Raw genomic sequence first — 43027 nt, 5'->3', positions numbered from 1 at the left:
CACGGTGGGCACATGGATGCCGTCACGGTCCCACTTCACGATCTGGCGGCACGCCTCGAGCAGCGACCAGCGGCCAATGGCCTCGATCTGGCCGGTCTCTTCCGCCACGGCGATGAAGCGCGAGGGGAAGATGTTGCCAAGATGCGGATGGTGCCAGCGTGACAGCGCCTCGACGCCGCTGAGTTCGAGCGTATGGGTGCGCACCTGCGGCTGGTAGTGCAGTTGCAGCATGCCCTGCGCCAGCGAATCACGCAGCGCCGATCCGAGCACCAGCCGGTCCTGCGCCACCTGATTTTTCTCGAGATTGGCGAAGCGGAAGATGCCGCGCCCGTCTTCCTTGGCCTGCCGCATGGCGGTATCGGCATGGCTGAGCAGGGATTCGCTGTCCGGCCCGTTGGCGGGGAAAGTGCTGATACCGATGGAGCACGAGATCGACAGCGTGTTCTGCCCGATCTGGAGCGGGCGACCGATGGTTTCGAGCAGCTTATGGGCAATTTCCTCGATCTGCCTGCCTTCGCAATCGGGCACCACCACCACGAACTCGTCGCCGCCCGAGCGGCTGAGCACGTAATCCTCCTTGGCGATGGAACGGATGCGCCCTGCGATCTCGACAAGGAACTGGTCGGCATAGACATGGCCAAGCGCATCGTTGATATCGCGGAAACGGTCGATATCGAGCATGAAGATGGCCAGCGTGCGGTTGCCGGGCTGGGCGATGATGTCTTCCATCACGCGATGCAGCGCACCACGGTTGAGCAGGCCGGTCAGGCTGTCATAGCGGGCAAGCTGGGTCAGGTGGGTCTTGGTGGCGTGCTGCTCCAGCGCCAGCGCGCAGAAGGGCAGGCACGCCCCCACAAGGCGCTGCGGCCATGCGCCAAGCTGGTTGGGCTCGCGCAGGTACAGCGCGAAGATGCCCGTCACCCGTCCGTCACCGGCCATGACCGGCGCCGCATAGCATGACTGCAGCCCCAGCGAGCGGCACATGGACTGATAATTATCCCACACCAGCCGACCGGTATAGGAGGCATTGGCCTTGAGCTTTTCCACATCTGAGGGTGACGGCACGGTGGTTTCAAGCGCGTTGCGGATGCGCGGCGGCAGGGCGGAGGTGCAGATCACCCGCCAGGGCTGCGCATCATCGAGCACCAGCAGGGCCGCGACCGAATTGGGCACGAAGGCTTCAACCTTGCGGCAGATCAGCTCGCCAATATCCTGGATCAGCATGTCGCTGGCCAGCGCCTGCAGCACGTCGTTCTGCAGGATCAGGATCTTGCGGCGCTGGCTCTCCTCCGTGACGTTCTTCATCACGCCCATGTAGTAGGTAAGCCGCTTGTCGCCCTGGCCGATCTGCACCTTGGAGAGTGAAAGCTCGCCACAGATGTATTCCCCATCGGCGCGGGTGAACTCCACCTCGCGCGATGTGCCGACAATGCGATTATGCCCGGTCTCGCGGTTGCGGTCGATGTAGCGGTCGTGCTCATGGCGCAGGCGGGTGGGCACCAGGCAGTCGACATTGCGGCCGATCACGCTGGCACGGGGAATGCCCCACAGGGCTTCCGCCGCCTGGTTATAGAAGATGATCTCGTTTTCCTGCCCGATGATGACGGTTGCATCAATGGCCTGCTCAAGGGCGGGAAGAAGGATTTCTGTGGTGAGGGCTGTGATATCGGGCATCGTCGTGCGGTCTTTCTTCGCTGTCATTCTGGGTGGGCCACGATCGCCCGCAAGCGGTCAGGATCGAGAATATGGATGGCGCGCCGTTCCCGGCAGATAAGCTGCTCGCGATGGAAGGCACTGAGGAGGCGGCTGACAGTCTCGGTGGTCAGGCCAAGGAAATCGGCCATGTCCGCACGTGAAATGGCCGGATCAACGGGCCAGAGTTCACCCGGCCCCATGCGCGTGCCCTGCCCGAGCAGGAAGGTTGCCAGGCGCTCGCGCGCGGTCTGGCGGCCAAGCATGAGCAGCCGGGCATGCAGGCTGACCAGCAGTTGCCGGGCGGAACTGAGCGAGGCCGCGCACGCACCGGGCGATGTTTCATGCAGATGGCTCATATAGGGCGCGGGCACGCACACCACCTGCAGGGTGCGCATGGCTTCTGCGCTGTAATGATAGCGGACGCAGGGATAGGCGGGGAGCACATCGCCTTTATGGGCAAAACCGATAATCTGCCGCCGCCCGTCAGGCAGGGATTTGAAAAGGCGCGCACCTCCGGCCACCACATGGAAATGCATGCTGGCGGGCATATCTTCCGTCATGAATTCCTGACGTTCGGAAAATGTCCGTTTCGTTCCATCAGAAGACAGAGAGGGCTGCACAAGAGACATGTTAATTTTTTTCTGTTCTCAACACGATTACGAATGATCTCATTAATGACATATTTTCGCCACAAGTTAATTTGTAAAATAGATGCAGAATATCCGGCTTGGATTTTCGCCCGTTCCTGACAGTTTATACTTTCAGTTAATGGTTAACGGGATATCAGGCCATATGATGTAAGTGTCCGTCATGGGTCGGGACTTCGCTGGCCCCATCGTGATACCCCTTGGGGGCATGACACGGGGCCACCTGTCCAGATCGTGAACAGATACGTCTTTTCCATGCCAGCCGCACCCGATCCGTATCGCGCACGACATGCCATAAGCATGGGTGTGTTATCATTGATTCCGATCATTGCGGCCGGCTTGCGGCCATCTGTCAGGTGGATGAGGCCCATATCATCCTGAAGGAACCGAGGTTGCCTTTGCCTTCTCCTGTCAGGGCCGGGCGGGACATAGCCCGCTATCCGGCACCTGATGCGTTGCCTCGCCTGTATGCCGCGGGGCGTGTAGGCCCCGTGGCGTTCTGCCGCCCCCCTGCGTGGCCTGTCGGGCCGGGAGCGTGGCCGCGCACACCCGCGTGGTCAGTGTGCAGCGGACCGGATACGCCAGTCAGCGCGCCGTCATGCCTTGCGCGCGGGAAGGAAGCGATCCTGCCATGATGCCGGGCCACGCGGCCCATGGCGTGGCAGTCAGGCAGTTCATTTCCCTCCTCCATGGCGCAACCATGAGCCTTCAGTCTCATGGTGATGATTTAAGATTTTATGAAAGTTTTCAGAAATTTCCAGAATATAAAATATACAGCATATAATATGCATCTTATTGAAAAGACCGGTTATTTTTGTAAAAATCGCAAAAAACCGCCATAATTTTTAAATCGTATCGCAACGGTCTTTTTTTTGAACAACAGGACGTGAACAGTCCTCTATCCACCCTGCCGCTCACTTCCGGCCTGTTGCCCCTGTGGGCAGGCCCGTGAGAATCATGGCCGTGGTGGGGCGGGTGGCCGCGACATAAAGCAGTTGTTGCGCTTCAAGCACATTGGTGGCGGCACGGCGGCTGATATCACCCACATCCACGAACACGCGGCCAAACGTACTGCCCTGCGCGGTATGCACGGTCATGGCGTAAACCGCCTGGAGCCGCCCGATGTTGCGGCGGAACACGAAGCGGTGCTGCCAGCGCGCGCGCTCAAGGGCAGCCTCGCGCTTCAGGCGCTGCTCGATCGCCCCCATATTCGCGCCGGGGCGCAGGATGGCCACCGGCGTTTCATCGCCCGCCAGGGTGCGCAACACCACATCATACACCGGCAGGTCCGTGGTCCATCCGGGCACCTTTGATGTGGCGGGAAAGGCATGGCGCAGCACGCCAGGCCGGATATCGGCAATTTCCGCCTCCTCGTTGGTGGCCACCATCACGCGCCGGCCTTCCACATCCATGACGGGAACACGGGCAATCACGCGCTCGCCCACCACAAAGGGCATGGGCGTCTCGCCCCCGTGCACCCACCGGCGCACGGCGCGGTTGACGGCATCGACCCGCGCATTGGTCCAGCACAGGTAGCGGAACGCATCGCTATCAGCGCGAAAGGCATCGGAGGTGAAAGCACGCTGCATCCAGGCATCAGGCGTGCGTGGCATGAACAGGCCCGCGCCTTCGTGGTGGCTGGCGCGGCACCATGACCAGTCCAGCGGGCCGCCCTGGCTTTCGCGGATGGCGGTGGCGGCGGCCACGAGCGGGTTGTCTGCCGCCTGCCGCACCACGGTTTCGAGATGCGAGGCCGAGCGGATGGCGAAGGACGGGCTGATCGCCTCGCCCACCGGTGGCAACTGCGCCGGGTCGCCCACAAACAGCACGAAGCGGTCAGGCACGAGGTCGCGCACCCAGCGCATGAGTTCGGAACCGACCATGGAACATTCATCAATGATGATGACATCCGCCGTGATCGGCTCGGGCCGATCGGCGCGCTGCAACACTTCGCGGCCATCCTGCGCGCCGGGCTGGAGCGAGAGCACATTATGAATGGTGCGGCATGGCGCAAGCTTGCCCACCCGCGCCTTGAGCACGGCGGTGGCCTTGTGGGTGGCGGCGGTAAACACCACATCCGCCCCCTGCTTGTGCAGCGCGCGGGCCACCTGCTGCATGAGCGTGGTCTTTCCCGTGCCCGCGTAGCCGGTCAGAAGATGCGTGGCCGAGACCCCGCGCGCGGCCAGGATTTCAGCCAGCGCACGCTCCTGGCACGCGGTCAGGACCGTGCGGGACATGGCACGCGGGAGCCTTTGGGGGAGCGGGACGGGCGCATCGAGGGGGGAAGCGTTCCTTCTGGGCAGGGCATTAAGTGAGGCAGTATTAAGCCGCCCCTTGCAAACGGGCCAGCACAAATGCATGGCTGACGGATGAACGGCCCCTGCACCCCCACGAAGAATGGGGCAAGGCTTGACGCGTCACGATGCCCCTCGTTACGCTGAACCACGCCTGACAAAAGGCGTTACAGGCCACATGATGCTCCATACGCCCTGCCCCGGCCTAAACCGACGCGGCCATGTGCCGCGCAGGCCACGCGCTCGGCACCTTCATGCCCCCCAGCCCGTGTGCCACGATCAGCCCCTTGGCGCAGGGTCCAGGAAACAGGACAGGCCGCAGCCCCTCTGTCACACTGACGGCCCCTTCCCGCTCATTTTTCATGAAGGCGTCTTATGCCCCTCACCCCGCCCGCTCCCCGCAGCACCCTTGACGCCATGACTGGCCGCGATGCCCGCGTCCATGCCAATGGCACGCGCCGCCGCTTTGCCCAAAACGGAAAAACCGGCGTGACGAGCGTGTAAGCTGCCGTGCCGCTTTCCTTCGCTTTTGGCACCCGCGCCCTGCGCTCGCTGCGCCATCGCCATTACGCCATCTGGGCTAGCGGGGCCGTCGTGTCGAACATTGGCACCTGGATGCAGCGCACGGCGCAGGACTGGTTTGTGCTGACCCAACTGACCGCGCATGACGCGACGGCGGTGGGCATGACCATGGCTTTCCAGATGGCGCCGCAACTGCTGTTCCTGCCCTGGACGGGCTATGCCGCCGACCGTTTCGACCGCCGCGCCCTGCTTATGCTCACACAGGGGTTGATGGGCGCCCTGTCGCTGGGGCTGGGCATCCTGACGGTCAGCGGCACGGCGCGGCTGTGGGAGATGTATGTCTTCGCCTTCCTGTTTGGCAGCGTAGCCGCCTTTGATGGCCCGGCACGCCAGACCTTCGTATCGGAACTCGTGGGGCGCGATGACCTGCCTAATGCGGTGGCGCTCAATTCGGTTTCCTTCAATGCCGGGCGCATGCTCGGGCCGGTCGCGGCGGGGGCATGCATTGCCGCCGTGGGCACGGGTTGGGCGTTCGTGCTCAACGGCTTTTCGTTCATTGCCGTGCTCATGTCCTTGCTGGCACTGAATGGCAGGGCCGTGACACCCCCTGCCAGGCGGGGGGCGCGGGGCCTGCTGGAAGGGTTCCGCTATGTGTGGCGGCAACCCGACCTGCGCACCATCGTACTGATGCTTCTGCTCATTGGCATGTTTGGCCTGAACTTTCCGCTGTTCATTTCCACCATGGCGGTCAGCGTGTTTCATGTCGGCGCGGGGCAGTATGGGCTGCTCAGTGCGTGCATGGCGGTGGGCACCATGATGGGCGCCGTGCTGGCGGCGGGTCGTGAAAAGGTCTCGATGGCAACCCTGCGCACGGGCGCGTTGCTGTTTGGCGTGGGGTGCCTGCTGGCCGCCATCGCCCCCGGCTACGGACTGTTTGCCGCGGCCCTCGGGCTGGTGGGGCTGGCGACCCTGACCTTTACCACCACGACCAACAGCCTGATGCAGCTTTCAGCCGCACCCGAGATGCGGGGCCGCGTCATGGCCATCCGCCTGGCGGTGGCCCTTGGCGGCACGCCGGTTGGCGCGCCGGTCGTGGGGTGGGTGGCCAATCATTTTGGCCCGCGCTGGGGGCTGGGCCTTGCAGCGGCCTCCGGCTTTGCGGCGGCGCTGGTGAGCCTGCGGGCACGCGGCCTGAAGCGGATTGAAAAAACGGCTTCATGATGACACGGATGCCGCCGGGTGATCCATAAACACTGCCCGGTTGCAATATGTCGTGTAGGACGCCCTCTGGCCATCATGGTTTTTTCAGGGTTTTATGGCTGTCATGCCGGAATTTTTACATGCCATCTCCTGACCCCGTCCCGCCCACCCGGCGCGCCACATCCATTGCTGGCAACCCGATGGTGCTGGCGCTGGCCTGCATCGTGGCCTGGAGCCTGATTGCGCCAGTATCCAAGCTGGTACTGGCATCGGTCAGTTTCTATAACATGCTGTTCATTTCCAACCTGTTTTCCTGCCTTGCCGTGGGGGCGGCGTTTGTCGTGCTGTGCGGCGGTAATTTCAGGCGGCTTTCCGTCCGTCTGCGCTCCAACCGGGTTGCCATGCTGTGTGGCGTGCTTGATGGGCTGTTCTATCTATGCCTGTACCACGGCTACCATATCAGCAACGGCGTGGCGGTGCTGATCGCGCAATATAGCTGGCCGGTGATGATCGTGGCCATTTCGGCCCTATTCTTTGGTGTGCGGCCCAGCCTGTGGCAGGCCCTGGGGCTGGCCTGTGGCGTTGCGGCCATGACGGTGACACTCAGCCGGGGCGATATCGGCCATATCGGTCTGGGCCACCCGACAGCACTCGGTCTGGTGCTGCTGGGCGCGTTGTGCTTTGCCGTGCTGTCCGTGCTCTCGCGGCATTATGTCAAGGATGCTTTGGCAGGCACGGTCTGGCTGTTCGTGGCTTCGACCGGAATATCGGCACTGGCGGGCTGGCAGGCAGGCGGGCTGGGCATGCCGCCGCGCGCCGCACTCCCCGGGCTGGTGCTGAACGGGGTGGCGATCAACGGCCTGTCTTATGTGTTGTGGATCATAGCCCTGGCGCGGGGCAATGCGGTGCGCATCTCGGCGCTGGTGTTCCTGACCCCCGTGCTGTCAACACTCTGGCTGGCGCTGTTTTTTCACGAACCCTTTCTGCCCGCTTATGCGCTTGGGCTGGCGCTGGCGCTGCTGGCGGGGCTTTTATGCCTGCGCGGCAGGCGCGAGGCACCATAAGCCCTCAGGCACAACGGCGGCCATTCACCCACACTTCCTGCACGCTCAGGTCAGCCCCCATCACCACAATATCGGCCCGGCGGCCGGTCATGAGCACGCCACGGTCATGCAGGCCAAGCCAGTTGGCGGCATGCGTGCTGACCAGCGCCGCCGCCTGCGGCAGCGAGGCCCCGGCCTGCATGGCGTTACGCAGCGCCTGGTCCAGCGTCAGCACGCTGCCCGCAAGCGTGCCATCGGGCAGTCGCGCCACGCCATCGGCCACCATCACGTTCTGGCCCCCCAGTTCGCTCGGACCATCGCCCGCGCCGGTGGCGCGCATGGCATCGGTTACGAACACCAGCCGGTTCCCCATGACCCGATGCGCCAGCCGGAACAGCGCGGGATGGACATGGTGGGTGTCAAACACCATCTCGGCATAGGCCATGTCACTGCACAGCAGGGCCGCCGCCGCCCCCGGCGCGCGCGCCATGACCGGCGGCATGGCGTTGAACAGATGCGTGCCCCCTGCCGTGCCGCCCATGCCGCATATGCGGCATATGGCCCGCTCCGCCTGCTCGTAACCGGCCAGCGTATGGCCGATATTGACCCTTATGCCCGCATTGACGAATTTCTGGATGGCGGCATCGACCTGCTCGAGTTCCGGGGCCAGCGTCACGACCTTGATGGCGCCGGTCTCGATTACGGCACTTACCCGCGCGGGCGTGGGCAATACGGTAAAAGGCGGCTGCGCGCCGCGCTTGTGCGGGCTGATGAACGGCCCTTCCAGATGCGCGCCGGGAATGCTGGGGCCGCCGTAAATGCCAAGATGCACGACATCGGCCACCGCATGCAGCGCCGCCATCACGTCAATCCACGGGGCGGTGATGGTGGTGGGCAGCAGGGTGGTCACGCCATGCGACAGATGGAACATGGCCAGATGGCGGATGGCATCCACCCCATCCATCATGTCAGCCCCGCCGCCGCCATGCACGTGGCCGTCGATGAAGCCGGGCAGAATGTAGCGATCGGGCACAAGCGAGAGCGGGCGCACATCGGTAATGGCCGTATCGAACACGACACGCCCCGGCATGACCCGGTCTGGCAGTACGATGTGGCCATCAATATTCACGGTGTGGCGTTCCCTATCCGGCAAGGGGTGAAGACATTATGGCCCTGTTAACCCACTACACCCTGAAATGCCATATGTTGCGTGACATGACCGCAATTAAGATCAGAATAAGATATGTATCAGATACAATAAATATCCTGCGTATAAAGAATATGGCCATTACATGATGGATTCATATTTCCCGCGCCGTGAGATGCTGCCCCCATATGCGCACTGCACGGACAAAAGCGCGTGTCATGCACCCCGGGCAGCCGGGCCGGTTTCATATCCACCTGAAAGCAGAACATCCCCGATGGCGCAGTCCTGATAGATCCACCGGTTCCAGTTCCGTATGATCCAGCCGGTGCCCACACCCCCGCCAGCGCCCTGACTTTGAGGTGGCAGGAAACAGCACACGAGACCTGCCTTGTAGCCCGTCGTCACCATCAGGCCGAAGGGCCTTTCACGATCCGGCATGTCAAACAGCATGAAATCGACCAGATCTTCATAAGGGTATTGTGCCGGAAACCTGAAAATGGCCCCGCGCCTGATGTTTTCTGCCCTGTAATGCAACAGTTTTACAAATTTCGTCATTATTGAAGCAGGGTAAGGCCGCGATACGCCACAATCAACAGCGCAATGCATGAAACCATGCCTGGGCAACCGGAGCGGAACGCATCATGACAATTGCGCTTTCAAGCCCGATAAGCCTTTCTGCCACGCGCAGGTGATGACCCGGCCCCGTCCTACGCGGGCAGGAACCGCATGCCAGCAACGCTCCGGTTATTCTTGACGGATCACGGCCGGGCCAGCGCGGCCCGCCCGTGCGCCCCTCAGTTGGTCACGCCGCCTGGCTGATAGGCGGAGAACCAGGCCGCCAGTTCCTCCGCCGGCAGCGGCTTGGAGAACATGTAGCCCTGCAGCACATCACAATCCATGTCGGCCAGCAGGCGGCGCTGTTCTTCATGTTCCACGCCTTCGGCCACCACGGTCATGCCCAGGCTCTGGCCAATGCGCACCACGGCCATCACCACTGCGCGCACCTTCTCTATGCTTTCCAGCCCGGTCATGAAACTGCGGTCGATTTTCACCTCGTTGACCGGCAGGCCCGCAAGGTTGGACAGGCTGGAGAAACCGGTGCCAAAATCATCCATCGACATGCCAACCCCCATTTCACGCAGCTTCTGGGCCACGCGGATGGTGCGTTCGTAATTGTCGATCATGGTGCTTTCGGTAATTTCTATGGTCAGGCTCTTGGGCGGGATGGCTGTCTCGGCCAGCAGTTCGGTCACGAACTGCGGCAGTGTTTCATCACGGAAATGCAGCGGCGAAAGGTTGACCGAAACCACCGGCACCTCCACGCCATCGCGAATCCACTGTGCCATCTGGCGGCATGCCGCGCGCAGCGACCATTTGCCAATGGCCTCGATCTGCCCGGTTTCCTCGGCCACGGTAATGAAGCGCGCGGGTGAGACAAAGCCCAGCGTGGGGTCGATCCACCGCGAGAGCGCCTCCACGCCATAAAGCCTGCCGCTGCTGGCATGCACCTGCGGCTGGTAGAACAGGCGCAGCCGGTCATGAGCAATGGCATCGCGCAGGGCGGCGGCCAGAATGAGGCGGTCGCTGGCCTGCTGGTTCATGCGCGGGCTGAAGAAGCAGCAATGCCCACCGCCATTCGCCTTGGCCTGGAACATGGCGGTCTCGGCATTCTTGAGCAGGGTATCGCCGTCCTCGCCATTTTCAGGGTGCACCGCCACGCCAAGGCTGGCCGAGAGGCTGACCGGCACATCGCCAATATGCGATGGTACGGCCAGCACGCGCAGGATGTGGGCGCTGAGCGTGGAGGCATGCTGCTGCTCGCCATTGGTCACGATGGTGAACTGGTCGCCGCCGCTGCGCACCAGCGTGTCGTCTATGCTCAGCACCTCACGCAGCAGGCCGGCAATGCGGGCAATCAGGTCATCACCCGCCGTATGGCCAAACACATCATTGATATGCTTGAAGTTGTCTATGCCCACGGTCACGAGCATGAGGTTGCCCCGCACGGCGCGGCGCAGCATGCGCGGCATGTTCTGGCGCAGCCAGCGGCGGTTGGGCAGGCTGGTCAGCAGGTCAAAGTCGGACAGGCGGTTGATGTGTTCCTTCGCCTCGTGCCGCTCTATGGCCAGCGTGCACAGGTGCAGGCTGGTGGCCACGGCCTTCTGGCAGGCGGCATCGGGCAGCGAACTGGTGCGCGAGTAGCAGGTGAACACGCCCGCCACCCGGTTGTTGCGCAGGATGATGGGCGTGGCGCGCGCGGCCTTGATGCCGTTATGCAGGGTCTGCTCGCGCATGTGCTGCCAGCGCGGGTCGTGGGCAATGTCCGGGCTTTCGGCCACACTGCCCGTGCTGGCGGCAACGCCCGAGCAGGCAGCGTCCGGGCCGATGGGCAGCGTGTCATACAGCTTGACCAGCGAGAGCGGCAGGCTGGCGCGGCCCTTGCATTTCAGCCGGTCGTCCTTTTCCACCAGGTAGATGGCGGGCATGACATCGGGAATGTAATGCTCGATGCGGCGGCAGATGAAGTCCATGACCTCATGCAGGCCCAGATCGCTTGAAATCGCCTCGAGCGTGTCACGCTGCAGGCTGTCAAGGAAGTGCTGCTCGGTAATATCGGTCAGCACCACCACGATGTTCTCGATCTCGCCGCTGTCATTGAACACGGGGTTCATGGCCGCCGAGACCCAGATATCGCGCCCGCTGGCGTGGCGGGCACGGATATCGAGCGTGAAGCCCTTGGCGTTGCGCGCGCCCTCATGCAACTGGTTGAGGATGCCGATATCGGTCGTATCGCCCGCAAGGATGACAGACAGGCCATGCCCCGTTACCCGCTCGGCCCCAAAGCCGAACATATCGCTGAAGGCGCGGTTGACATAGATGATGCGGAATTCGGGGTCGAGAATGGCCACGCCGCGATCCGTCTCGCGCACCACGAGCGAGAGCAGGCGGATCTTTTCGCGGTCATCAACTTCCTGCGAAATATCGCGGATCAGCGCCATGTAGCCGATCTTGCCATCCACCGCGATGCGCGAAAGCGAGAGGTTGGCCCAGAAGGTCGTGCCATCAAAGCGCTCGACACACACCTCGCGGCTGGTGCCGACGATCTTGTTGATCCCGGTCTCGCGGTTGTGGCGGATCAGGTCATCATGGGTGGAGCGGATGTTGCGCGGCACCAGCACGTTGACGTTGCGCCCGATCACATCCTGCCGCGAACAGTGCCACAGGCCTTCCGCCGCCTTGTTGAAAAAGGTGACGGTGTTATGCTCATCAATCAGGACAACGCCAAGAATGGTCTGTTCCAGCGCGGGCAGGACGGTTACCTGCATGTCATCTATCATGTCGCGGGGCATCTGGCTGTAGGTCTCCGGCTGGCTGAAAGCGAACGGGGGTGAGGCTGAAATCGTGACACCTGATTTTATGTTCCGGGCCACTGTAATAAGTGACAGCCAGCATGATGTTTCATACCCATGACTGTATTAATAAAGAGTATATGCCACACCGTATAAAATATTGTACTAATGATGCAGTAATAAACAGGCCCCATGCAGGCAGGAAGGGCGGCACACAAGGGCGTGAATATCCGGCCAGGCCCCACCGCGGCGGATGACAGGCCCGACGCAGCCGCAGGCAGCAGCGCCTCACTTAATGGTGGGGTCGCGTGCATTGCTGGAAAAACCGGTACTGCAGGTATATCATAATGCTCCCCCCACATGCAGGAGCCTGTATGGCACAATCAAGGTCCCGTTACCCCACCGGGCAGGCCACCCTGCCCGGTCCCGCCCCCCACCGAATGACCCGCCGGGGCAAAAGGGAAATGACGCAGCATGACTGAACAGGCATCCCACCAGGCAGGTGACGAAGGCATCCAGCCCCATGGCTGGCTGCTGGCATGCGATGCGCGGCTGGGGCATATCGTGCGCTGGTCGGCCAACGCCCCGGCGCATCTGGGGCGCGAGGGGCTGGAGGTTGGCCTGCCGCTGCGCGACGTGATCGGCCGCGACGCCACGCACAACATCCGCAACGCGCTGGCCATGCATGGCGAGGCCCATCGCAGGCCAGCCCTGGTGTTTGGGCAGGCCCTGCCCGGTGGCGGGCGGTATGACGTGGCCATCCACACCGCAGGCCCCGACATCATGCTGGAATGGGAGCCAGCCCTGAGCGAACGCGACGGGGCGCACCTGTCGCTGCTGCGCACCATGATCGACCGCATACGCGAGATCAGCGATTTCGACCGGCTGTTCCGCACCGTCGTGCGCCTGCTCTCGGGCGTGCTGCGCTATGACCGCGTCATGCTCTACCGCTTTGCCGAGGACGGGTCAGGCAAGGTCGAGGCCGAGCATCACGGCCCCAACCTTGAAAGCTTTCTGGGGCAGCATTTTCCCGCCTCCGACATGCCCGCCCCCTCGCGCAGGCTGTACAGCACCAACCTCATCCGCGTGATCGGCGACGTGGCGGCCGTGCCCGTGCCCGTGGTCTCGCCGGGCAATCCCCTGCCGCCCGACCTGTCGCACACCCATCTGCGCGCGGGCACGCCAAGCCATTACAGCTACATGCGCGGCATGGGCGTTGCCGCCTGCGCATCGGTCTCGCTGATGGTGGATGGCCGCCTGTGGGGCATGATCATGTGCCATCACTACAGCGCCCATGTGCTCAACATGAGCGAGCGCATCGTGGCGCGCATGTTTGGCGAGTTCGTCTCGCTCCAGATCACTAACCTGCTGCGCACCAAGCGGCTGGACATGACGCGCCAGACCCACGGGCTGATCGAGACCTTTCTCAAGGGCGCCGCCCCCGTGGCGGACATGCCCGCCTACCTCATGGCGCACCTGACCGACATGCTCACCTTCGTGCAGTGCGATGGCGCGGCGTTGTGGGTTGGCGGCCAGTGGACCTATACCGGCCAGCACCCGCCGCCTGCCGCCATGGCGGCCGTGCTGGAACTCGCCCGCACCCGCGCAGGCACCCAGATCTGGCATACAAGCTGCCTGGCCGCCTACATCCCCGACGCCGGAGACTACATGCGCGAGGCGGCGGGGGTGATGATCGTGCCGATCTCGTCGCAGCCGGGCGATTACCTGCTTGTGTTCCGTGGCGAGGAAATACGCAGCATGAAATGGGCCGCCGACCCCGCCGCCCCGCCCCGGAGCGAGGAGGAAGACGGCTATTTCGGCCCGCGCAGCAGTTTTGCGGTCTGGACCCAGCAGGTCACCGGCACCTGCCTGCCGTGGTCAGGCGATGACATGGAGGCGGCAACGCTGGTCCGGTCAGCACTGATCGAGGTCATGGGGGCCTACCACCAGTTGCAGTTGCGTGAACGCGCGAATGCCGACCTGCGCCAGCGCATGCTCAACGAGGAACTGAACCACCGGGTCAAGAACATTCTGGCCGTGGTGCAGTCGCTGGTCAGCCAGCCGGTGGAACCCGACATGACCCCCGCCCAGCATGTAGAGCGCCTGCGCGGGCGCATCCGCGCGCTGGGGCTGGCGCATGACCAGGCCGTGCGCAGCGATGGCGGCGGCCTGCTGCGCGCCCTGCTCGATGCGGAACTCGCACCCTACCGCGAGCGTTGTTTCATTACCTGCACCGGCCCGCGCATCTGGCTTACCGGCCAGGCGCTGTCGGTGCTGGCGCTGGTGGTACATGAACTGGCCACCAACGCCGTCAAATACGGGGCGCTGGGCCAGGCGCGCGGGCGGCTCGATGTGGCATGGTCGCATGATGCGGCACGCGATGAGTGGCGCATCACATGGCGCGAAAGCGGCGGCCCGGCCATTACCCCGCCCCAGCGCCGGGGGTTTGGCTCGGTGTTGATGGAGCGTGGCTTTCCGCATGAGCTTGGCGGGGCCACGCATACGCATTTTCACCCCGGTGGGCTGGAGGTGATCATGCACCTGCCCTGCCGCCATGTCAGGCCCGCCCCGGAGATGGACACCCCGGACGCGCCCCCTGCTTCGTTCCACGCCGCGCCCCCAAAGGAGAACCCCGTGCTCGATGCTGACATCCTTCTGGTGGAAGACCAGTTCCTCATTGCCATGGAAGCCGAAAGCGCGATCGAGGAAATCAACATCGGGCAGGTCCGCACCGTTGCCTCCGTCTATGAGGCGCTGAGCGCCATCAGCGCGCGCGTGCCGGATGTGGCGATACTCGACGTGAACCTCGGCGGTGAAAATTCGCTGGAGGTCGCGCGCATCCTGCGTGCGCGGGGCGTGCCGTTCATCTTCGCCACAGGCTATGCCGACCGCACCATGATCCCGCCCGAACTGCGCGACGTGCCGGTCGAGCGCAAGCCCTATTCAGCGCGTGCGCTGGCGGAAAAAATACGCCAGATCGTATCCTGACCCGACCCTGGCCGCCCCTCGCCGTGCCCCCTTCGCCGCAAGGAGATTTTCCATTCATGAAACGCCTTTCCGGTCCCTTTCGTGCTTCTTTCTCCGGTATGGCCTGCATGATGGCCCTCGGCATATCCATTCCCGCCCGGGCGGCCCCCCGGCCCGATGCGCTACAGGTGCCTCCGGGGTTTCATGTCAGCGTGATTTCGGATCACGTGCCGGGCGCGCGCGAACTCGCCCGCGGCGCACGGGGCACCATCTTCGCGGGCAGCATGGGGCCGGGCCGGGTCTATGCCATTACGGGCGTGGACGGCGGTGGCCCTGTGGTGGTGCGCACCATCGCCCATGGCCTGACCCTGCCGGTGGGCGTGGCCTATCATGATGGCGACCTGTATGTGTCCGACACGCAGCGCATTGTCGTGCTGCGCGATATCGAAAACCATCTCGACACGCCACCCCGGCCCGAAACCGTGGCCGACAACCTGCCCTACCGCATGGGCGACCATTCATGGAAATTCATTGCCTTCGGGCCGGATAACCGGCTGTACGTGCCCATCGGCGCACCGTGCAACATCTGCGATGTAAAGCATGATTTCGGCCGGATCATCAGCATGGCCCCCGATGGCACCGACCGGCGCGACGTGGCGTTTGGCATTCGCAACACGGTCGGTTTCACATGGCAGCCCGGCAGCGGCGCCATGTGGTTTACCGATAATGGGCGCGACAATATGGGCGACGACATGCCATCGGATGAACTCAACCGGCTCGATACGCCCGGCCAGTCCTTTGGCTACCCCTACTGCCATCAGGGCAACGTGCCGGACCCGGAATTTGGCACGCAGCATGCCTGCTCGGAATTCACGCCGCCTGCCCTGCTGCTTGGCGCGCATGTGGCAGCGCTCGGCCTGCGATTTTATGAAGGCAGCCAGTTTCCCGCCGCCTATCACGGCAACCTGCTCATTGCCGAGCATGGATCATGGAACCGCAGCCAGCTTGCGGGGTATCAGGTCGTGAACGTGGCGTTTGACGTGGATGGCAGGCCCATGCCGCCGCAGGTGCTTGTGGGCGGCTTCCGGCAGGGGCAGCATGCGTGGGGGCGGCCCGCCGATGTGCTGCCGCTGCCCGATGGCAGCGTGCTGATCAGCGATGACCTGTCCGGCGCACTCTATCGCCTGAGCTATGGCGGGGCTGCCTCCACGCCGTAAGCCATGCAACCGGCCTGCCCCTCTTCCATCGACACAGCCCCGCCCCCGTGCGTTGCGCAACGGTGCGCCCCAACCGGACGGAGGGACATTGCAGGCCCGCCCATTCCAGCCAAGGAGGCATGTCATGTCCATTCGCAAAACGCTCATGCTCGCCGCCCTGTGCGCCCTGCCCGGCATGACCGCGCGCGCTGCACGCCCACCCTCAACGCCAGCCCCCGCCATTGTGCCCGATACCACCCGGCCTGCCCCGCCACAGCGGCTGTACCGGCATTTATGGGCTGATGACAACGGTGTAAGCCATATTACCACCTGCCCGGTGCATGCGTTCTTTCTCAAAAGCATGTCGCCGCCTGCCGGGCCGCAATGGCAGGACCCCATGGCCCCGCAGATGGCAACCATCATGATGACGGTCCAGCCCGCGCACTGGAATGGCACCTGGCACCCCGACCCCAGGCCCCAGTGGATCATTCCGCTGCAGGGGCGGTGGTATGTACGGGCGATGGATGGCACGCGGGTGGAAATGGGCCCCGGCGACATCCTGTTTGGCGAGGACCAGGCCGTGCGCCCCATGGCCCATGGCCCTTTCCGCGGCAAAAAGGGCCATGATGCGGGCAATGTAGGCGATGGCCCGGTCACGCTCATGGTGATCCAGTCCGATGCGCCATCGGTTACGAACCAGCCCTGCCGCTATAATTAGAGGGGCGTGGCCTTATCCACAGATTCCGGGGATAGTCAGAAAGATAACCCTGTGGAAAAAACATGAAGATTTTTATTCATGCTTTAAAATAAACGATCTTTGAAAAGGGCGTATGGTTTCGTGGCCCGTTCCGCGCAGGTGTGGGGCCACGCATGGAGGGGACCACAGCCTCCATGCGGGCCGCCCCCTCAGTCGAGGCGCTGGATGCGGCGCGCCTGTCGGGCATGATCGCGCAGGATGCCGCCAAGCCCCGGCAGGCAGGGCTCGCAGTTCTCAACCAATATCCGGCCGTTGACGATCGTGGTGCCCGCCACGGCGGGGCCACAGCGCAGCCATGCCTCGACCGGATCGGTCAAGGCACCCGCCAGCGCCACATCGGACATATGCCAGATAACAAGATCCGCGCAGGCGCCGGGGCGCAGATGGCCGATCTCGTCCTCCCACCCCAGGCAGGCGGCCCCGCCCCGCGTGGCCATGTCCAGCGCCTCGCGCGCGCCCATGGATTCCGGGCCACCCCGCATGCGGCCAAGCAGCATGGCGTTGCGGGTTTCCATCCACATCGAGCCATGATCGGTCGTGGCCGAACCGTTGCAGCCCAGCCCCACGCGCATGCCGCGCTCCTGCAGGTTCTGCACGTCGGCGCTGCCACCGCCAATCATCATGTTCGAGCCGGGGCACTGCACCACGCTTACCCCGGCCTGCGCGAGGCGGTCGATCTCGGATGAAGACGGATAGATGTAATGGGCCACCCATGAGCGCGGGCTGGCCCAGCCCATCTGCTCGAAATGCTCGGTCGGCGTGCAGCCATAAACGCTCAGGCTATAGTCATCTTCCTCCATGTCCTCGGCCAGATGGGTATGCAGGCGCAGGTCATGGCGATCGGCCAGCGTTACGGAATCCCGCATGACCTGCCCGGAGGCCGAGAACAGCGATGCCGGGCCAAGGGCCACCCGCCCCATGGCACCGGGCGCGCGGTCATGGTACAGGCCGACCAGCCGCTCGCAATCGGCCATGATGGTCTCTTCATCCTGCACGAGGGCGGCGGGGGGGAGCCCGCCATCTTCCACCGAGCGGGTCATGCTGCCGCGTGTCGCGTAGAAACGGAACCCGATGTCACGCGCCGCGCTGAACTGCGCATCGATCAGACGGGGCCGGGGATGGACATACATATGGTCCATCGAGGTGGTACACCCGCCCAGGAGCAACTCCACCATGGCCACGTAGGTGGAAAGGTAGGTTGCCTCCTCATCTAGCGCGCTCCACAGGGGGTAGAGTTCCTGCAGCCACGTGAAGAGCTTGGAGCGCGTGACCGGCGCGTACGAGCGCGTCAGGTTCTGGACCATGTGGTGATGGGCATTGACCAGCCCGGGCGTGACCAGCCGACCGCGCGCGCTTATGACCCGACGGGCTTCAGGGCGGGGATCGCCCGCTGCGCCAACGGCGTGGACGCGGTTTTCCCTGATCGCAATCCAGCCATCGGGAATTTCCCATTCACGGTCAACATAAAGGTGGGCATCACAAATCAGGATATCGATCATTACTTACCCATGCTGCTCCAGTGCCGATACGCGCAGGCGCAAAAGGCCTGCCGCATCCCGGTTTTCTGGAGACGTAAACGCTTGATCATCACTTAAGTAAATTCATTAGGTATTTTTTCGGAACATGCCATCATCATGCGTGCCTGTCCATATGTATAGATCAGAATATTGAAGTGGCAAAATGAGAATAACAACCCGCGATTGCAAAAAACAGACCTTGGAAATTCAGCCTCTTTCCCTTTCAGGTTGCATGACAGGGATAGAATTAACACGGAAATCGTGTTTTCTTGCAAAAAGCTGAAACAAAATATTAAGTTAACATATATTAACTTTATGGTTTATATTTTTATTCACGTAAGTTTATAAAAATCACTTAACATCTCTCTGTTCACTTCCAAAATACTTAGATTCTGGCAGGGAAATTAGTGCTTAGGTATATCTTCCTATAATATTGACGCGACTGGAATATGCATAAACCATGCTTCGGAATTCAATATCATGACCTTAAAAAGCTATCGAATTATGAACATATATTCATATATACGCTATCAACATTTATGAAAGCGTCCGCGCTCAGGCTTACCATAATCGTATAATCAAATGGCCCGGTTAAAAACGACTTTGGAAATATGGTACAAATCAGGCAGGGCATGCGCCCGGCGCCAGATCCCGTGGCAGGGCGTGAGCGCGTGGATGCACGCAGCGCCCTGATAAGACATGTTTCTGATACCACCAGAAAACACTACCCAAGGTTGCGAAATTCTTTCTGAAGCCTCGCGTCCATGTGATCCCGCCGGGTCCAGCCGGAGGGCTTGCTGGTATTGCAGGTTGCATTTGCCGCATCCCGTGGCCGATACCACCATCATGGCGCGGACTGTCCCGTGCCACGCGGAAGACGGATATGCTGGTTCACGAAGGCCCATCGCGCAATATCAGAACCGACATCAGGCTGGGCTGCACGCTCGCCGCGGTGGCGGGCGGCGTGAATGTGACCGGCTTTCTGGCGTTCGGCGCCTATGCCGCGAACATGACCGGCAACCTCTCTGCCGTGGCGACAGGGCTGGCGCCGGGCGGGGTCATGACCGTGCTGTGCGGGCTGGGGCTGGTGGCCGCCTTCGTGGCGGGAGCGGTTGTGGCAACGCTGCGCCTCATGGCCGGATGCAGGCGGGGCGTGGCCTGCATGCATGCGCGCATCATCTTGCTGGAAGGCGTGGCGCTCATGGCACTGGGGCTGGTGGCGGGCTGGCTGCCTGCGGGGCCGGGTGCCGGAGTGCTGGGCTATGGCCTAAGTTTTCTCATGGGAATGCAGAACGCCACGGTCACCCATATCTCGGGCGCGCGGGTACGCACCACGCATATGACCGGCATGCTGACCGACCTCGGGCTGGAACTGGCCCAGTGGATGGGGAACCGCACATCCCCCTCGCCTGACGTGGCAACGCGGCTGCGCCTTCATGGCGCGATCATCGCTTCTTTCGTGCTGGGAGGCACCGCAGGCGCGCTGGGTTATGCATTTTTGGGCACGCGATCACTCATGGGGCTGGGAGCCGTGCTGATCGTGCTCGCGCTGCCTGCCATCGTGCGGGGCGCAGAGCGGGCATAAGGCGCAGGCCACCTGCTGTTGCATGGCACGCGGGTGCCATTTTATCCTTGGCGTTGCAGCCGGCGGCATGGGCCGCACCAGAGGGGATGAAAAACAGACAGCATGACACAACAGACAAAGGCTACCGAATTTCTCGCCGGCAGTGGCGTGCCCTTTTCAGTGCATCAGTATGAATACGCGCCCGGTGGCGGGCTGATCGGCATGCAGGCCGCATCCTCCATCGGGGCGGACCCCGCCTGCGTGCTCAAAACGCTGGTGGTGGAGGTCGACCGCGCAACACCCGTCTGCCTTGTGGTGCCAGCCGATCACAGGGTCAACTTCAAGGCGGTGGCGGCCCTGTTCGGGGGGCGCAATGCACGCATGATGCCGCCCGAGAAATCAGCAGAGCTGACCGGATTCCGCTCCGGTGGCACCAGCCCGTTCGGGCAGGCCAACCCCATGCCCGTCGTGCTCTCGGCCGCGGCCATGACGCAACCCACGGTCTATATCAATGCGGGCGACCAGGGGCTGGTCGTAGCCCTTGCCCCGGAAGATGCCCGGAAAGTCATCGCCGCCAGGGTCGCCGATATTTCGACCCCGCCCGCCAGCAAGGACTGACCTGCCCATCATGGCAGGGCAGATCAGCGCCGGGCGTAAATCCATTCCCCTTGCGTTTCAAACCCTGCTATGCGGTAAGCATGAACAACAAGACCCTGGCGGCCCGCATGCTGCCGCTTGCCGTGGCAACGGCCATCCTGTCGTGGGCCAGCGCCTATCCTGTGGTGCGCATTGCATTGCGCGACATGCCGCCGGTGCCGCTGGCCGCCATCCGTTACGCGGGGGCGGCAGTACTTGCGGCCCTGTGGCTGGCCTGCAGGCGCGTACCGCCGCCTGCCTGGCGTGATGTGCCGCGCATACTGGCCTGCGCGGGCATTGGCATTTCACTTTATAATGTACTGTTCAACATGGGCGAGCTTACGGTCTCGTCCGGGGCGGCCAGCCTGCTCATCAGTTCGTGTCCGCTCATGACCGCGCTGATCGCCATGCCCGTTCTGGGTGAGCGGCTGACCACGTGGGGCTGGGCGGGATCGCTGCTCAGTTTCTCGGGCGTGATCCTGATCGCGGGGGGGCAGACAGGCGGTATCGCGTTCGGCTCCGGGGCGACACTGGTGCTGGGCGCAGCCCTGTGCTCGGCCATCTATACCATCATGCTGCGCCAGCTCATGCCGCGCTATGGCGCGCTGCCCACCATTGCCTATATTCTCATTGCAGGGGGGCTGCTGCTGCTGCCGTGGCTGCCGCGCGCCTGCGTAGTTGTTGTCCATGCGCCGTGGTCGTGCATGGCGGCGGTGGTGGAACTCGCCGTCTTTCCCGCGGCGCTGGGCTATGGCGCATGGACCTTCGTGATCAGCCACATGGGGGCTGCGCGTGGCTCCGCGCTGCTCTATACCCTGCCCCCCGTCACCATGCTGCTGGCCTTTGCGCTCACGGGCGAAGTGCCCGCAGGCCGCACGCTGCTTGGCGGTGGCGTGGTTATGCTGGGGGTGGTGATCATGAACACATGGGGCCACCCGGCGCGGCGGCGCGCGGCACGGGACTGAGGCAACCTGTTCCAGAAACTGGCGTTTCAAACCGTCTCTTAACCTTTTGCGGGCATAACGCCGTGAACAGGAACGAGACAGGGATTGATGATGGCTGTTTCCCCCGATCATGCGGAAATGGCTGCCCGCTGGGCCAGTTTCGATGCCGCATGGTACCATGCCCGCTACGCCGCGGTGCTGGACCTTATGGACATAACACCCGCGCAGGCGCGCGATTTCTACCACGAGCATGGCGCGGCCCTGCATCACGCCCCCAACCCCTTTTTTGATGAGGCATGGTACTGCGCCACCTATCCTGACGTGGCGGCACTGGTGGCGCAGGGCGTATGGCGCAGCGGGTTCGACCATTACCTGAACGCGGGCCTGAACGACCACAACCCCCACTGGCTGTTTGACGAGCACGCCTACCGCGCTGGCTACCCCGACATGACGCAGGCTGGCCTCGAGCAGGCCGGCTACCGCAATGGCTACGACCACTACCTGCGCACGGGCGATGCACAGATGCGCACCGGATCGTGCTTTTTTGACCCTGCCACCTATCTTGCCGAGGCCCCGGAGGGGGAAGGCAGCGCCCTCACCCGCCCTTTTGCCCATTACCTGCTGCACGGGGCGGCGGCCCTGCCATGGCGCACGCTCTCGCCCTATTTCGATGCCGAATGGTACGCGCGCACCTACCCCGACGTGCAGGCGGAAATTACACAGGGATTATGGCAATCTGCCCTGCACCATTACCTGTGCAATGCCACGCCACTGGAATTTGACCCCGGCCCCCTGTTTTCCGAATCCTTCTACTGCGCCGTCAACCCCGACGTGCTCGAGGCGGTGGAGCGGGGCGAACTGCGCAACGGCTATGCCCACTTCCTGCGTCACGGCGTGCATGAACTGCGCAAGCCGTGCTCGATGCTGGATCTTGCGCAATACATGCGCGACCCCGCCATTCAGGCCGACGTGACTGCAGGCCGCGCGCGCGACGGTTTTGGCCACTACCTCACCGCCCGCCCCGACCTGCGCCCCGCCGCGCCGCCACCCGTAACCGAGGCGCAGGCCCGCGCCCTGTTCCGCCACATGTGCGCCGTGCGCCTGCCGCTGCTGCTGGCGGCAGGCATTGATTTCAGTGCCGACGGACCGCCCGCGCTGAGTGTCATCATCATCGCGCATGACCAGTTTGCCATGACCATGTCCACGCTGGCCTCGCTGCGGGCCAATTACGCGGGCGCGCTTCAGGTGATCGTGGTGGATTCCGGCTCGCGTGATGGCGTGGCCCATATCGAGCAGCATGTAAAAGGCATCGAGGTGCTGCGCTTTGCAGGCAATATCGGCTTCGTGCGCGGGTGCAACGCGGGCCTTGCAAGGGTGGCCGCCCCTGCGGTGCTGTTCCTCAACAACGACGTGGACCTGCAATACGGCGCGATTGCCAATGCGCTGGGCCGCCTCATGGCCGATGCCACGACCGGGGCCGTGGGCGGGCGCATCATCCGCACCCATGGCGTGTTGCAGGAGGCAGGCAGCATCGTCTGGCGCGACGGCTCGGTGCAGGGTTACATGCGCGACGCCCACCCTGCCGTGCCCGAAGCCGGATTCGTGCGCGCGGTTGATTTCTGCTCGGGCGTGTTCCTCATGGTCCGCACCGATGTGGCGCAGGCCCTTGGCGGCTTTGATGAAGCCTATGCGCCCGCCTATTTCGAGGAGACGGATCTGTGCCTGCGCATCCGCGCGCAGGGCTACCGCATTCTGTACGACCCCAACGTGTGCCTTGTGCATTATGAATGCGGTACGTCGGACGCCACCAGTGCTGCGCGCCTGATCGCGCGCAACAGCGCCCTGTTCACGCGCCGCCATGGCCCGGAACTGCGGCGCAGGCCCCTACGGCACGACCCGTTGCAGGCCCGCGCCCGGCATGCCGATGCACGAAGCAGGCATGTGCTGTTCATTGAGGACAGGCTGCCACTGCGTTATCTGGGTTCAGGCTTCACACGCTCGAACGACATCATCACGACGCTGGCGGCTTTGGGCTACCGTGTCACGGTCTACCCCATTTTTCGCCCGATTGAGGATCTGGCCACGATCCGGGCGGCCTTCCCCGATCAGGTCGAGGTCATTCACGATCGCGAACTGCCCGAGCTGAGTGCATTTTTGCACGAGCGCCGCAGTTGCTTCGATGCAATCTGGATCGCCCGCACCCATAATGCCGCCCGCCTCGCCTCCATCTTCAACGAGGCCGCCTCCAGCATTCCCACCGACCGGATCGTGGTTGACACCGAGGCCCTGGCCACCTGCCGCGAAGTGGCCTATGAGCGCCTTCATGGCCTTGCCAGCCCCCAGCCTTTTGCCACGCGGCTGGCAGCGGAACTGGCCCCGCTGTTTCTTGCCCGCCGGGTGGTGGCGGTAAACGGAACGGAAGCCGACCTGCTGCGTGAGGCGGGCTTTGATAATGTGTCCGTTCTGGGCCACGTGCAGGTGCCCCGCGCCACGGGGCCGGGGTGGGACGCGCGGCGGGACATCCTGTTCCTCGGCGCGGTGCATGACCGGCAGGCCCCCAATCTTGACTCGCTGGCCTGGTTCAGTGCCGAAGTGCTGCCCCTGCTCGTGGCCGAACTCGGGCCGGACATCCGCTTTGGCGTGTGTGGTCACGTCAACCCGCGCGTCGATCTTGGCCCCCTGCGCCAGCACCCCAATGTGTGCATGCTGGGCCAGGTGGCCGATACGGCCCCCATTTATGACCGGTATCGCGTGTTTGTGGCTCCCACCCGCTTTGCCGCGGGCATTGCCTATAAACTGCACGAGGCGGCTGCCAATGGCCTGCCCGTGGTCGGTTCGCCGCTTCTGTGCCAGCAGGCAGGCTGGCAGGACGGGCATGACATGCTCTGCGCCGACATAACCGACCCCGCCGCCTTTGCCGCACAGGTCATCCGGCTGTATCGTGACCAGATGCTATGGAATACGGTGCGTGACAATGCGCTGCACCGCATTGCCACCGAACACGACCCGGAAGCCTATCAGGAACGGATTGGCGACATCATGCACAGCCTGTTTATGCCAGACTGAGACTGTTTTATAGCCGTCAATCATAAGAAAGTTTTTGGTGAAGCTTTTTTCAAAAAGCTTCGAAGAACGCCGCTTTTTTGAAAAAAAGCGGTACCAAAAAACTTTCCATCATTGCAGGATGCTGGCTGAACTGGCTTTTTAACCGTTACTGAGGCTGATCGTTTTCGCTGGCCCAGGGCATGAAGAGGCCGGATGACCGATATTTCCTTTGCACAAGGCATTGATGCCACCATGCAGGCGCGCGTGCTTGCCGCCCCGCATTTCCGCCGGTGGCATGAGGCCATGCGCACCCGCTTCACGTTACGCCATGTGCTGGTGCGCGATGCGGTGGCCTTTGGCCCGGAGCGCATGGGCTTCATACTCGTGGAGGCCGACGCCCTGCATGAAGGCAGGGCGGTGCCCGGCCTCGCCCTGCTGCGGGGTGATTCCGTATCGGTCATGGTCGTGCTGCAATGCCCCGGTTACCCCGACCGCACCATCCTCACGCGTGAGGCCCGCGTGCCGGTCGCCCAACCCGACCTGCTGGCCCTGCCCGCGGGCATGCTCGATGGCGGCGCGTTTGTCAGCACGGCACTACGCGAACTGGCTGAGGAAGTGGGGGCCGACCTGCATGTGCGCGCCGAAGATCTGGTGGAACTGACGCATGTTTGGCTCTCACCGGGCGGGTGTGACGAGGCAATTGGCCTGTACTATACCGAACTGCACATAGACGAGACCCTGGCCCAGGCCTTGACGGACCGGCAGACCGGCCTTGCCTGCGAGCACGAACATATCCGCCTGCGGGTGATCGACATGGCGAACCTGCCCCATATTGGCATGACGGACGCCAAAACGTTGCTTTCATGGCACATGTACCAGGCACGAAAATGAACGTACGTTTTTTTGTTGACACAACAATGTGAGGGTTGTCATAACGGCGGGAAGCAGACCTGCCTTGTGCAACTGCTTCTTGGACGTTTCCTCCCTAAACTCAGCGGTGCATATGCACCGCTTTTTTTTGTCCTGTTTTATATAAATTTCCTATAACTCTATGTCGTGTAGTATAATGCGGCACAGACCAAATGACATGACGGGAACAAAGCAGAATGAGCGGTATCTTCAATGATGTTATGGGCAAGCTGAGCGATCTGGCCGGTGCGGCGGGCCTGTCGGAGCAGGTACATTCCTACCTGGCCGAACTTCTTACCCCCGCCACCATCACCAGCCTGATGACCCAGGCGGAACAGGCCGGGCTGGGCGACAAGGTGCGCTCATGGATTGGCGATGGCCACAACCTGCCCATCTCGACCGATGAACTGCGCTCGCTGCTGAGCAACCAGCAGGTTCAGGCCATGGTGGACAAGACCGGCCTGCCCGCCGCGACCATCCTGCCCGTTCTGGCCCATCTGCTGCCCGAGGCCGTCAATACCCAGACCCCGGCTGCCGGAGAAGCGCCCAAAACCGCCTGAACGCAAAAACTGGGCCGGTCACGCGTGGCTGGCCCTTTCCCTCATGGCGACGTCACGGGTCATGATGCGCTCTGCCGCATGAACCGCCTTTGGAAAAAGACGACGTTCCAAGAATGAGTTGGAAACAGGTGATGAACTTTCCTGCTGCGGAAAGCATCACATATCATTTTAATTTAGGGAGCGCTGCCGGAAGCAATGGCGGGCAGCAACTGGAGCGATATGGATATCGTAGCCGGATACACCAGATTAATGCCGGATGCTTATCGAAAAAGATTATTCACGCCTAGGTACATGGCCCAGACAAGCGATTAATAATGTGGTCGAAGCGATCCACAGCGTTTCGCTGCGTGTTAGCAAGCCAAACCATCGCGATACAGCGGCTGTTCTTATTTTTTAAGGAAAATCACTAAGACCAGAGACCGATGGTGGGCACAACAGGGATTGAACCTGTGACCCCTACCATGTCAAGATAGTGCTCTACCGCTGAGCTATGCGCCCATCAGTCTCTGGTGAAGTGGTTTTTACTGGCCCTTTCAGGCGGATGCAACCCCCCTTTTTTAAAAAAAACGCATTGACCCCCAGCCTGCCGCCTGCCCCTATGGCGACCATGCGCTGGCCTGCCTTTCCATCCCCGCTGTCTGTTCCCATGCGGCTGTTCCCTCTGGGAAAACCCGCATGACGGAACGCGCCGTGCCGCCCTTTCACATCATTGAGCCACAAGGCATCCATCGGCCGGTTATCGTGGCGTCTCCCCATTCGGGGCGTAACTACATGCCCGAGTTCCTGCGCCTGTCCCGGCTGGGCGCGCTTGCGCTGCGGCGCAGCGAGGACTGTTATGTGGAGCAGTTGTTTGAAGGCGCACCAGGGCACGGCGCCACCCTGCTGCACGCCACCTTTCCGCGAGCCTATTGCGATGTGAACCGTGAGGCATGGGAACTCGACCCCACCATGTTCCGCGAGGCCCTGCCCGCCTGGTGCAATACCACCAGCCGCAAGGTCAGGGCCGGGTTTGGCACCATTGCTCGCATCGTATCGCGTGATGGGCCGATCTACGCCCGCCCGCTCCCGTTTGCGGAGGCCGAGAAACGGGTCAGCACCTGCTGGCAACCCTATCATGATGCCCTCGCCGGGCTGGTGCATGACTGCGTGGCCCGGCATGGCTTCTGCCTGCTGCTTGATGCCCATTCCATGCCTGTGGTGAAGGGGCGCGGGGACCAGCCGGATTTTGTTCTGGGCAATGCCTGGGGCACGGCCTGCACCCAGCAGATGACGGCGCTCGTCGAGCATGTGCTGACGGCCCACGGCTACAGCGTTGCGCGTAACGTGCCTTTTGCAGGGGGATATGTGACCCGCCATTACGGGCGGCCACGGCGCGGCGTGCAGGCCCTGCAACTGGAAATGAGCCGGGCGCTGTATATGGATCAGGACAGCCTGCAACCCCATGAAGGCTTCACGCGGCTGCAAGTCGTGCTGATGGAAGTCGTGGCCATGCTGGCGCAGTATGGCGACACGCTGGCGCAGATGGCAGCCGAATAGGCCGCAAAAAAGCGGATAAAGCGGCTCCTGCCACCCGCATTCCCGGTTTATCGCCCCGGTTGGGGCAAGATCCATACCAACCTGAACCGGACCACGACAGGGCGGATGCCCGTCGCGACAGATCGGCAGCACAGGGTGCCGGGTATATTGACGCCCTGAACCGGTGCCTTGAGCAATACTTGTTCCCTGACTGCCCCTGCCCTGGTCTGGCATGAATTATAAGGTATATGGTCTTAATTTTATTATGAACGGACTCATTCCGGCATCGACTCTTATTGTAATGTCTGCTGTTTTATTTTATGCAACCCAGCCGCAACCGGGAAAGGGATGCATCGTTGATCTCCTCACAGCGGACGTTCCCGGGATCGCTTCCTCAGTAAAACCCCATGACGGAGCGAGGAAAAACAAGGATCCCCTGTAGCCGCTGCCAGCGAAAGGTGAAGATCATGAATTCTCATATCTCCCTGCATAACCGTATCGCCCTTGCCCCCGCCGATAGTCGCGGCGGTGCCACACACAACCCCGGCAACTTTGCCAATGACCGCGCAAAGGCGGCCGAGGCCGGGCACAAGGGGGGGCAGAACAGTTCTGGCAACTTTGCCCGCGACCCGGAGCGCGCCGCCGAGGCGGGCCGCAAGGGTGGCCAGCACAGCCACGGCGGCACGGAGCATGAGGTGGAAAAACCCACCCAGGCCAGCCACAAGGGCACAGAGCACCGTTCCGGCAATTTTGCCGATGACCCCGGGCGCGCGGCGCAGGCCGGGCGCAAGGGCGGCCAGCACAGCCACACCAAAACCTGAACGCACAGGCTCAGGGCAGGAGGAGGCCGTGGCGCCGCCCTGCCTCCTCCCCCTTTGCAACAGGTCCCGCGCCACAGCCACACGAGAAGGCAGGCATGCCCCTGCGTGGCGCGGCACGAAGAACCGGCAAGGAGAAGTTTCATGTCTGCTACGGCAAGCAACACAATGACCACCAACAAGCATGACCTCATTTCCTCCGACCAGGTTGAAGGCACGGCCGTGTATTCACCGGCGGGCGAAAAACTGGGCACGGTCAAGTATTTCATGGTCGACAAGATTTCAGGCGATGTCGCCTATGTTGTCATGAGCTTTGGCGGCTTCATGGGCATGGGGAACAGCTATCATCCCCTGCCCTGGAAAGCCCTGCATTACGACCCCCGCCAGGGCGGCTATATCGTGTCCCTCACGCGCGAGCAGCTTGAAGGCGCTCCGGCCTATGCGCAGGACATGTCGCTCGACTGGAGCAACAACACCTATGGCCAGCAGGTCGATACCTATTATGGTGGATTACCCCACGCATAAATCGGGCCGCAATCCGTAAACTGGAACCGCAGGGAACGGCCTTGGGCCGTAACCTGCGGTTTTTTTAATTTTCAACAGCCTGAAATAGTAAAGAAATTTTTGGTGAAGCTTTTGTCAAAAAGCTTCAAGGAACACTGGTTAGAAAAAAGACCTTACCAAAAAACCGTTATCATTTTTCTCCCAGGCGCCAGGCCCGCTCCCGCGCCAGAAGGACCTGCTTGCGGGCCACACCCCAGCGATAACCCGACAGGTTGCCATCATGGCGGATGACGCGATGGCAGGGCACCACCATGGCCAGCCGGTTGGCGGCACAGGCCCCGGCCACCGCCCGCACGGCACCGGGTCGGCCAATGCGGGCCGCAAGTTCGCCGTAGGTTATGGTGTGGCCGCAGGGTATGCCGCGCAGGGCCTGCCAGACCTCCTGCTGGAAAGGCGTGCCCTGCAGCGCAAGCGGCAGGTCGGGCATGGCCCATGGGGCCTCGACGCAGGCAGTCACGACCTCCAGACAGCGTGCCAGCGCCGCATCATCCGCGCTCCCGGCCCGTGCCGTGGGAAAAGACGCTACAGCCGCCCGTTGCAGCGCGCGCTCATCCGCATCGAGCATGATGGCCGCAAGCCCCTCCGGCCCAAGTGCCACCATGACCATGCCAAGGCATGAAGGCCCGATGATGAAACGGATATCGGTATTCTGTTTGAATGGCGTCATGACCGGATAGCCCCATTGCGCGTGGCGGATATTGCAGCAAAGAGCGGGAACATCATGCAACAGTTTTTGTTTCAGGCGCAAAAAAAGACGCCGCCTTTTTTCAAAAAGGCGGCGTCCAAAAAACTTTTGTTTTTCAAAACAGTTATTTAACGCAAAATTCCGGTATGTCCGACCGAATACCGGCCCGGCTGCGGCCATACGGTCAGGCCATGAGGCTCCAGCCCCACAGGGATCTTGCGCATGGTGCCCGTGGTGGTGTCGATGGCATAGACAACATCATCAAACCGGCCCGAAAGCCAGAGCGTCCTGCCATCATTGCTGACATTGCCCATGTCAGGGCTGCCGCCACCGGGAATGGGCCAGTTGGCCACGACCCTGTCAGTTGCGAAATCGATCACGCTCACGCCACCCGCCTTGCCATGCGGCGGCCCATGAATCTTGTGCGAGCCACGGTTGGCCACGTACATCTTCGTGCCGTCACGGCTGGGATACAGGCCATGGGTGCCAATGCCGGTGGGGATGAATCCCGTCTCGCGGAAGCTGTCGCCATCAATCACGAACACGCCATCGGCATGCATGTCGGCCACGTAGAATTTGTGGCCATCGGGCGCGGTCAGGATATCCTGCGGCATGCCCCCGCCCGAGAGCTTGAGATAGCCGATGACCGTGCGGTTGACCGTATCGACCTTGGCCAGATAGCCACCGAACTCACAGGTAAAGATGGCGTAACGCCCGTCGATGGAGAAATCGGCGTGGTTGACGCCCTTGCACTGCGGCACCGAGACCGAGCCCTGCAATGCCATGGTGTGCGGATCGCGAAAATCGAGCCTCTGCCGTGCCTCGGCCACCGTGATGGCGGATTTGCCATCGGGGGTGAAATACATGTTGTACGGATCATCCACCGCCACTTCGGCCTGTGGCTGGGTGGTGCGCGGGTCTATGGGCGTGAGCGTGCCGTTGGTCGTGCCTTCGGCATTGTTGGTCACCCACAGGGTGCGCAGGTCCCACGCGGGCACGACGTGCTGCGGGCTCTTGCCCACCTTGAAGCGCGAGATGACCGTATAGGTCTGCGGATCGATCACGTACACATTGTTCGAGCGCAGGTTGGGCACGTAGATGCGTGGCGGATCCTTGGCAACCTCGGGGTTGAGGTTGTTGGCCCGGGTCTCGCTGTAAATATTGTGGGGGTCGAGCACGGGCGGCATGCCGGGAATGGTGTCAACAGCCTGCGCCAGGGCCACCCCACCTTGCAGCAGCAGCATGCCCAGCCCCAGAACCGGTAGTTTTTTCTTGTGTGTCATAGTGTGATCCTGTTCGTCGCGGCCCCTATAGCACGCCGTGGCAGCGGCGCAATCAGGGCGAATTCCGTCCTGTTAGGTCGTGTTGCATGGCCGCAACCGTGGCGTTGACCTGCATGTCCGCCCCCACCTGCCCAAGGGCCGCATCGGCGCGGCGCGGGTCGCCGCCATAGACGCCCTGTGCCGCCCCAGGCAGGGGGGCGGCGCGGAGCGCCTGCGTGCGCACAAGGGCGGGGTCAAGAGCCAGCATCAGTGAAGTGTCCGACAGGTCGGCATGCATGCCCACCTCCGCCGCATGGCCATGCTGGCGCAGCAATGTGGCATAGGCGCCCGGCACCACGTCGTAATAGGCGGGCACGTACAGCACATGCGCTCCCGTGCCCTGCCAGCGGTGGTTGAGCGTATCGGCCACCGTGCGCAGATCCTTCTGGTAGCCGCCATGGTCGCCAATCAGCACCACGCGCGTAAACCCCTGCACGCGAAAGCTCTCGGCGGCATCGCCCAGCAATGCGCGGAAGGTGGCCGGGGTTATGCTGATGGTGCCGGGAAAGCGCATGTGCGACGTGCGCGGCGACGTGCCGCCTTCAGGCACGTAGGCCACCACCGGGGCCACGAGCGCATGGCCCGCCGCCCGCGCAATGCGGCGGGCAAGCAGCAGGGCGCGCACGTCATGCTTGCCCACGGCAATGTAAGGCCCGCTCTGTTCCGTGCCGCCCACCGGCACGATGATGGTGGTATCGCCCTCCTGCACCGCGTTACGGATTTCGGTCCAGGTCAGGTCCGTAAAATCGACCGTGCCGGGGCTGGCCACGGCCGGGGCACACCACAGGGCGGCAAACAGGCTGCCTGCGGCCACAAGGGCTGAACGGTTACGCATGGATGGCAGGGCTCTCTGGCTGCTGGCGGTTCATGCGCCCGTGTGCCCTGTCGCCACGCAATTGGCAACCGCCATCAGCCCCGGCCCCGACATCACCATGCAACTCACCCCATCCCGTCCCGTTGGGAAAGCACATCCCTTCATCTCCAGCCCGGACACACACCCATCATGACAAAAACACCCAAAGCCCCGAAAGCCATGGCGACTCATGTCGGCGCTGGTGGCGAAACCCACCAGACCGCCGGCGAAGGTACGCCGGCCATGACCACCCAGCAGGGCCTTGCGGTGTCAGATGACCAGAATACCCTGCGTGCGGGGGCGCGTGGTCCGGCCCTGATGGAGGACTTCCATTTCCGTGAAAAGATCTTCCATTTCGACCATGAGCGCATCCCAGAGCGCGTGGTCCATGCCCGTGGCTACGGCGCGCATGGCTATTTTGAACTGACCGACAGCCTGGCCGATGTGTGCAAGGCCGATCTTTTTGGCAAGGTGGGCGAACGCACGCCCGCCTTCGTGCGGTTTTCCACCGTGGCGGGCAACAAGGGCTCGGCCGATGTGGTGCGCGACGTGCGCGGCTTTGCCGTCAAGCTCTATACCAGCCAGGGCAACTGGGACCTGGTGGGCAACAACATCCCCGTCTTCTTCATTCAGGATGCCATCAAGTTCCCCGATTTCGTGCATGCCGCCAAGCAGGCGCCGGACCGCGACTTTCCGCAGGCGCAGACAGCACACGACAATTTCTGGGATTTCGTGTCGCTCTCGCCCGAGGCCACGCACATGGTCTGCTGGGCCATGTCGGATCGTGCCATTCCCCGCTCCTTCCGCTTCATGGAGGGGTTCGGGGTGCATACCTTCCGCCTCATCAATGCGCAGGGGAAGTCAACTTACGTCAAATTCCACTGGAAGCCAAAGCTGGGCCTGCAATCGGTGGTGTGGAACGAGGCGCTCAAGATCAACGGGGCCGACCCCGATTTCCACCGCCGCGACCTGTGGCAGGCCATCAAGACAGGCAACTTCCCCGAATGGGAACTGGGCGTGCAACTGTTTGATGATGCATTTGCCGACAGCTTCGACTTCGACATCCTCGACCCCACCAAGCTGATCCCCGAGGAACTGGTGCCCGTGCGCCGCGTGGGCCGCCTCGTGCTCGACCGCATGCCCGACAATTTCTTTGCCGAGACCGAGCAGGTGGCGTTCTGCACCCAGAACGTCATCCCCGGCATCGACTTCACCAACGACCCGCTGCTGCAGGGGCGCAATTTCTCCTATCTCGATACCCAGACCAAGCGCCTCGGCGGCCCCAACTTCACGCACATCCCCATAAACGCGCCCAAATGCCCGTTCGCCAACTTCCAGCAAGATGGGCACATGGCCATGCACAACCCGAAGGGGCGGGCCAATTACGAGCCCAATTCCTGGTCGCAGCCCGCCGGTGGCCCGCGCGAGACCCCTGCAGGCTATACCTCCTACCCCGAGGAAGAATCCGGCCCCAAGCTACGCCAGCGTTCGGAAACCTTCGCCGACCATTACAGCCAGGCGCGCCAGTTCTACATCAGCCAGACACCGGTGGAACAGACCCACATGCGCGATGCCTTCGTGTTCGAACTGAGCAAGGTCGAGACCCCCGCCATCCGCGCGCGCATGGTCAGCCACCTGCTGCATGTCGATACCGAACTGGCCCAGGGCGTTGCCACCGGGCTTGGCCTCTCGCCCCTGCCCGCACCTGCGCCTGCCGCCCGCCCGGTGGTGGAAGGACTGGAGCCCTCGCCCGCGCTGAGCATCCTCAAGAACGGGCCGGACAGCTTTGCAGGCCGCAAGCTGGGCATCGTGGTGAGCAATGGCGTCAATGCCGACCTGCTCTCCGCCCTGATTGCCGCAACCGAGGCCGTGGATGGCACGGTTGAACTGATCGCCCCCACCGTGGCGGGCATTACGGACAGCGCAGGCAACGAGGTTGTAGCCCAGCAGAAGATCAATGGCGGCCCGTCCGTGCTGTATGATGCCGTGGCCCTGCTGCCCACGGTGGAAGGGGCGAACCTGCTGCGCCATGAGGCCACCATGCGCGACTTCATCGCCGATGCCTTCGCCCACGCCAAGTTCATCGCGCATAATGATGCCGCCGAGATCCTGCTCGCGGCGGCGGGGCTGCACCCGCGTGCGCGCGATGCGGGCGTGATTGCGCTCGAACGCGCGGATGACGCCACGGCTTTCATCCAGACCTGTGCGGCGCTGCGCCTGTGGTCGCGTGAAAGTCAGGTCCACGCGGTCTGAACACGCGGCACCCACCCTTCCGGCTGCCGGGGAAGCTGGTTTAAAAAAACTATTGATAAAAAATGACGAAAGTTTCTGGATGTCGCCTTTTTTCCAAAAGGCGGCATTCCTCGAAGCTTTTTAAAAAAAGCTTCACCAAAAACTTCCTTATGATTTGTGGATGTTTTCCGGGCAAAATCCCAGAAAACGGGATAGGCGGGATGACCCTCCCGGAACGAGAACGTTTCCACCCGGGTTGCTGATTGCGGAATATTTGCAACCTGCACCTGCACGTTGTGAACTGCCCTGTGGAATTCCCGTGACGACAGGGAGTCCGCCGATGGTCCGGCCCCCACGTCTCCGGCATAATAGGGTGAACTATCTATTATGCCGGAGACGTCTTCCGTCCTGATTTGCCGGAGATCCTCTACGACAACATTTTCCCCGAATATCTTTTTTATTGTCTCGACTGAGTCCCTGTTTTCGTAAGGTTCGATTGAAAAAGATTTCAGAAATAAACTATAATTCCAGCAATCTTCCTCCAGAACCTCCACGACCGCATCAGGCAATGCCTGATCGACTGTTTTTATGTCCATATCTCCATCACTTCATTGATACGTGGGGCGCATATGGCCCGCAAGGTTTCCGGTGCTTCATGGCCTGAAAGCCGCTATATCCTCACGGTGCATGATACCCATCAGGGCAGCCGGGCGGCCCCGTCCGGCTGGATGAGACAGGAGGAACGCCCATGACCGACCCGATCCCCACGACAGGCCGCCCCGATATCTCCATCCTTTACTGCACGCGCTGCAACTGGCTGCTGCGCGCGGCATGGATGGCGCAGGAACTGCTCTCCACCTTTGGCGAGGAACTGGGCAGCGTCAGCCTCATCCCGGCAAGCGGCGGACGGTTCGAGATCACGGTCAACAGCCAGCTTGTGTGGGAGCGCAAGCGCGATGGCGGCTTTCCCGGCCCGAAGGAACTCAAGCAGCGCGTGCGCGACGTGATCGCGCCGGAGCGTGACATGGGCCATATTGATCGCGATGGGGGCGCATCCGGTTAGGGGACGATATCGGGCTTTTCTGAAGCTTTTTGAAAAAAGCTCCACCAGAATTTTATCCGCTTTTAAAGCGTGCGCCGTGAAGTCGGCCGCATTGTAACGCCTCACGGCACACCCCATAATAACAGCATGAACGCTTTTGCTTCTTCGGCCGCCAGCGCGCGGCCTGCCGATATCCGTGCTGAAGTCGCACGGCTGCGGAAACTGGCGACCCTGCTTGATGCCGCCTTCCGTATTCCCGGCACGAAGGCGCGCTGGGGGCTTGATACGGTGATCGGCCTGCTGCCGGTGGGCGGCACGGCGATCATGATCATCCCTTCCCTCTACATCATCTGGAAAAGCTGGACGCTCGGTGCCAGCCAGAAGGTGCTGGCCCGCATGCTGGCCAATGTGCTGATCGAGGCGGCGGCTGACCTCGTGCCCGTGCTGGGCGATATTTTTGATACCGCCTTCAAGGCCGACCTGCGCAACGTGGCGCTACTCGAAGCACATATGGGCCTGGCCACGCCCTAGACGTAGGCGGCAGGAACGGTAGACTATGCGCTCCACGCTCCTGAATTCAAAGAAATCCGCCGCCATGCTTCTCTCCTTTTTCCGTGCCGCACAGGCAGGCCAGCCCGGGGCCTGCGCCTGTCACGCCGCATGCCGTGGTCATGGCGTGATATGAACAAAAAAGCCCCCCGCACGGTCACCGCCACCAACGCCATGCTGGCCGATGCGCTCGGCCTGCTGCGCCAGGGCCAGTTCGCACAGGCCCGTGCCGTGCTTGAAAGCTGCACGCCTTCGCCCGATGTCGAGCTTCTGCTCGCGCATGCCCATGCAGGGTGCAACCGGGTGCAGGAGGCGGCCCGCCTGCTGTGCCGGCAGGCCGTGGCCAATCCCGGTGCCCGCCACCCGGCGCGCGACATGCTCGACCTGCTGCTGCCCCATGAGCGCGTGGATGAAGCTGAAGCCGTGCTCCGTGCCGTGCGCCAGCGCGCGGGGCAGGATATCCGCACGCATGACATGCTGGGCGAACTGCTGCTGCAACGCGGCCGCACGGCGGAGGCGCATGCCGTGCTGACCGATGGGCTGAGCCTGTCACCCGCCCAGCTCACCACCGGCAACCTCATGGCCGTATGCCTGATGGAACAGGGTGAATACGCCGCCGGGCGCGACCTGCTGCTTTATATTCTCGAACATCACCCCCGCAGCGCCATGACGCATGCCAACCTCGCGCACCTGCTGGCAGGCTGGAACCGCACCGATGAGTCGCTCGCAATCCATGCCCGCGCCCTCGCACTGCGCCCCGATGATGCCAACCTGCGCCTGAACCATGCCCTGACCCTGCTCAAGAACGGGCAGATGGCCCAGGGTTGGGCCGAATATGAATGGCGGCGCAAACTCCCCGGTCGCGCGCGCCTGCCTGCCGCACGGACCCTGCCCGTGCTGGCGCCGGATGCCGACCTGCGGGGCAGGACCATCTTCATCACGCGCGAGGGGGGGCTGGGCGACATGCTGATGATGCTGCGCTTCGTGCCGGTGCTGGCCGCCCTGGGCGCACGCGTGATCGTGCAGGCTCCCGACACGCTGCACGGCCTGATCCGCCGCATGGATGGCGTGCGCCGCGTGTTCAATGACCGCCAGCCCGTGCCGTTTCATGACTGGCACTGCCCGTTCCTCAGCCTGCCGCATGTACTGCACCGCATGCCGGGCCATGCAGGTGTTGCCGTGCCTTACCTGCATGCCGATGCGGGGCGCGTGCGGGCCTGGGCGCCCTTCCTGCCGGCGCGCCCGACACTCCGGGTGGGGCTGGTATGGGGCGGGGCCAGCAGGCCCGACGTGCCCGCGGCCCACGCCATGGACCGCAGGCGCTCCATACCGCTACGCAGCCTGGCCCCACTGGCAGGCATGCCCGGCATCTCGCTGGTCAGCCTGCAGATGGGCACCTACGCCCGGCAGATGATGGACATGCCCGCCGGCATGCGCCTGCATGACCCCATGGAAAGCGTGCGCGACATGGATGATACGGCAGCCCTCATCGCGGGCCTCGATGTGGTGGTGTCGGTCGATACGTCGGTCGCCCACCTTGCTGGCGCGCTGGGCTGCCCGGTGCTGCTGCTCGACCGGTTTGACAATTGCTGGCGCTGGCTCTCGGGCCGCACCGACAGCCCGTGGTACCCTACCCTGCGCATCATCCGCCAGATCCGCACCGGGCAGTGGGATGATGTGGTGCGCCGCCTGTGCAGCATGCTGGCCAAGCGCGACCTGCCGCCATCGCGCCTGCCACCAGCGCCCTGAGCGCATAGAGCAGTTCCACTGAACCGTGGCTCAATGGAATTGCTCCAACTCATTGTTATCGAGCCTCTTCACCAGTTCGAATATGTCCATACAAACTGGATCTGCTCTAACCCTGATACACACGCCCCGGCGGCAGCAGCTTGCCGGGGTTGAGGATATTGAGCGGGTCCATGGCGTGTTTGAGCGCGCGCATGACCGCGAGCGTACCCGCGCCGTGCTCGGTCTCGAGAAATTCCAGCTTGCCCATGCCCACGCCGTGCTCGCCGCTGCATGAGCCACCAAGGGCCAGCGCCCGGTGCACGATCCTGCGGTCAAGATCCAGCGCCCGGGCATGACCTGCGGGCGTATCATCGGTGATGATGAGAGAGTGGAAATTGCCATCGCCCACATGCCCCAAAAGCGGCACGCGCAGGCCGGAGGCGGCGATATCTTCGCGCACGCCCGCAATCAGTTCGCCCAGCTTCGAGATCGGCACGATGCAGTCAGTTGAAATGACGCGGGCGGTGGGTTCGACGGCCTTGGCGGCCCAGAAGGCATCGTGGCGGGCCTTCCACAGCCGGGTGCGGTCCTCCGCCGTATCGGCCCAGGCAAAGGCCAGCCCGTTATTGGACAGGGCAATGGCCTCGGTCGCCGCCACCTGCTCCTGCACACTTGCGGGCGCACCGCCAAACTCGAAGAACAGCGTGGTCAGGTCCTGATAGCCATCAAGCTTCGAGTAACGGATCGAGGCGGCCATCTGCACGTCATCAAGCAGTTCCACCCGGCTGATGGGAATGCCGCACTGGATGATCTCGATGGCGGTCCGCACCGCGTCATCGAGGTCGGCAAACTGGCACACGGCGGCGGAAAGCGTCTCGGGGCGGCCATGCAGGCGCAACTGCACCTCGGTAATGATGCCCAGCGTGCCTTCCGAGCCGATGAACAGCGATGTCAGGTCATAGCCGGTGGATGACTTGCGCACCCGCCCGCCCGTGCGGATCACGTCGCCCGTGGCCAGCACCACGGTCAGGCCCAGCACGTTCTCCTTCATGGTGCCATAGCGCACGGCGGCCGTGCCCGAGGCCCGCGTGGCGCACATGCCGCCCAGCGTGGCCTCGCCACCCGGATCAACCGGAAAGAACAGCCCCGTATCACGGATCTGGGCATTGAGCGCCTGCCGCGTCAGCCCGGCCTGCACGCGGCAGTCCAGGTCCTCGGCATTCATTTCAACAATGGCGGTCATCTCGGAAAGGTCGAGGCTGATGCCGTGTTCGGCAGGCGTGACATGTCCTTCAACCGACGTGCCAGCCCCGAAGGCGACAAGCGGCACCGCATTGGCGTGGCAGGCGCGCAGCACGGTGGCCACATCCCCGGTCTTGCGCGCAAAGACCACCGCGCCGGGCAGGCAGGCGGCTTCCATGGCCTCGCCATGGCTGTGGGCCTCGAGCACCGAGGGCGAGGTGCTGACCTGTGCCGCAAGCCCGCCCGCACGGATGGCGGTCAGGGCGGCCTGAAGGCGGGCTGCGGGCGAGGCGGGCGTGTCAGTCATGCAAGGTGTCCAGGTAGAAAAATCAAACAGGGAGCCCTAGTGTAACAGCATATGGCAGCACACGGCCAGACGGGACGGCTGGCGGGTCGGGCATGTCTGTTTTTTCAGGCGCATGCAGGCAACCAGCCCTTGCACCCGCCCGCCTGTGATGCGCAAATGCACGCCGCAAAACGGGGGGAAACAGATGAACATGGCCTTTCTTACCTCGGGCATGATGCTGGCCTTTGCCGCATTTTCCTCGTTCTCGATCAGTGATGCCTATTCCAAGCTGCTCGCAGGCCAGCTTGACCCGTTCGAGGTCGCCTTCTCCGGGGGCGTATTCGGCTTTCTCATCATTCCGTTCATCCGTGACAAGAACGAATCCTACAAGGATATTTTTGCGCCCACCCACCCGCTGATGTGGGTGGTGCGCGCCGTGGCCACCTTTGCCGCAACGGCTGCCAGCGTGGAGGCCTTCATGCTGCTGCCCATGCCTGAGGCGCTCTCGCTCATGTTCCTCATGCCGCTTTTCGTCACCATCCTGTCCGTGACCCTGCTGCATGAGAAAGTATCGGGCTGGGCGTGGCTTTCGGTCATACTGGGTTTTCTGGGCGTGCTGATCGTGCTGCGGCCAGGCGTGCGGGCACTGCATCTGGGGCATCTGTGCGCGCTGATTGCCGCCATCGCCAATGCCGTGGGCGTGATTGCCTACCGGCTGGCGGGCAATGACACGCCCCGGCTCTCGCTGTTCGGCTCAAGCCTGTTCGGCCCGCTGGTTGGCGATGGCGCGCTGATGCTGGCCCACGCGCACTGGCCGCACGGGCTGAAAACATGGATGTTCCTGTTTGGCTACGGCTTTCTTGCCGCCCTTGGCCAATTGTTCATGATGATGGCCACCGCCCGCGCGCCTGCCAACCGCGTGGCCCTGCCCCAGTACAGCCAGATGCTGTGGGCGGTGGCGTTCAGCTACTTCCTGTTTCATCAGCCGCTTGATGGCTGGACGTTCGCGGGCATTGTCGTGGTCACGCTATCGGGCATGATCAACTGGATCCGCCAGCATGTCCTTTATGAGGCACTGGTTCTGAAGGCACGCCGCGCCGCCCGGCGGCGGGCCGAGACCTATGCGCCTGACCGGGGCTGAAGGTGGGCCGCCTTATACGGCTGGCTTAATGCTGCGTGGTGAGCAGAATGAACAGCACCATGGTCAGCACGGAGACCACCGCGCTGAGAAACAGGGTTGAGGCCGCCTCCTGCTCATCCGTTCCGAAGCGAACCGCCAGAATGACCACGACCGTGCCCACAGGGATGGACAGCGTCAGCACGGTGGCGCGGATGACATCATGCGGCAGGCCCAGCACTGCCAGCACCAGCCACGCCATGGCGGGCACGACAATATTGCGCGCGAGCACCGTCATCACCACCGGCAGCGTAATATGCACACGCTGCAGGAACAGCACCACGCCCGATGCGAACAGCGCCACACCCGTGGCGGTATTGCCCAGCAGGCCCATGGCGCCAAGCAGCGAAGGGGGCAGACGTACGTTCAGCACCACCAGCCCTGTTGCCAGCAGCGGCGCCCACACGATTGGCTCTTTCAGCGCAGCCCCCACCTGCCCCACGAAACTGACCGATCCACCATCCGTAACCGTTGCATCGTGGCCCAGCATCATCATGCACACCGGCGTCTGGACCAGCACCATGGCGAAGACCGCGGCCGATATGGCAACCGCCGTGCTGTCATGCCCGATCAGGACCGGCAGCATGGCGGAACCGATAAAGGGCACCGAGGGCGCGCCAATGGCCAGACCCTGCAACGCCGCCGCCGCCCCGCCACGATGCGCCACATACCGCGACACCCCATACGCCACCGCAAAACTGATGCACATAAGCCCGAAGACCGAAGCCGCCAGCGGCATCTGGCCCGCAAGGATGGTGCGCGGCATGTGGGCGATGCCTACGAACAGGTTGAGCGGAAACGCATAGAGCATGACCAGCCGGTTCAGCACAGCAACATGCGTGCCATCAAAATCATGGTGCCACCCGGCACGGTACCCCAGCACAAACACCAGGATGAGAGGCAGCATCGCGGCAATAATGGTCGAAAGCATGGACTGAAACGGCCTTATCCTACGCGCACCCCCGCCATGCATGACGGAGGCGCTGCCAAAAACAATCCTGAGCAGACCTGCGCGGATATGGCAATGGCATCCCTGATATTCAGGATGATGTTTCTCTTTTTATGAGAATTACATATTTTGTAAGAAAGTAAAAATATATTCAAATCAATCTTTTGAAATTAAATACTTCAGAAAAAAATTTTCATGATTATCATGCAGTTATGCGATCAGTTTTCTAAACGGTCCCTGACCGATTTTTTCAAAATACATTGAAATTTATTATTGATAAATATCTACACATAATATTAATATTGTGTATTATTTAATGATAAAAAAATTACTTTATTACATGTCAATATATACCATCTAATCATACAAATCCATACATACAAATTTTTCAAAATCTGCTTTCGTTTTTTATCCCATCGCGTGCATTGCTGCGCAGCATCCAGGCCAGTGATCACCAGCCTTTTTGCAGGCATGCAAGGCGTGCGTTCATTACTCAGTAAAAAATAATAAAATAAAATTTACGTGAAACAACAGGAAAGAAAAACTCTGAAACAATACTGACGTTTGCGTGCAGCTATTCCCCTTCCCTGAACCGTGCCTGCGCACCGTTCACTGCCGCAAGAAAAGAGCCAGCCCATGGCCCCTGATCCCTCCCGCCGCTACCGCCGCGATATTGATGGCCTGCGCGCCATTGCCGTGACCGCCGTGGTCCTGTTCCATGCTGGTCTTTCGCCGCTGAAATCGGGATTCACCGGCGTGGACATTTTTTTTGTCATTTCCGGCTTTCTCATAGGCGGCATCGTGTACCGTGATGTCGGGGCGGGGCGCTTTCGCTTCGATGCCTTCTATGCCCGGCGCGCCGCCCGCATCCTGCCCGCGCTCATGGCCGTCATCGCCTTTGTCACGATCCTCGGCGTCGCGCTGGCCAGCCCTCAGGACTACAGGCAGATTGCAATCGGGGCGATGGCGGCCCTGAGCGGGTGGTCCAACATCCTGTTCTGGCGGCAGGTCAACTACTTCTCGCCCGATGCCCATCTTGATCCGTTTCTCATGACATGGTCGCTCGGCGTGGAAGAGCAGTTCTACCTGCTTTTTCCTTTCCTGTTACTGGCGCTGCGCCGCATGACACGTCCTTTCGTGCTCGGCGCCATCGGTGCGCTCTGCCTTGGCTCCTTCACCCTGGCCGTCATCGGCATGGGCCGCTGGCCCACGGCGGTCTTCTACCTTCTGCCCACGCGGGCATGGGAACTCGGGGCCGGAACCTTCCTGGCCATCGCCCGCTCAGGGGCAACAAAACCCCTGCCCGCCCTGCCTGCCAACATACTGGGCTTTACCGGTATCGGGCTTGTCGTGCTGTCAGTCTGTCTCTTTAACGAACATACCCCCTTCCCGGGGCTTGCCGCGCTGCTGCCGGTGGGGGGCACGCTGGCGCTCGTGCTGGCGGAAGGCAGTATTTTCAACCGCCTCGTCCTGTCCGCGCGCCCATTCGTGGGGGTGGGGCTTGTTTCCTATTCATGGTATCTGTGGCACTGGCCGCTCATGGCATTGACATGGCTGTGCATGGCGCAGGCCCCCCGGCCCGCGCAGCTTGTGGTGGTGGCCTTGGTGTCACTCGGGCTGGCCGTGCTGTCATGGCGTTATATCGAACAGCCTTTCCGCCATGCCCGCCTGCCCACCCGCACGGTCCTGCTGCGCTATGGCAGCGCCACTGCATTATGCGGGGCCGCCCTGTCAGCCATTTACATGAGCCACGGCTTTCCCGCCCGCTTCAACCCGGCCCTGCGGATCACGGAAGCCAGCCTGGCAGCGGGGCGCGGCGGTTCATGCCTGGCCAATTATGGCGATGCCCGGCCCAATACAAGCTTCGCCTGCATGCACGACACCGGACGCCTGCAGATCGCCCTGCTGGGTGATAGCCACGCAGCAGCCCTTGCCCCCGCCCTTGCCCGCATCGCGCGTGCAGGCGGGTATGATTTTGTGCAGTTCACCAAGTCATCCTGCCCGCCGCTGATGGGGGCTACGCGCCTCATGCCGCAGCATCCGGGTCATGCCGCCGCCTGCGCGCTTTATAC

At 62.5% G+C, this 43027-nt stretch carries 36 protein-coding genes and 1 tRNA gene; 21 read left to right on the top strand and 16 right to left on the bottom strand.

From position 1 onward, the window contains the following. From GXY01S_RS10750 to GXY01S_RS10740, 4 genes are all read right to left on the bottom strand, one after another. The coding region (locus tag GXY01S_RS10750) for a diguanylate cyclase domain-containing protein (RefSeq protein ID WP_061274944.1) at window positions 1-1674 on the bottom strand (1674 nt) is incomplete at its 3' end. Window positions 1675-1697: 23 nt separating this feature from the next. Next, window positions 1698-2324 carry a Crp/Fnr family transcriptional regulator gene (locus GXY01S_RS10745; protein ID WP_061274931.1) on the bottom strand — a complete coding sequence of 209 codons (627 nt, stop codon included), beginning with the start codon at window positions 2322-2324 and terminating at the stop codon, window positions 1698-1700. 454 nt (window positions 2325-2778) lie between these two features. Then, complete coding sequence (locus tag GXY01S_RS18195; RefSeq protein ID WP_129551199.1) at window positions 2779-3033, bottom strand: hypothetical protein; 255 nt, start codon at window positions 3031-3033, stop codon at window positions 2779-2781. A 223-nt stretch (window positions 3034-3256) separates the two neighbouring features. Beyond that, window positions 3257-4579 carry an ATP-dependent DNA helicase gene (locus GXY01S_RS10740; RefSeq protein ID WP_061274929.1) on the bottom strand — a complete coding sequence of 441 codons (1323 nt, stop codon included), beginning with the start codon at window positions 4577-4579 and terminating at the stop codon, window positions 3257-3259. Window positions 4580-5011: 432 nt separating this feature from the next. Here GXY01S_RS10740 and GXY01S_RS18980 point away from each other — a divergent pair, with 432 nt between their 5' ends. From GXY01S_RS18980 to GXY01S_RS10730, 3 genes are all read left to right on the top strand, one after another. Next, a complete protein-coding gene (locus tag GXY01S_RS18980; RefSeq protein ID WP_255210422.1) occupies window positions 5012-5140 on the top strand; it encodes a hypothetical protein in 129 nt (42 codons plus the stop codon). 6 nt (window positions 5141-5146) lie between these two features. Beyond that, on the top strand, window positions 5147-6379 hold the full coding sequence (locus GXY01S_RS10735; protein WP_082770840.1) for an MFS transporter: 1233 nt from the start codon (window positions 5147-5149) through the stop codon (window positions 6377-6379). A gap of 119 nt (window positions 6380-6498) precedes the next feature. Next, complete coding sequence (locus tag GXY01S_RS10730) at window positions 6499-7422, top strand: DMT family transporter (protein ID WP_061274927.1); 924 nt, start codon at window positions 6499-6501, stop codon at window positions 7420-7422. A gap of 4 nt (window positions 7423-7426) precedes the next feature. Here GXY01S_RS10730 and nagA read toward each other — a convergent pair whose 3' ends face one another. The 3 genes from nagA to GXY01S_RS10715 all read right to left on the bottom strand — a co-directional run bounded on the left by nagA (window position 7427) and on the right by GXY01S_RS10715 (window position 11898). Next, window positions 7427-8530: an N-acetylglucosamine-6-phosphate deacetylase gene (gene nagA, locus GXY01S_RS10725; RefSeq protein ID WP_061274925.1), complete on the bottom strand. Its 1104-nt coding sequence runs from the start codon at window positions 8528-8530 to the stop codon at window positions 7427-7429. A 234-nt stretch (window positions 8531-8764) separates the two neighbouring features. Continuing rightward, complete coding sequence (gene imm45, locus GXY01S_RS10720) at window positions 8765-9103, bottom strand: Imm45 family immunity protein (protein ID WP_082770838.1); 339 nt, start codon at window positions 9101-9103, stop codon at window positions 8765-8767. Window positions 9104-9342: 239 nt separating this feature from the next. Next, entirely contained in the window at window positions 9343-11898 is a 2556-nt protein-coding gene (locus GXY01S_RS10715) for an EAL domain-containing protein (protein WP_061274923.1), read from the bottom strand. 474 nt (window positions 11899-12372) lie between these two features. On the opposite strand from GXY01S_RS10715, the gene GXY01S_RS10710 reads away from it, so the two are divergent. The 3 genes from GXY01S_RS10710 (at window position 12373) to GXY01S_RS10700 (ending at window position 16779) form a co-directional block, all read left to right on the top strand. Beyond that, window positions 12373-14886 (top strand): HWE histidine kinase domain-containing protein, encoded by a 2514-nt coding sequence (locus GXY01S_RS10710; protein ID WP_061274922.1) that lies wholly within the window; start codon window positions 12373-12375, stop codon window positions 14884-14886. Between the two features lie 98 nt (window positions 14887-14984). Continuing rightward, window positions 14985-16082: a PQQ-dependent sugar dehydrogenase gene (locus GXY01S_RS10705; protein WP_110570402.1), complete on the top strand. Its 1098-nt coding sequence runs from the start codon at window positions 14985-14987 to the stop codon at window positions 16080-16082. A 124-nt stretch (window positions 16083-16206) separates the two neighbouring features. After that, the gene (locus GXY01S_RS10700; protein WP_061274918.1) at window positions 16207-16779 is read left to right on the top strand and encodes a cupin domain-containing protein; all 573 of its coding nucleotides are present in this window, start codon (window positions 16207-16209) and stop codon (window positions 16777-16779) included. A gap of 188 nt (window positions 16780-16967) precedes the next feature. Here the strand turns inward: GXY01S_RS10700 and GXY01S_RS10695 are convergent, their stop codons facing one another. Both GXY01S_RS10695 and GXY01S_RS18190 read right to left on the bottom strand, forming a co-directional pair. Then, entirely contained in the window at window positions 16968-18317 is a 1350-nt protein-coding gene (locus GXY01S_RS10695) for an amidohydrolase family protein (RefSeq protein WP_061274916.1), read from the bottom strand. A gap of 596 nt (window positions 18318-18913) precedes the next feature. Beyond that, window positions 18914-19183 (bottom strand): hypothetical protein, encoded by a 270-nt coding sequence (locus GXY01S_RS18190; RefSeq protein ID WP_146222773.1) that lies wholly within the window; start codon window positions 19181-19183, stop codon window positions 18914-18916. A gap of 35 nt (window positions 19184-19218) precedes the next feature. Between GXY01S_RS18190 and GXY01S_RS10690 the strand changes: the two genes are divergently transcribed. The 6 genes from GXY01S_RS10690 (at window position 19219) to GXY01S_RS10665 (ending at window position 25993) form a co-directional block, all read left to right on the top strand. Then, window positions 19219-19920: a YoaK family protein gene (locus GXY01S_RS10690; protein ID WP_061274914.1), complete on the top strand. Its 702-nt coding sequence runs from the start codon at window positions 19219-19221 to the stop codon at window positions 19918-19920. A 102-nt stretch (window positions 19921-20022) separates the two neighbouring features. Continuing rightward, the gene (locus GXY01S_RS10685; protein WP_061274912.1) at window positions 20023-20517 is read left to right on the top strand and encodes a YbaK/EbsC family protein; all 495 of its coding nucleotides are present in this window, start codon (window positions 20023-20025) and stop codon (window positions 20515-20517) included. 80 nt (window positions 20518-20597) lie between these two features. Further along, entirely contained in the window at window positions 20598-21500 is a 903-nt protein-coding gene (locus tag GXY01S_RS10680; RefSeq protein WP_110570404.1) for a DMT family transporter, read from the top strand. 90 nt (window positions 21501-21590) lie between these two features. Beyond that, a complete protein-coding gene (locus tag GXY01S_RS10675) occupies window positions 21591-24545 on the top strand; it encodes a glycosyltransferase (protein WP_061274939.1) in 2955 nt (984 codons plus the stop codon). 192 nt (window positions 24546-24737) lie between these two features. Next, window positions 24738-25415 (top strand): NUDIX domain-containing protein, encoded by a 678-nt coding sequence (locus tag GXY01S_RS10670; protein WP_061274910.1) that lies wholly within the window; start codon window positions 24738-24740, stop codon window positions 25413-25415. A gap of 215 nt (window positions 25416-25630) precedes the next feature. Further along, entirely contained in the window at window positions 25631-25993 is a 363-nt protein-coding gene (locus GXY01S_RS10665) for a YidB family protein (RefSeq protein WP_061274909.1), read from the top strand. Between the two features lie 423 nt (window positions 25994-26416). On the opposite strand, the gene GXY01S_RS10660 is transcribed toward GXY01S_RS10665, so the two are convergent. Further along, window positions 26417-26491, bottom strand: a tRNA-Val gene (locus GXY01S_RS10660). A 177-nt stretch (window positions 26492-26668) separates the two neighbouring features. Between GXY01S_RS10660 and GXY01S_RS10655 the strand changes: the two genes are divergently transcribed. From GXY01S_RS10655 to GXY01S_RS10645, 3 genes are all read left to right on the top strand, one after another. After that, complete coding sequence (locus GXY01S_RS10655; RefSeq protein ID WP_061274907.1) at window positions 26669-27529, top strand: N-formylglutamate amidohydrolase; 861 nt, start codon at window positions 26669-26671, stop codon at window positions 27527-27529. A gap of 446 nt (window positions 27530-27975) precedes the next feature. Continuing rightward, window positions 27976-28329 (top strand): con-10 family general stress protein, encoded by a 354-nt coding sequence (locus GXY01S_RS10650; protein ID WP_061274937.1) that lies wholly within the window; start codon window positions 27976-27978, stop codon window positions 28327-28329. A 141-nt stretch (window positions 28330-28470) separates the two neighbouring features. After that, the gene (locus GXY01S_RS10645; RefSeq protein WP_061274905.1) at window positions 28471-28851 is read left to right on the top strand and encodes a PRC-barrel domain-containing protein; all 381 of its coding nucleotides are present in this window, start codon (window positions 28471-28473) and stop codon (window positions 28849-28851) included. A 169-nt stretch (window positions 28852-29020) separates the two neighbouring features. Here the strand turns inward: GXY01S_RS10645 and GXY01S_RS10640 are convergent, their stop codons facing one another. From GXY01S_RS10640 to GXY01S_RS10630, 3 genes are all read right to left on the bottom strand, one after another. After that, window positions 29021-29557, bottom strand: a complete 537-nt coding sequence (locus GXY01S_RS10640) for a methylated-DNA--[protein]-cysteine S-methyltransferase (protein ID WP_061274904.1) — start codon at window positions 29555-29557, stop codon at window positions 29021-29023. Between the two features lie 146 nt (window positions 29558-29703). Further along, window positions 29704-30858, bottom strand: a complete 1155-nt coding sequence (locus GXY01S_RS10635; protein ID WP_061274902.1) for a YncE family protein — start codon at window positions 30856-30858, stop codon at window positions 29704-29706. 52 nt (window positions 30859-30910) lie between these two features. Next, window positions 30911-31732, bottom strand: coding sequence for a creatininase family protein (locus GXY01S_RS10630; RefSeq protein ID WP_061274900.1), 822 nt, complete (start codon window positions 31730-31732; stop codon window positions 30911-30913). Window positions 31733-31900: 168 nt separating this feature from the next. Between GXY01S_RS10630 and GXY01S_RS10625 the strand changes: the two genes are divergently transcribed. Then, a complete protein-coding gene (locus GXY01S_RS10625; RefSeq protein WP_061274898.1) occupies window positions 31901-34003 on the top strand; it encodes a catalase in 2103 nt (700 codons plus the stop codon). Here GXY01S_RS10625 and GXY01S_RS18185 read toward each other — a convergent pair. Beyond that, window positions 33985-34578 carry a hypothetical protein gene (locus GXY01S_RS18185; RefSeq protein ID WP_156470308.1) on the bottom strand — a complete coding sequence of 198 codons (594 nt, stop codon included), beginning with the start codon at window positions 34576-34578 and terminating at the stop codon, window positions 33985-33987. The two genes, GXY01S_RS10625 and GXY01S_RS18185, sit on opposite strands and share 19 nt — an antisense overlap. Window positions 34579-34730: 152 nt before the next feature. Here GXY01S_RS18185 and GXY01S_RS10620 point away from each other — a divergent pair, with 152 nt between their 5' ends. The 3 genes from GXY01S_RS10620 (at window position 34731) to GXY01S_RS10610 (ending at window position 37322) form a co-directional block, all read left to right on the top strand. Then, window positions 34731-35045: a SelT/SelW/SelH family protein gene (locus GXY01S_RS10620; protein ID WP_061274896.1), complete on the top strand. Its 315-nt coding sequence runs from the start codon at window positions 34731-34733 to the stop codon at window positions 35043-35045. Window positions 35046-35171: 126 nt separating this feature from the next. Then, complete coding sequence (locus GXY01S_RS10615) at window positions 35172-35555, top strand: DUF4112 domain-containing protein (RefSeq protein ID WP_061274894.1); 384 nt, start codon at window positions 35172-35174, stop codon at window positions 35553-35555. 150 nt (window positions 35556-35705) lie between these two features. Next, window positions 35706-37322 carry a glycosyltransferase family 9 protein gene (locus GXY01S_RS10610; protein ID WP_242501285.1) on the top strand — a complete coding sequence of 539 codons (1617 nt, stop codon included), beginning with the start codon at window positions 35706-35708 and terminating at the stop codon, window positions 37320-37322. Between the two features lie 106 nt (window positions 37323-37428). Here the strand turns inward: GXY01S_RS10610 and GXY01S_RS10605 are convergent, their stop codons facing one another. Next, window positions 37429-38850, bottom strand: a complete 1422-nt coding sequence (locus GXY01S_RS10605; RefSeq protein ID WP_061274892.1) for an FAD-binding oxidoreductase — start codon at window positions 38848-38850, stop codon at window positions 37429-37431. Window positions 38851-39034: 184 nt separating this feature from the next. Between GXY01S_RS10605 and GXY01S_RS10600 the strand changes: the two genes are divergently transcribed. Continuing rightward, the gene (locus GXY01S_RS10600) at window positions 39035-39970 is read left to right on the top strand and encodes a DMT family transporter (protein WP_061274933.1); all 936 of its coding nucleotides are present in this window, start codon (window positions 39035-39037) and stop codon (window positions 39968-39970) included. A gap of 25 nt (window positions 39971-39995) precedes the next feature. On the opposite strand, the gene GXY01S_RS10595 is transcribed toward GXY01S_RS10600, so the two are convergent. Continuing rightward, window positions 39996-40937 (bottom strand): AEC family transporter, encoded by a 942-nt coding sequence (locus GXY01S_RS10595; RefSeq protein WP_061274889.1) that lies wholly within the window; start codon window positions 40935-40937, stop codon window positions 39996-39998. 654 nt (window positions 40938-41591) lie between these two features. On the opposite strand from GXY01S_RS10595, the gene GXY01S_RS10590 reads away from it, so the two are divergent. Continuing rightward, window positions 41592-43027 (top strand): acyltransferase family protein (locus GXY01S_RS10590; RefSeq protein ID WP_061274887.1); only part of this gene is annotated, 1436 nt, incomplete at its 3' end.

The organism is Komagataeibacter xylinus NBRC 15237 (genome assembly GCF_001571345.1).
In the GTDB taxonomy this organism is placed as follows: domain Bacteria; phylum Pseudomonadota; class Alphaproteobacteria; order Acetobacterales; family Acetobacteraceae; genus Komagataeibacter; species Komagataeibacter xylinus.
The sequence above is the reverse complement of the archived record's forward strand: the minus strand, read 5'-3'. Positions and strand labels throughout refer to the sequence as shown.

What these genes read in the sequence shown, in the direction of transcription:
- GXY01S_RS10745 (WP_061274931.1), bottom strand. Translation starts at nt 2,324, where the DNA reads ATGTCTCTTGTGCAGCCCTCTCTGTCTTCTGATGGAACGAAACGGACA.
- GXY01S_RS18195 (WP_129551199.1), bottom strand. Translation starts at nt 3,033, where the DNA reads ATGGAGGAGGGAAATGAACTGCCTGACTGCCACGCCATGGGCCGCGTG.
- GXY01S_RS10740 (WP_061274929.1), bottom strand. Translation starts at nt 4,579, where the DNA reads ATGTCCCGCACGGTCCTGACCGCGTGCCAGGAGCGTGCGCTGGCTGAA.
- GXY01S_RS18980 (WP_255210422.1), top strand. Translation starts at nt 5,012, where the DNA reads ATGCCCCTCACCCCGCCCGCTCCCCGCAGCACCCTTGACGCCATGACT.
- GXY01S_RS10730 (WP_061274927.1), top strand. Translation starts at nt 6,499, where the DNA reads ATGCCATCTCCTGACCCCGTCCCGCCCACCCGGCGCGCCACATCCATT.
- imm45 (WP_082770838.1), bottom strand. Translation starts at nt 9,103, where the DNA reads ATGACGAAATTTGTAAAACTGTTGCATTACAGGGCAGAAAACATCAGG.
- GXY01S_RS10715 (WP_061274923.1), bottom strand. Translation starts at nt 11,898, where the DNA reads ATGCCCCGCGACATGATAGATGACATGCAGGTAACCGTCCTGCCCGCG.
- GXY01S_RS10710 (WP_061274922.1), top strand. Translation starts at nt 12,373, where the DNA reads ATGACTGAACAGGCATCCCACCAGGCAGGTGACGAAGGCATCCAGCCC.
- GXY01S_RS10705 (WP_110570402.1), top strand. Translation starts at nt 14,985, where the DNA reads ATGGCCTGCATGATGGCCCTCGGCATATCCATTCCCGCCCGGGCGGCC.
- GXY01S_RS10700 (WP_061274918.1), top strand. Translation starts at nt 16,207, where the DNA reads ATGTCCATTCGCAAAACGCTCATGCTCGCCGCCCTGTGCGCCCTGCCC.
- GXY01S_RS10695 (WP_061274916.1), bottom strand. Translation starts at nt 18,317, where the DNA reads ATGATCGATATCCTGATTTGTGATGCCCACCTTTATGTTGACCGTGAA.
- GXY01S_RS18190 (WP_146222773.1), bottom strand. Translation starts at nt 19,183, where the DNA reads ATGATGGTGGTATCGGCCACGGGATGCGGCAAATGCAACCTGCAATAC.
- GXY01S_RS10690 (WP_061274914.1), top strand. Translation starts at nt 19,219, where the DNA reads ATGCTGGTTCACGAAGGCCCATCGCGCAATATCAGAACCGACATCAGG.
- GXY01S_RS10685 (WP_061274912.1), top strand. Translation starts at nt 20,023, where the DNA reads ATGACACAACAGACAAAGGCTACCGAATTTCTCGCCGGCAGTGGCGTG.
- GXY01S_RS10680 (WP_110570404.1), top strand. Translation starts at nt 20,598, where the DNA reads ATGAACAACAAGACCCTGGCGGCCCGCATGCTGCCGCTTGCCGTGGCA.
- GXY01S_RS10675 (WP_061274939.1), top strand. Translation starts at nt 21,591, where the DNA reads ATGGCTGTTTCCCCCGATCATGCGGAAATGGCTGCCCGCTGGGCCAGT.
- GXY01S_RS10670 (WP_061274910.1), top strand. Translation starts at nt 24,738, where the DNA reads ATGACCGATATTTCCTTTGCACAAGGCATTGATGCCACCATGCAGGCG.
- GXY01S_RS10665 (WP_061274909.1), top strand. Translation starts at nt 25,631, where the DNA reads ATGAGCGGTATCTTCAATGATGTTATGGGCAAGCTGAGCGATCTGGCC.
- GXY01S_RS10655 (WP_061274907.1), top strand. Translation starts at nt 26,669, where the DNA reads ATGACGGAACGCGCCGTGCCGCCCTTTCACATCATTGAGCCACAAGGC.
- GXY01S_RS10650 (WP_061274937.1), top strand. Translation starts at nt 27,976, where the DNA reads ATGAATTCTCATATCTCCCTGCATAACCGTATCGCCCTTGCCCCCGCC.
- GXY01S_RS10645 (WP_061274905.1), top strand. Translation starts at nt 28,471, where the DNA reads ATGTCTGCTACGGCAAGCAACACAATGACCACCAACAAGCATGACCTC.
- GXY01S_RS10640 (WP_061274904.1), bottom strand. Translation starts at nt 29,557, where the DNA reads ATGACGCCATTCAAACAGAATACCGATATCCGTTTCATCATCGGGCCT.
- GXY01S_RS10635 (WP_061274902.1), bottom strand. Translation starts at nt 30,858, where the DNA reads ATGACACACAAGAAAAAACTACCGGTTCTGGGGCTGGGCATGCTGCTG.
- GXY01S_RS10630 (WP_061274900.1), bottom strand. Translation starts at nt 31,732, where the DNA reads ATGCGTAACCGTTCAGCCCTTGTGGCCGCAGGCAGCCTGTTTGCCGCC.
- GXY01S_RS10625 (WP_061274898.1), top strand. Translation starts at nt 31,901, where the DNA reads ATGACAAAAACACCCAAAGCCCCGAAAGCCATGGCGACTCATGTCGGC.
- GXY01S_RS18185 (WP_156470308.1), bottom strand. Translation starts at nt 34,578, where the DNA reads ATGGACATAAAAACAGTCGATCAGGCATTGCCTGATGCGGTCGTGGAG.
- GXY01S_RS10620 (WP_061274896.1), top strand. Translation starts at nt 34,731, where the DNA reads ATGACCGACCCGATCCCCACGACAGGCCGCCCCGATATCTCCATCCTT.
- GXY01S_RS10615 (WP_061274894.1), top strand. Translation starts at nt 35,172, where the DNA reads ATGAACGCTTTTGCTTCTTCGGCCGCCAGCGCGCGGCCTGCCGATATC.
- GXY01S_RS10610 (WP_242501285.1), top strand. Translation starts at nt 35,706, where the DNA reads ATGAACAAAAAAGCCCCCCGCACGGTCACCGCCACCAACGCCATGCTG.
- GXY01S_RS10605 (WP_061274892.1), bottom strand. Translation starts at nt 38,850, where the DNA reads ATGACTGACACGCCCGCCTCGCCCGCAGCCCGCCTTCAGGCCGCCCTG.
- GXY01S_RS10600 (WP_061274933.1), top strand. Translation starts at nt 39,035, where the DNA reads ATGAACATGGCCTTTCTTACCTCGGGCATGATGCTGGCCTTTGCCGCA.
- GXY01S_RS10595 (WP_061274889.1), bottom strand. Translation starts at nt 40,937, where the DNA reads ATGCTTTCGACCATTATTGCCGCGATGCTGCCTCTCATCCTGGTGTTT.